The following is a 54,805-nucleotide window of genomic DNA, read 5'->3' as shown; positions in this document are numbered from 1 at the left end:
ACCATGAGCATCTGCTCCCTCGAGGACATCGCCGAGCACACGGGGCGCCACCCGTTCTGGTTCCAGGTGTATGTGATGCGCGACCGCGACTTCATCGAGCGCCTGATCGACCGCGCCAAGGCCGCCAACTGCTCGGCGCTGCAGCTCACGCTGGACCTGCAGATCCTGGGCCAGCGCCACAAGGACATCAAGAACGGACTGTCGGCCCCGCCCAAGCCCACGCTCGCCAACCTCATCAACCTGGCGACCAAGCCGCGCTGGTGCCTGGGCATGCTGGGCACCCCGCGCCGCTCGTTCGGCAACATCGTGGGCCATGCCAAGGGCGTGGGCGACCTGTCCTCGCTCTCGTCCTGGACGGCCGAGCAGTTCGACCCGCAGCTCAACTGGGGCGATGTCGAGTGGATCAAGAAGCGCTGGGGCGGCAAGCTGATCCTCAAGGGCATCATGGACGCGGAGGACGCCCGCCTGGCGGTCGACAGCGGCGCCGATGCGCTCATCGTCAGCAACCACGGCGGCCGCCAGCTGGACGGCGCGCCATCGTCCATCGCCGCGCTGCCCGGCATCGCGGCCGCTGCCGGCAAGGACATCGAGGTGTGGATGGACGGCGGCATCCGCAGCGGGCAGGACGTGCTCAAGGCGCGCGCGCTGGGCGCCCAGGGCACGCTGATCGGGCGCAGTTTCCTCTACGGCCTGGGTGCCTTCGGCGAGGCGGGGGTGACCCGCGCGCTGCAGATCATCCAGAAGGAGCTGGACATCACCATGGCCTTCTGCGGCCACACCAACATCAACACGGTGGACCAGTCCATCCTGCTGCCGGGCACCTACCCCGTCTAACCGTGGCCCGTGCAACCGCGGCCGGCCGGCGCGCAGGACCTACAGCGTCTTCTGCAGCGCCGCGATCTCCCGCTGCAGGGTCTGCACCACGAAGTCCTCGCGCGGCTGCATGCGCGCCGTCATGGCGCTCACGCTGATGGCGCCGACCACCATGCCGCCCCGGTCCCGGATGGGCACGCCAATGCTGGTCACGCCCGCCACGGCGTAGTTGGTGATGCTGGCGTAGCCCCGCGCACGGGCGGTTTCCATCAGGTCCAGCAGGATCTGCCGCGTGAGGCCCCCGTAGGTGGCCAGGTGCGGCTCGATGCGGCCGAGCACCTCGGGCAGTTCGTCCTGCGGCATGAAGCTCAGCAGCGCCAGCCCCCCGCCGCCAATGCCCAGGGGCCGGCGCTTGCCCACTTCCACGGTCAGCACCTGGATCGGAAAGCTGCCGGACTGGCGGTCCAGGCAGAACGAATCCGCCCCGCTGCGCACCACCAGGAAGGCGGTGTCCCCCGTCTCGGCGCTGATGCGTGCGAGGAAGGGCGCGCACTGGTCGCGCAAATTGAAGTGGGTGGACGCCACCAGCCCGAGTTCGTAGGCGAAGTGGCCCAGCCGGTAGCGGCGCCGGGCGTCCTGCATCACCAGCCCGCCTTCGACCAGTTGCTTGAGCAGCCGGTGCACCGTGGGCTGCGCCAGGCCGCTGGCCGCCACCAGCGTGGACAGGCGGGCGCCGGACTTGTGCTCGGAGGAAATCAGCCGCAGCAGCCCGATGGCCCGGTCCAGGCTTTGAACGGTGGTCATGTCATCAAATTCACTGTAAATCCATATTGTGGACTTATTTGCTTTGGCGTCCGGCCGTGCAAAGGAATAATTCAATGAGAAGTTTATTTCATTGACGACGATTCAACAATAAAAGTCCGTATTGCGGAATATTTGCATGTACCCCATCGATTTCTTCTACCGCGCTGTCCGGATGTATCCGCAGCGGGAAGCCCTGGCCGGCGGCGGCCAGGTGCTGACCTATGCCGCGCTGGCCGCGCGCGTGGACGCCGCCGCCTGTGCGCTGCAGCAGCTGGACGCCGAACCCGGCTCGCGCGTCGGCATCTGCGCCGGCAACACCGTGGACCACGTCGTGGCGCTGCTGGCCGTGCTGGCGGCGGGCAAGGTGTGGGTGCCGCTGAACTGGCGCAACCCGGCGGCGGAGCTCAACCGCATCATCGCGTTCACCGAACCCACCATCGTGGTGGCCGAGCCCGCGCACCTGGGCACGCTCGACCTGGCCGGCGTGAAGGCCGTGCTGGCGCTGGGCGAGGGCGGTGAAGCCCGCGCCACGCTGCAGGCCGCCGAGGCTGCGCACGCGGGCCAGCGGCCCCGGCCGCACGGCCGCTCGCGCGACGAGGCCCAGGCCATCAAGTTCACGGGCGGCTCCACCGGCGTGCCCAAGGGGGTGATGCAGCCCTACCGCGCGTGGGTGGCCACGCTGGTCAACCAGATCCAGGCGTTCGGTTTCGGCGCGGACGACCGCTACCTCATCTCGGCGCCCGTCACGCACGGCACCTCCACCTACCTGCTGCCCATCCTGGCGCAGGGCGGCTGCCACGTGCTGCCCGCCAGCAACAAGCCGGCCGAGCTGCTGCGCAGCTTCCGCGAGGATGGCATCACCACCACCTTCATGCCGCCCACGCTGCTGTACATGCTGGTGGCCGAGGCGCATGGCGAGCGCCTTCGGCTGCCCCGCCTCAGGCACCTGATCTACGGCGGCGCGCCCATGCCGCCCGAGAAGATCCGCGTGGTGCGCGAATGCTTCGGCCCCGTGCTGGAGACCACCTACGGCCAGACCGAGGCGCCGCAGGTGGTCAGCGTGATGCGCGCCGAAGACTTCGCCGACGAGGCCAACTGGCGCTCCGTGGGCCGCCAGGGCCTGGTGACCGACATGGCCATCATGAGCCCGGAAGGCGCCCTGCTGCCCACGGGCGAGGCGGGCGAGATCGTGGTGCGCGGCGACCTCATCATGAACGGCTACTGGAAGATGCCGGAGAAGACCGCCGAGACCATCGTGGACGGCTGGCTGCACACGGGCGACCGGGGCTACGTGGACGAGCGCGGCTACCTGTTCCTCAAGGACCGGCTGCGCGAGGTGGTCATCACCGGCGGCTTCAACGTCTACCCCATCGATGTGGAGAGCGTGCTCGACCAGCACCCCGCCGTGCACGAGTCCGCCGTGTTCGGCATCGAGGACGACAAGTGGGGCGAGGCCGTGCACGCGGCCGTGCAGCTCAAGCCCGGCGCGCAGGTGAGCGCGCAGGAGCTCATCGCCTTCGCCAAGGAGCACCTGGGCTCCGTGAAGACCCCCAAGGCCGTGCACTTCTACGCCGACCTGCCGCGCAGCGTGGCCGGCAAGGTGCACAAGGTCACGCTCAAGGCCGACATCACGCGCCTGGTGCGCCAGGAGCAGCCCGCATGAACAAGCCCGTGGAACGCCCCTACACCGAGCTGTGCACGCACTCGCCAACGTCGATCCACTACCGGGGCGACAACCTGGCCGAGGACGTGCTGGGCCAGCGCGGCTTCACCGACGTGCTGTTCTCGCAGATCCTCAACCGCCGGCCTGACGCCGACGACCTGCGCGTGCTCGACGCCGCGCTCATCGCCATCATGGAGCACGGCCTCACGCCGAGCGCCATCGCCACGCGCATGGTCTACATGAGCTCGCCCGAGAACATCCAGAGCGGCGTGGCCGCGGGCCTGCTGGCCGTGGGCAGCCAGTTCGTGGGCACGGTGGAAAATTCGGCCATCCTGCTGCGCCAGATCATCGATGCGCCCGAAGGCGTGGAGGCCGCGGCGCGCGCCACGGTGCAGCGCCACCGCGCCGAGCGCAAGCCCATCCCCGGCTTCGGCCAGCACATGCACAAGCCGGACGACCCACGCGCGGCCAGGCTGCTGGCCATCGGCCGCGAGCATCCGCGCTTCGAGGGGCGCTACCTGCAGGCCATCGAGGTCCTCTCGCGCGAGGTGGATGGCGCCTTCGGCAAGCACATCACCATCAACGCCACGGGCGCGGTGGGCACGCTGCTGGGCGAGCTGGGCGTGCCCCCGGCGATGATGCGCGGCTTTGCCGTCATCTCGCGCGCGGCGGGGCTGGTGGCGCACATCGCGGAAGAGCAGCGCATTCCGTCCGCCCGTTTCGTGTGGGACCTGGTGGACCACGAGGTGCCCTACCGTGGCACGGGCGAGGGCCACAACAAGGACCGGAGCGGCGAATGACCGGCACCACCCCTTCGCGCGACATCCTGGTCTGCGATTCGGTCACCCGCATGGGGCAGGACGTGCGGGGCCGCGTGGCCATCGCCGCCTCGCATGGCGGCGTGTTCGCGGTGCACCTGGCGCTGCAGGAGGGCGTGGCCGGCCTGGTGGTGTGTGATGCGGGCGTGGGGCTGGAGCGCGCGGGCATCGCGGGCCTGGACCATGCCAACAGCCTGGGCGTGCCGTGCGCCGCCCTCCACCACCGCTCGGCGCGCATCGGCGACGGGGCCGACTGCGCGCGGCGCGGCCTGGTCTCGTACGCCAACGCGCGTGCCGTGCAGCTGGGCGTGCGCGTGGGCATGCCCGCCCTGCAGGCCGCGCAGTGCATGGCCGCTGCGGACCTGCAGGCCGTGGACCCGGGACCCTCGCCCGGCGAGGCGCGCAAGGTGCTGCCGGGACTGCATGAGCACCGCACCGTCGTGCTCATCGACTCGGCCTCGCTGGTGGCCGAGGAGGACCGCGACTGCGTGGTGATCACCGCCTCGCACGGCGGCTTGCTGGGTGGCCGGTTCGAGACCGCCATCAAGCTGCCCGTGTTCGCCGCGCTCTACAACGATGCGGGCATCGGCTGCGACGGCGCGGGCGTCTCGCGCCTGCCGGCACTCGATGCGCGGGGCATCCCGGCTGCCACGGTGGCTGCCAGCAGCGCGCGCATTGGCGACGCCCGCTCCGCATGGGAGACCGGCGTGATCAGCCGCGTGAACCAGGCGGCCTATGCCCTGGGGGCGCGCGAAGGGCAGGGCGCACGCGACTGGGCCGAACTCATGGCGGCCGTGCACTGAGGCTGAAGGCCCGGCACAACCCACAAAGAAAGAGACATTCATGGCGACCACAGCACATGCAAGCAGCCCGGCAACGTCGGCCGCGTACTTCCCGCCGCTCGATGCGCTGCCCGGCCGGGGCCGTGTGGCGGGCAAGGTGGCACTGGTGTTCGGTGGCGGTTCGGCTGGCCCCGGCTGGGGCAACGGCAAGGCCGCCGCCATGGTCTATGCCCGCGAAGGCGCGCGCGTGGCGGTGGTGGACATCCGCCGCGAGGCGGCCGAGGAAACCCGTGCCCAGCTGTACGCCGAGGGCTTCGACGCCGAGGCCTATGCCGCCGACGTCACGGACTCCGCCGCCGTGGCCGAGGTGGCGCGGCGCGTGCACGCGCGCTTTGGCGCCATCGACATCCTGCACAACAACGTGGGCATCACGCGCATGGGCAGCGTGATCGACATGGACGAAGCCACCTGGCAGCAGGTGATCGACACCAACCTGACCGGCGTGTTCCTCACCTGCAAGCACGTGGTGCCGGTGATGCTGGCGCAGGGGCGCGGCGCCATCGTCAACATCTCGTCGCTGGCCTCGCAGCAGATCAACAGCTACCCGTACATGCCGTACTACGCGGCCAAGGCCGGGCTCAACCACTTCACGCGGGCGCTGGCCGTGCAGTACGCGGCCCAGGGCATCCGCGCCAACGCGGTGCTGCCGGGCGTCATCGACACACCGCTCATCCACCAGCAGATCGCCGGCCAGTTCGCCAGCACCGAGGAGATGCTGCGCACCCGCAACGCCGCCAGCCCCATGGGCCGCATGGGCCAGGCCTGGGACGTGGCCTACACGGCGCTGTTCCTGGCGAGCGACGAGGCGCGCTACGTGACGGGCGTGTGCATTCCGGTGGATGGCGGCAAGGGCTGCACGGGCAAGTAGGCCCTTCACGTTCCAGCGTTTCAAAGTTCCATTGATTCTTTCATTCCCACATTCGCAGGAGACAACACCCATGAACAAGCACCGAATGAACCGCCGCACGGCCGCTGGCGTCGCACTGGCACTGCTGGGGGCCGCGGCGGCGCTGCCCGCCGCCGCGCAGGGCGCCTTCCCTGACAAACCCGTCAAGCTGGTGGTGCCGTTTCCGCCGGGCGGCACGTCGGACATCAGTGGCCGCGTGCTGGCCGACGCCTTGTCCAAGGAACTGGGCCAGCCGGTGATCGTGGAGAACAAGGCGGGCGCGGGCGGCTCGGTGGGCGCGCGCTTCGTGGCCGAATCCAAGGCCGACGGCTACACGCTGCTGCTGGGCACCACCAGCACCAACGGCACGAATTCGGCGGTGTACAAGAACCTGAGCTTCGATGCGCTCAAGAGCTTCACGCCCATCACGCGCATCCTGTCGGTGCCCGGGGTGCTGGCCATCAACAAGAGCTTCCCCGCCAAGAACTATGCGGAGTTCGCCAAGCTCGTGGGCCAGTCGCCCGGCAAGTATTCGTATGCCTCCTCGGGCAACGGCGGCGCCACCCACATGGCGATGGAGTACTACAAGTCGCTCAGCGGCCTGCGCGTGGTGCATGTGCCGTACCGCGGCACGGGCCCGGCGCTCAACGACGTGATCGGCGGCCAGGTCGAGATGATCTACGACACGCTGGCCTCGTCGATGCCGCACATCAAGTCGGGCAACCTGGTTCCCATGGCCCTGGCCACGCCTCGGCGCCTGAAGGAATTGCCCGAGGTGCCCACCTTCGCGGAGCTGGGCCTCAAGAGCGCCAACGAAGGCTTCTGGAACGGCGTGCTGGCGCCCGCCGGCCTGCCCGCCGATGTGCTGGAGAAGCTGCACGGCGCCATCGTGCGTGCGCTGCGCACGCCGATGGTGCAGGAGAAGTTCGCCGCCGCCGGTGCCATCACGGTCGAGGACACGCCCGCGGCCTTCGCCAAGATCATTGCCGACGACATCGTGAAGTGGAAGAAGGTGGCCGAGACCAGCCACATCACGGCGGACTGACCGTCTGGCCGTCTGACTGACCGGGCCGCTGACGTGGGGGCGCACCGCGCCCTCGCGCCCCTGCATGGCCGCATTGCCCATTGGCGTCGGGCGGCGCGCCATGGGGCCGCTATAACCCCTGCATGACTCTTTCCTGGATCGCCTGGGCGTGGATACCGCTGACGCTGTGGGCCGCATTGGCCCAGACCGCGCGCAACGCGGCGCAGCGCTCGCTCACCGCCGGGCTGGGCACGCTGGCGGCCACGCTGGTGCGCTTTCTGTACGGCCTGCCGCTGGCCGCGGCCTGGGTGGCGGGGCTGACCTGGGTGGGGGCGGGCGGCATTCCGCAGTTCAACCTGGTGTATGCCGCGTGGCTTGCCACGGGCGCGCTCACGCAGGTGGGGGCCACGGCCTTCCTGCTGCTGGCGATGAAGGAGCGCAACTTCGTGCTTGCCGTGGCGTATTCCAAGACCGAGGTGCTGCAGGTGGCCCTGTTCTCGGCCGTGCTGCTGCACGAACTGCCGGGCCCGCTGGCGCTGGGCGCCATGGCGGCGGCCACGGTGGGCGTGGTGCTGCTGTCGCTGCCGCCGGGCGGCTGGCGCGCGCTGCGCGCGGGGCCAGGTGCCGTGGACGGCCAGGGCAGCGGCCGGCTCGTGGTCTACGGGCTGGCATCGGGCGCCTGCTTCGCGCTGGCCAGCGTGGGATTTCGCGGTGCGTCGCTGGCGCTGGCAGAGGCCAATGCGGGCGTGGCGCCCTGGGTGGCCGGTGCCTGGGGCGTGTTCTGGGCGCAGCTGCTGCAGTCGGTGGTGCTGGGCGGCTGGCTGCTGGCACGCCAGCCCGGAGTGGCGGGCGCCATCGCGAGGGCCTGGCGCATGTCGGTGGTGGCGGGATCGATGGGCGCGGTTGCGTCCATTGCTTGGTTCACGGCCTACGCCATGCGGCCCGCGTCCGACGTGCGCACGCTGGGCCTGGTGGAGGTGCTTTTCAGCTACCTCGTCTCGCGCCGCGTGTTCCGCGAGAGCCTGACGCGCACCGAGGGCGTGGGGCTGGCGCTGGTGGTGGCGGGGCTCGTGGGGGTCTGCGCGCAGTGGTAGCGGTCGCAGCCGCAGCAGCGCCGCCCGGGGCGGCTTGAACGCGGCCGCCGCGCGCCTGCCGCACGCTGCACTCTTCGGGCCGGGCGATGAATCCAAAGCGCCCGCTGTGGCGTATTCACCCACAGAAGATCCCATTGCACCGTGAACAGAGACCAATCCCAGAGAATGGGCGCATGAGCACCCTCCACACAGACCGTGAACTGATGGACCTCCTCGACCGCATCGCCGCGCAGGACGACACCGCGCTGAAAAGCCTGTACGAGAGCACCTCGTCGCGGCTTTTTGGCCTGGCGCTGCGCGTGGTGCGCAACCGTGATGCGGCCGAGGACGTGCTGCAGGAGTCGTTCCTGACCATCTGGCGGTCGGCCGCCAGCTACCGTGCATCGCTCAGCCCGCCCATGGCGTGGCTGGGGCTCATCGTGCGCAGCCGCGCGCTCGATGCGCTGCGCAAGCGCACCAGCGACCGCGCGGACCTCATGAACGAACTGGACGATGCCCTGGCGGAAACGCTGCCGGGCGAGGGCGCCAACCCCATGGACGCCACCGAGGCGAGCGAGCAGGCCTTCGCGTTGCACCAATGCCTGGGCAAGCTGGAGACGCGGCAGCGCGAGGTGGTGAGCCTGGCCTACCTGCGCGACCTGAGCCACGGCGAGCTGGCCGAGCAGCTCAAGCTGCCGCTGGGCACCGTCAAGACCTGGATCCGGCGCGGGCTGGAACAGCTGCGCGCCTGCATGGCACGCTATGCCTGAGCCAGGAACCTCCCCATGAACCTTTCCCGACACCCCGAACTGCTGGACCGCCTGGCGGCCAGCTATGCGCTGGGCACGCTGCGGGGCGGCGCGCGCCGCCGCTTCGAAACCCTGGCCCGCGAGCAGGCCCCCGTGCGGGCTGCCGCGCTGGTGTGGCAAGGCCGCTGGTCCGGCCTGACCGAACTGCAGGAAATGGCCGAGCCATCCTCGCATGTCTGGACCCGCATCCACAACCTGGTCGAGGCGGACAAGGCCGCGCGGGCCCTGCAGGCCGCCCATCGGCCCGCAGACCGGGTGCCGGGAGGCGGCTGGTGGCACAGCCTCTTGGTGTGGCGCGGCGCGGCCGCCGCGGGCGCGCTGGCCACCGTGGCGGCGGTGGCGATCGGCGTGCAGGTGCACGGCGCGCTCAAGGCCACGTCGGGCCGGCAGATTGCCACGCTGCAGCAGCAACTGCAGGCCGCGCCGCAGATCCAGTACGTGGCCGTGCTGTCCGACGACAAGGAGGCCGCGTCGATGCTGGTCACCTTCGACCCCAGGAACAACCAGCTGGTGCTGCAGCGCGTGGGCGGCTTCCAGGAAGGGGCCGACAAGTCGCTGCAGCTGTGGGCGCTGCCGCCCTCGGGCGGGCCGCGTTCGCTGGGGGTGCTGGGGCAGGACAGGCTGCTCACCCTGGTGGCGGGCGAGGCCGATGTGAAGCAGGTGCCAGCCCTGGCGATCAGCCTGGAGCCCAAGGGTGGCGTGCCCAGCGCGACCGGACCTACCGGGCCGGTGCTGTTCAAGGGCGCGCTGATCGAGCGCATGCTGTAAGGGGCGCCGGGGTGGAGGGCTGGCGCAGGCACCCGTCAAAAAAATTTATCTGTCGTTTTTGAATCCACCGGGTGCCGGGGTTCGTAAGTTGGGAGCAACATCCACTTACAACCGCGACACCGCCCTTTGGGAGAGATCACGATGGAATACAGGCTTCACTGCACGCTGCTCGCGGCACTGGCGATGGGCGCCGCCGGGCTGGCCCAGGCCGGGACGGGCAAGCTGCTGCTCACCGGCGGCGTCAGCAGCATCGGCGGGTCGGCCGGCGGCGGGCTCACGCCCTGGGCCGTGATCGGCACGAACGCCACGGCGGGCGAGACCGGCTTCAGCGGCTACGCCACGCGGGCGGCCACGCAGGACTACGGCCTCACGGGCTATGGCGTGGCGCTGGGCCTGCACGACCGGCTGGAGCTGTCGCTGGCCCGGCAGGATCTTGATGCCTCGCCTGCGCTGGCGCTCAACGGCATCGCGCCCTTTGGCGTGGCGCCCGGCCAGCACATCCGGATGGATGTGGTGGGCATCAAGGTGAAGGTGGCGGGCGATGCCGTGCTGGATGCCGACAGCCTCATGCCGCAGATCGCCGTGGGCCTGGAGCACAAGCGCACGCACGCGGGCTCCATCCGGTCGGTGCTCGACTTCCTCGGTACAAGAACCAGCGGCACCGATGTGTATGTGAGCGCCACCAAGCTGCTGCTGGCGCAGAGCCTGCTCGTCAACGGCACCCTGCGCTACACCAATGCCAACCAGAACGGCCTGCTGGGCTTTGGCTCGGCCGCGCCGGGCAGGAACAGCCGCAGCCTGCAGCCCGAGTTCTCGATGGCCTACCTGCTGAGCAAGAACCTGGCGGTCGGCGCCGAGTACCGCTTCAAGCCCAACAACCTGCAGGCGCTGGGGGCGGCGGCCGGCCTGGGCGCCGCGCTGCGCGAGGACGACTGGAAGGACATCTTCATCGCCTGGGCACCCACCAAGAACGTGTCGCTCACGCTGGCGTATGTGGACCTGGGGCGCATCGTGCCGGGCATCACCAACAACCGCCGCCAGACGGGCTACTACCTGTCGGCCCAGGTCGCTTTCTGAGCCCGCTTCGGAGACCCCCCGTGACGATCAAGCGCAACACCCTCACTGCCCTGGCCCTGGCCGCCGCCTGCCTGTGGGCTCCAGCTGCCCTGTCGCAGCCTGCCCCGGCCACCTCCCCGGCGGCGCCCGCGGGCCTGTACCAGGCGCTGGGCGAAAAGCCCGGCATCACCCGCCTCATGGACGACTTCGTGGACCGTGTCGTGAGAGACCCGCGCATCGGCGGCCACTTCAAGGAGGCGAAGCCCCAGGCCCTCAAGGAAAGCCTGACCGACCAGGTCTGCCAGCTCAGCGGGGGGCCTTGCAAATATGAAGGCGCTGACATGAAATTGGCCCATGCCGACATGGACATCCACAAGGGCCACTTCAATGCCCTCGTGGAGGTGCTGCAAAGCGCCATGGATGCCCAGGGCATACCCTTCGCCCAGCAAAACCGGTTGCTGGCCCTGCTCGCACCCATGCACCGGGACGTGATCACCATCCACTGACGCCATGATGAAAAATACTATTATTTTGATAGCTATCAGCGCTTTATGGGTAAGCGCTAGCGCCGGAAATGTTCAAATCCAGGTGCTGGACCGCGAGGGCCGGCCCGTGCCCGATGCGGTGGTGGTGGTGTACCCCGGCGCCACGGCCGGCACGCCCCCGAGCCTGCTGCAGGCCAGCCCCACCATCGAACAGGAGAAGATGCGCTTCGTGCCCGCCTTGACGGTGGTGGCCCCCGGCACCACCGTGCGCTTCACCAACCAGGACCGGTGGGACCACCATGTGCGCGGCAACCCCGCCACGGTCGCGGCCGCCGCGGCGCCGGGCGGCACCAACCCCGGCTTCGAGCTGCGCCTGGCGGGCAAGACCGATGGCAAGCCCTCCAACTTCGCCGACGTGAAGCTCGACACGCCCGGCGTGGTGCTGCTGGGCTGCCATCTGCACGGCTCCATGCGCGGCCATGTGTTCGTGACCGATTCGGCCTGGGCCCTCAAGACCGACGGCGACGGCATTGCCCGCTTTCCCGCCGTGCCCGAAGGTGCCGCCCAGGTCCGCGTATGGCATGCGGAGCAGCTGGTGGACCTGCCGCGCAAGGCCCTGAACGTGGCGCCCGGCCCGGTGCTCGACACCGTGCAGCTCAGCGTGGTGCCGCGCGTGCGCCGCGCCCCGCCCGCCGCGCCCCCGGGAGGCCCCATGGGTTCGTACAGCCAGGCGCCCGCGGGCGGCGCCCACCTGCACCCCGGCAGCTGACCCGCCACCACGGCGGGTGGTCCACCGGATGGCGGGCCAGCGGGCAGGCCGGCGCCCCGTGGGCCGTGCCGGCCCTTCGCTTCCTCAGCCCGGCAGCTTCAGGCCGCCCGGTCCCGAGGGAATGGTGTTGACGCTGCTCTTGTTGCCCGCGGCCGGCGCGCCCACGTTGTCCACCTTCACGCTCCCGGCGGGGGCATTGAGGTACAGGTAGAGCGCCTGTGCATCCACATCGCTGAGCTGGCCCAGCGACTCGAACGGCATGACCTGGATGGGCGTGCCGTCCGGCCGTTTGCCGGTGCGCAGCATGGCGACGAAGCTCGCCGCCGTGGGGTAGCGCGCCAGGGCGCTGTCGGCGCCGGGGCGGATGTCGGCGGCAGCGGGCCAGTCGGGCGGTCCGCCCGGAATCTTGCCGCCCTCCAGCGTGGCGCCGTGGCAGCCGATGCACATGTTGGCCACGTACTGGCCGTTGGCCAGTGTCACGCCGGCTGGCACGGGGCGTGACGGAGCGAGCTGGTGGTCGATGCGCGCCGCCGCGTCGGGGATGGCGCCCAGGCCGTACAGCACCCAGGCGGGGCGGGGCAGCTCCACCACCGCCTGCGTGCCCTCCTGGGGCTTGAGCTGGCGCACATACGACACCAGGGCATTCAGGTCGTCGTTGGTGAAGCGGTTGTAGTCCTCGCTGGGCATCACCAGCACGGGGCGGCCGTTGGGCTTCACGCCATGGCGGATCACGCTGTTCCAGTCCTCGGGCTGGTAGCGCGCCACCACGCCGGCGGGCGTGATGTTGGGCCCGATGATGCGCGTGCCCTTGCCGTCGTTGACGAATTCGCGGCCCGTGCCCTGCGCGCCGTGGCAGTCGGTGCAGCCGCGCGATGCATACAGGTAGCGCCCGCGCTCGATGGTCTGCGCATCGGTGGTGTAGGCCACGGGCCGGGGCTTGATGTCGATGTAGCGGTTGCGCTTTTGCTCGGCCAGATACAGGCCGCTGGCCGCCGTGGCGGCAACGATGGCGCTCAGCAGCAGCGCGCCGCCGGCGGTCCATTTGATCCAGCGTTTCATGGGGGTCCCTCTTCTTCGAATGAATGATTGGCGTGTCCAGGCGCCGGATTCTGAATTCGAAGAAGCGGTTTGTGCCACCCGCCGCCGCAAGGCGTGGCGGGGCCGGTGACATTTGTCACAAACGGCCCGCCGGTGTGGGGGGCCGCGAAGGTTCAGCGCTCGATGGTCTTGTTCCAGCGCGTGTTCCAGGCCGGGCGGTTGGCGTTCACGCTGTCCCAGTCCAGCGTCACGGCGTTCTTCATCCACTGGCTGATCTGCGCCACTTGCGCCGCGCCTTCGCCCACGGCCGGGGCCTTGGGGTTGGTGGGGATCTGCGCGCCGAACTGCAGCACGTTGGCCTGCGCCAGCGGGCTCAGCAGGAACTCGGCCAGCTTCTGCGCCAGCTCGGGCTCGCTGTTCCTGGCGATCACGCACTGGCCGGTCATCAGCACCACCGAGCCCTCCTTGGGCTGTGCGTATTCCACGGGAATGCCCTTGGACTTGAGCGCGGCCACGGCCGTGGGCGTGAGCGGGAACAGCGCGGCCTCGCCGGTCTGCACCATCTCGGAGATCTTGGCCGAGCTCGGGATGTATTCGAGCACATTGGGGCCGATGGTCTTGGCCCAGTTGTTGAAGCCCGGTTCCACGTTCTTGTCGTTGCCGCCCTGGATGCGGTTGAACATCAGGAAGCCGTGCAGCCCGAACGACGACGACGGCATGGACTGGAACACCACCTTGCCCTTGTACTTGGGGTCTGCAAAGTCCATCCACGAGGTGGGCGCGGCCCAGCCCTTTTCGGTGAACATCTTGGTGTTGTAGGCGATGCCGGTCATGCCCAGGCTCACGCCGCTGGCCAGGTCGTCCTTGAAGCGCGCCGCGGGGTAGATGTCGTTCAGGTGCGGGTTGGGGCGCTGCTTCTCGCACAGGCCCATGCCCATGGCGCGCACCATGATGCCGTCATCGAGGAACATCACGTGCATCTGCGGCTTGTCCTTGTTGGCCTGGGCCTTGGCCAATATGTCCGAGGACGTGCCCGGCACCACCACGACCTTCACGCCGTGCAGCTTCTCGAACGCCGGGAACACGTACTGGGTGTACGCCTTCTCCATGGTGCCGCCGTTCATGCCGATGTACAGCGTCTTGGGGGTCTGTGCCACGGCTGCGCCGCTGGCGGCCAGGGCCGTGGCAGCGGCCGCAGCCAGCAGGCCGCGGCGCAGGGAAACGTTCGGGCGGAAAGCGAAGTTCATGGTGATTGCCTTTCGGGTGGGAGGGGGTGGGGAGAGGTCGGCGGGCTCAATGGGCCTGCGCTGTGGTTGTTGTGGGCGTGGCGCCCGCGGCGGGCGCTGGCGGCGTGTCAAAGCGAGCCAGGGAAAACGCGTCGATCGGCGTGCTGGTGTGCCCGTCGCGCGCCAGTTCGGCCAGCACTTCGCCCACGGCGGGGCCGATCTGAAAGCCCGCGCCCGCAAAGCCGAAGCCATGGATCAGGCCGGGCGTGGTGCGGCTCTTGCACAGCACGGGCTGGCGGTCGGGCAGGTAGCCCTCGGTGCCGCTCCAGGTGCGGATGAAGTGCGCGTGCGTCAGCGCAGGCAGCAGCTCGACCGCCTGCACGGTGAGCGACGCGATGGCGCTGCGCTCCGAGCGCGCGCGGTCGCCGTCGAGCCAGAAGCCCGACCCGCCGCCCAGCACCAGATTGCCGCGCGCCACCTGCCGGCAGTAGATGCCGCCGCCTTCCACGCCCAGGCTCCATTGCATGAAATAGGGCAGGGGCTCGGTGACCATCATCGCGGGGTGGCCGGAGCGCAGCGGCACCGGTTCGCCAAACTGCTCCGCCATCGCACCGGCCCAGGCACCCGCGCAGTTGAGCACCACCGGGGCACTGACCTCCAGTGCCGTGTCCGAGTGCAGCGTGAACAACTGCCGGCCGTCGTGTTCGATGCGTGTGAGCGGCGAGCGCTCGAAGATCTGCGCGCCGGCGCGTTGGGCTGCCAGCGCGAACGCGGGCGACACCAGGCGCGGGTTGGCCTGCCCATCGTCCACGCACAGCGAGCCGCCCACCGCCTTGCCGCCCAGCCAGGGGCACTGCGCCCGCAGGCGCTCGCCGCTGATCAGCTCGATGCCCAGGTCGAAGTCCCGGCTCTGGTGGGCGTAGTGCTCCAGCGCGGCCATGTCCGCCTCGCTGCGCGCGATCTTGAAATGCCCGGTGCGGGCGTACTCGCCATCGGTGCCGATCAGTTCGGGCAGGCGCGCCCAGATCTGGTGGGCGCGCTGCGCCAGGGGCAACTGGCTCAGGGGTCGCCCCTGGCGGCGCACACCGCCGTAGTTCACGCCGCTCGAGCGCGAGCCGCAGCGATCGCGCTCGAGCAGCACGACATCGACGCCCTGGCGGCGCAGGGCCAGCGCGGCCGATGCACCCACGATGCCGCCGCCCACGATGGCGACGTCGGTCTTGACGGTCCGAGGCGTGCTGCTGTTCATGCGCTGGCTCCCGCGTCGGTGGCCTGCCGTGCCTGCAGGTGGATCGGTATCGGCTTGATCGGCGCCTGTCCGCGCAGCCGGCCCACCCGCTCCACGGGCTGGCCGGTGGCCTGCGCCAGGATCTCGGCCGCGGCCACGCCGCAGCTGCGGCCCTGGCAGCGGCCCATGCCCACGCGGGTGAGCGCCTTCAGTCGGTTCATCTCGTCGGCACCGGTCTCGCGCACGCAGGCGCGCAGCTCGCCCGCCGTGATGTTCTCGCAGCGGCACACCACCAGCGCATCGGGCGCGTGCGCGGCCCAGTCGGTGGGGAAGGGAAAGGCGCGTTCCAGCCCGTGGCGAAACCGCATCAGGCGGTGGAGCTGCCCCTGCAGCGCCCGCATGCGCGCCGCGTCCACGGCCGCCCCGTGGTCCTGCAGCAGTGCCAGCGCGGCCAGCTCGCCGGCCCACTCGGCCGCGTCGGCACCCAGGATGCCCGCGCCGTCGCCCGCCAGGTACACGCCCTGCACGCTGCTGCGGCCTGCGGCATCGCGCTCGGGCAGGTGGGCGCGGTGCATCGGTGCCCAGCCAAAGCGGCAGCCCAGCAGGTCGGCCAGCTGTGTTTCGGAGCGCAGCGCGTAGCCAAAGCCCACGGCGTCGCAGCTGAGCGTGTGCTCGCGCCCGGCGCCATCGGCCCACACCACGCCGGCCACGCGGCCATCGCCCAGCACGCGCACGGGGCGGATGCCGCTGTGGATGGGCACGCCGTGCGCACGCAGCCAGCCCACGTAGTAGACGCCCTTGGCGAACACCGCCGGCTGCGTGAGCATGGCGGGCACGGCGGCCAGCTGGTCGGCCAAGCGCGCGGTGTCGAGCACCGCAGCCACCATGGCGCCGGCCTTGGCGTACTGGTAGGCCACCAGGTACAGCAGCGGGCCCGTGCCCATCAGCACCACCCGGCTGCCGATGGCGCAGCCCTGGAACTTGAGCGCCACCTGCGCGCCGCCCAGCGTGTAGACACCCGGCAGCGTCCAGCCCGGCACGGGCAGCACGCGGTCGGTGGCGCCGCTGGCCACGATGAGCTGGCCGTAGGGCACGGTGCGCGTGGTCTGCGTGGGGCCGTGCAACACGTCCAGCAGGCCGCCTTGCGCATTCCACACCAGGCTGTCGGGCTGGTAGTCGATCTGTGCGTGCAGGCCGTCCAGCGTGTCGTGCAGTGCGGTGGCACGCGCGGCCTCGGTGCCGTACAGCGTGGCGGGGGTGCGCTTGAAGTGGGCGGGCGGGCGGCGGTAGATCTGCCCGCCGCCGCGCGCGGCTTCGTCGATCAGCACCGGCCGCACGCCGTGGGCCGCCAGCGTCTGCGCGGCGCGGATGCCGGCCGGGCCCGCGCCCACGATCACGGGTTGCAAAGGGGGCGCCATCGTCATGGCTGGCCTCCGCGCGCAAAAACCTCGGCATCCACGGGCTCGGTGCGCAGCGCCATGCCGGGTGTGACGAAGGTGCTGCAGGCGCGCAGGCGCTCGCCGCTGTCGGTCAGCACCCAGCAGTCCTGGCAGGCACCCATCAAACAGAAGCCTGCGCGCGGCTCATGGCTGAACTCGTTGCGGCGCAGTTGCGCATGCTGCGTGAGGATGGCCGTCAGCACCGTATCGCCCTGAAGAGCGGTGGCGGATTGGCCGTTGATGGTGAAGTGCACGGGCGCACGGCTCTTCTCGGCCAAGCGGTGCAGCAAGGCAGGGCTGGAACTCATGTTTTCGGTGCTCATCTACTTCCGGCCCACGAGGACGCGGTCCAGTCCATACACACGGTCCAGCAGCACCATGGCGCACGCCGTCACGGCCACCATCAGCGCCGACACGGCCGCCATCAGCGGGTCGATGGATTCGGTGGCGTACATGTACATGCGCACCGGCAGCGTCACCGTGCTGGGCGAGGTGACGAAGATCGACATGGTCACTTCGTCAAAGCTGTTGATGAAGGCCAGCATCCACCCGCCCGTCACGCCCGGCAAAATCATGGGCAGCGTGATGCGCGTGAACACCGTGGCCTGGCTGGCGCCCAGCGACAGGGCTGCATGCTCCGCGCTGCGGTCGAACCCCACCAGCGCCGCCACCACCAGGCGCAGCGTGTACGGCGTGACGATGAGCGCGTGCGCCACCACCAGCCAGCCAAAGCTGCCCGTGCCGCCGATCAGCGCGAACAGACGCAGCAGGGCCACGCCCAGCACCAGGTGCGGAATGATCAATGGCGACAAAAACAGCCCATTGAGAAAGCCGCGCCCGGGAAAGTCGTAGCGCGTGATCGCAATGCCCGCGGGCACTGCCAGCACTGTCGCCAGCGTGGCCGACGCCAGGGCCAGCCACAGGCTGTTCCAGAACGACTGCATGAAGTCCGGGTGGTCGAACACCGCCTTGAACCAGCGCAGCGAGAACTCGGTGGTGGGCAGCGTGAGCGTGTTGTGCGGCGTGAAGGCGACGATGCACACCACCAGCAGCGGGGCCAGCATGAAGGTGATGACGAGCGCGTTGAACGCGAGGGCGATGGGGCCGTTTTTTTGCATGGATCAGGACTCCCGCCGGGCCGTCCCAAGGGAGGCCTGCGCCCCCTTGGGGGGCAGCGAATACACGAAGTGATGGAGCGTGGGGGTGGTCATACTTACCCGAGAGATTTTTTGTACCGGCCTTCAACCAGGCGGTTGTAGCTCAGCATCACCACCAGGTTGGCCACCAGCAAGGTCAGCGCAATGGCGGCGCCCAGCGGCCAGTTCAGCTCGTGCAGGTACTCGTCGTACACCACCGTGGCCACCATCTTCAGCCGCCGCCCGCCCAGCAGGCCGGGAATGGCGAACGAGCTGGCGGCCAGGCCGAACACGATCAGGCTGCCTGACAAGATGCCCGGCAGCACCTGCGGCAGCACGATGCGCCGCAAGGTGGTGAAGGGCGAGGCCTGCAGCGACAGCGCGGCGTTTTCCACGCCCGGGTCCAGCTTCTGCAGTGATGTCCACACGGGGATCACCATGAAGGGCAGCATCACGTGCACCAGCGCCACCACCACGGCGATCTCGGTGTAGAGCATCTTCACCGGGCCGATGCCCACCAGGCCGAAGGCAGCGTTCACCAGCCCCTCGGGGCCGAGCAGCATGCTCCAGCCAAAGGCCCGCACCACCACCGACACCAGCAAGGGCGCCAGCACCACCAGCAGCAGGATGGAGCGCCACGGGTTGCGCATGCGGCTGAGCACATAGGCCTCGGGCGCGCCGATGGCCACGCAGATCAGCGTGACCAGCCCGGCGATCCAGAACGTGCGCCAGAAGATCGCGTGGTAGTACGAATCGGCAAACACATGGCGGTAGTGCTCCAGCGTGAACTCGCCCGCCTTCACCCCCGTGGCCGGGTCGAACGCGTTGAAAGACAGCACCGCCGTGAGCGCCAACGGCACCAGCAGCAGCACGGTGAACAGCAGCAGCGCCGGGCCGGACAGCCACCAGGGCATGGCCTTCCTGCCCAGCAGCGGGTGGGGTGCTGAGGACAGGGTCGATGGGGTGGCTGTCATGGCGTGGCCTCGGCCTCGGCGGCTGCCATGGCGGCTTCATCGGCGGGCAGCAGGCGCATGCAGTGGTCGGGCCAGTCCAGGCCGGTGCGGTCGCCTTCGTCCAGCGCGTTGCGGCCGTCGTTGGGCGCCAGCACCATCAGGTCGCCCAGGGGGGTGCCCACGCGGTACAGCCACTGGCTGCCCAGAAAGAAGCGTTCGCGCACCTCGCCGTCGATGCGGCCCTGCACTGCGGGCACCAGCTGCAGCTTTTCGGGCCGCACGCTCAGCAGCACGGCCGCGCCGGGACGAAACTGCGCGCCGTCCACCCGCACCTCGATGGGCCCGGCGCCCACATGGGTGTGCGTGCCGGTCGCCGACGTCACCTTGCCGGGCACCAGGTTGGCCTTGCCGACGAAGGTGGAGATGAAGCGGGTGCGCGGGTGCTCGTACACGCGGTGCGGGTTGTCGATCTGCGTGGCGCGGCCGGCCTCCATCACCACCACGCGGTCGCTGATGGACATGGCCTCGCTCTGGTCGTGCGTGACCATCACCGTGGTGGTGCCCACCTTGCGCTGGATCTGGCGCAGCTCGAACTGCATCTCCTCGCGCAGCTTGGCATCCAGGTTGGACAGGGGCTCGTCCAGCAGCAGCACCGGCGGTTCGATGACGAGTGCGCGCGCCAGGGCCACGCGCTGGCGCTGGCCGCCCGACAGTTCGCGCGGGTAGCGCGTGGCGTGCGCCTCCAGGTGCACGAGGCCCAGGGCCTGGGCCACGCGGTCCTTGCGCTCGGCCTTGGGCACCTTGCGCATCTCCAGGCCAAAGCTCACGTTGTCGGCCACCGTCATGTGCGGAAAAAGCGCATAGCTCTGGAACACGATGCCCAGCCCGCGCGTGTTGGCCTTGGCGTGGGTGATGTCGCGCCCGTCCAGCTCGATGCGGCCGCTGCTCACCGCCTCGAAGCCCGCCACCATCTGCAAGGTGGTGGTCTTGCCGCAGCCCGAGGGGCCGAGCAGGGAGACGAATTCGCCTTTTTCCACCGTGAGGTTCATGGACTGCACCGCGCAGGTGCTGCCGTAGAACTTGCTCACATCGCTGAGCTTCAGGAAGGACATGGGGGCCTTTCTTCGGATTCCGGTTTCCTGCCATGCGCGTGCTCCGAGCGGCGCGCGCATGGATGTCTTTGTGCCGGGCTGCCTCTGCTGAACAAGGTGGCTTGCCACTGCTGCACCGCCGTGGTGCATGGGGCCGTTCAGGATGGAGAGCCTTGGCGTTTTCAGTTCACTCTATTGCAACAACCGAACCAGATCGCACCGGGTATTCCATTAATCAGAATTTTTCTTTAAATTATTCCGATAGTTGGAATGTGATGGGTAGAATGAAGCCCATCTATTCCGCAGGAGCGATGCATGGAAGCAGCAACCGCAGGCACGGGCGGCGTACCCCGGGTCTTTGCCCTCATCCGCGCCCTGGTGGCCGTGCAGGCCGAGGGCGGCCGGGTCACCCAATTGGCGCGTGCCATCGGTCTCACGCAGGGCACCACGCACCGTTTGCTGCAATCGCTGGTGGCAGAAGGCATGGTCGAGCAGGACGAGCGCAGCAAGCTCTACCGGCTGAGCATGGACTTCTTCGCCCTGGCTGCGCGCGCCGGCAACCCGGGCGACCTGCGCAGCCTGTGTCGCCCGGCGCTGCTGCGGCTGTGCGGCAGCCTGGGTGACAGCATCTTTTTGCTGGCGCGCAGCGGCTTCGACGCCATCTGCCTGGACCGCAGCGAGGGGCCCTTCCCGATCCGTTCGTTCACCGGCGACATCGGTGGCCGCGTGGCGCTGGGGGTGGGGCAGGGCGCGCTGGCCATCCTGGCCTTCCTGCCCGAGGCCGAGCGCGAAGAGGTCATCCGCTTCAACCTGTCGCGCGTGCGCGAGTACGGCGTGTACGACGAGGTGTATTTGCGCACCGAGATCGAGCGCGTGCGCCAGCAGGGCTACGCGGGCCGCAACACCGGCCTGCTCGAAGGTATGGCCGGGGTGGCCGTGCCCATCTGCGACCGCGAAGGCCGCGCCGTGGCGGCGCTGAGCGTGGGCACCATCGCCGACCGCCTGAACGCCGACCGCATGCCCACGGTGGTGGAGCTGCTCAAGCGCGAGGCCGCTGCCATCGGGCCCCGGATCAACCCCTTTGACGCCACCCTGCGCCGGCCTGCACAAAGCCTGGCGGGTTCGCCGCCAGCGCAGCGGGTAGTGCCCGGCGCGGACCGGGCGAGCGCATCCGACCCTCTGGGCTGAGGTGCTGGCCTGGCGGCGCGCGGCCCGCGCTCGGCAAGTCCCGGCCGCCATCCGCGTGGCCCGCAGAAAAATGCGCTGGACAGCGTGGTGGCAGTCCGCCCCGCTATAGTCCGCGCTCCCCCTGGCGGTTTGCGGGCCGGCGATGCACGCCGTGTTGACCGACCCGCCTCTTCAAGACAAGAAAAAAACGAACACCATGGGCCTGCAGCAGACCACCCCCGAATACCTCGACCAATGCCGCGCCGCGCAGCGGGCTGAGCAGGAGCAATCCCTGGCGGCCACCAACGACTGGGCGCACGTGGACAAGCCCCAGGTGCATGCCGACTTCGCTGCGTTCTACCAGGAGCTGGGACCGCTGATCGATGCGCACGCCCCTGAATCCGAGGCCATCCAGGCCCTGATGGAAAAGCATTTTTCCATCGTCGCGCGTTTTTACGTGCCGTCGCGCGACGCTTATGTGGGCACCGTGCTGTTCTATGCCGACAATGCCGACATGAAGGCGTTTCACAATGCCTACCACCCGCGCATGGTGGAGTTCCTGGGCGACGCCGCGTTCGTCTACGCGCTGCAGAACCTGCAATAGCGCTCCCTGGAGGCCCCTGCAACCCCATGCCACGCCGGCGCAGCCACCCGCGAGCGGCGCACTGGAACCCTTTGCTCCCGTGTGCGGCGCCCTGGCCGAAGCGCTGCGGGACGATGCGTTCTATCAGGCCGTCACCATCGACCACGCGGCCGACCCCGCCCTGCGGCACCGTGTGCTGGCCCACTACTTCGCGCTGGCCCTGGACGAGGCCCGCGCCGTGGGCGAGGTGCATGTGTCGGGCGCCGACGGCGCCGCCCTCTGGCTGACCCAGGAGGCCACGGCCAGCGCGCAGGCCCTGCACGGCGAGCGCCGCACCCAGGGGCTTTCCCGGCTGCTCGGGCCCGCAGGTTTCGCCAACTATGTGCGCATCGCCGCCGCCATGGAGGAGCAGGTGCCCGGCGACCTGCGGGGTGCGTGGTACCTGTCCATCCTGGGCGTGCGCCCTGCTGCGCAGGGCCAGGGGCTGGCGCAGGGACTGCTGCGGCTGACGCTGGCCCGCGCAGACCTGGCGCGCGCCATCTGCTTTCTGGAAACCTTCAACCCGCTCAGCCTGCCGTTCTACCGGCGCCTGGGGTTCACGCGCACGGTGGAGTGCGTGGAACCGGTCTCTGGCCGCACGTACTGGCTGATGGTGCGCGAGGCCGCGCGGCGCCCCTGAAGGCGCGCAAGCCCAGGCACGCACGCCCGCCACCGCCCGCGCGGCGGGTTTCTGAAAGGTGGGGTTTCATCCCAGTAGCAAAGCCACCACCAATCACTTAGTATGGTCCGCAGAGGGATAGAGGCCAGCCAGGCCGCCGATCTGTCCTGACGTTTGCTGGGTGTGCTGGTGGGTGGAAATGAATCGATGAAGCGTGATGTTCGCCTGGCAGTGCTGCTGCTGACCGTTGTGTACCTCTCGGTGGCTGCCGCCACCGCCTGGCAGATGTGGTCGGCGCGGGAGCGCTCGCTGGCCGAAATCGACACCCAGAACCTCAACCTGGCGCAGACCCTCAACACCTACACCGAAGGCGTCATCACGCAAAGCGCCATGCTGCTGCTGGGCATCGTGGAGCGGCTGGAGGAAGAGGGCACCGGCCCCCAGCACATGCAGCGCCTGCAGCGGCTGATCGACCAGCAGGAACATTTGCTGACCCAGCTCAATGGCATCGTCATCTATGGCGCCACCGGCGACTGGCTCATGTCTTCGGCCGGGCGCTTGCCGGCCCAGGCCAACAGCACGGACAGGGCCTTCTTTGCCCACCACCGCGACAGCGCGTCGCGCGAGCCCTTCATCGGGCCGGCCATCCGGAGCCGCTCCACCGGCGACTGGGTCATCACCATCAGCCAGCGCTTCGAGGACAAGGACAGGCGCTTTGGCGGCGTGGTGGTGGTGAGCCTGGGCATCAAGAGCTTTCTGGAGCTGTTCGGCAAGATCGACGTGGGCGACCAAGGCGCCATCGGGCTGTCGACCACGGGCGGGCAGATGCTCGTTCGCTATCCCTACCGCGAGCAGGACCTGGGCCGCGACTTCTCCAAATCGGCCAATTTCCAGCGCGTCTACTCCGGCGCCGTGTCCGGCACGGCCTCGTTCAAGTCCGGCATCGACGGAACGCAGCGGCTGTACGCCTTTCGCAAGAGCGACCGGTATCCCGTGGTCACCACCGTGGCGGTGGGCAAGGAAGAAGCCCTGTCCGGCTGGCGGCATCAGGCGCTGCTCACTGCGGCCGTCGTCGGTGCCTTGCTCCTGGGCATCGCGGTCATCGGCTGGCGGCTGCTGCTCGACATCCGCCGCCGGACCCGCGCCGAGGCCTCCCTCGTGGCTGCGCGCGAGGATCTGATGCGGGTGAACCAGAAGCTGGAGGCGCTGGCCGCGCAAGACCAGCTCACGGGCCTGGCCAATCGCCGCTGCTTCGACGAAACCCTGAACATGGAGTGCCGCCGCGCGAGCCGGCAGGGGACGCCGCTGTCCCTGCTGCTCATCGATATCGACTACTTCAAGGGTTTCAACGACACCTACGGCCATGTGGCGGGCGATGCCTGCCTGCAGGCGGTGTCGAAATGCCTGGTGCAGTACGCCAAACGCCCCGGTGACCTCGTGGCGCGCTACGGCGGGGAAGAACTGGCGATCATTCTTCCCGGCACGGATCTTCAGGGGGCGCGCATTGTGGCGGAGGTCGTGCGGGAGCGGATCGAGGCGCTGGCCATCGCGCACAGCGGCAGCTCGTGGGGCTGCGTCACGGTGAGCGTGGGAGCCGCCACGATGGCAGGGCCTTACGCGCAGGGGTGCGAGCGGCAACTGATCGAGGCGGCGGATGGCGGGCTGTACCGGGCCAAGGCGTCAGGGCGCAATCGGGTGGAAGCGCCGTGAAGACAGGGTTCTTTCCGGATCACAAGGTCCTGGCGTAGAACGGAATCAGCTGGCCCATCGCGGCTTCCACATACTGGGGCACCCAGTAGGTCTCGATGTGCGTGGCGCCTTCGATCTTGAACAGTTCCTTGTCCTTCGCGCCCGTGGCCTTGGCGAACGCATCTTCGGTCATGTACAAGCTGTCAGCCTTGCTGCCCGCGATCATCAGCAGCGGTTGCTGGATCAGTTCGATCTCCTCGGTGGCATCCCAGCGCATCAGGTCCATCAAGCTGCTCGTGGTGTATTTGAACGTGGAGCCCGGATGCGCATGGGTGCGCCAGTAGTATTCGTAGCCCTGCCGGTACATCTCGAATGGCAACGCCGCAATCTGCTCATCCGTCATGTCGGCATCGCCCGAATAGAGAACCTTGCCTCCCGCCTTCTCCTGGGCGCGCGCATCCGACGCGTCCTTCAAGCGCTTCTGGATCGTATCCAGCTGGGAGTCGGAAAACCCGTTGCGGCGGACCCGTCCGGAGTTGAACATGCTGAGCGTCGCCAGCGTCTTGAAGCGCTTGTCTGACTTCGCTGCCGACAGCGCATAGCCGCCGCCACCACAAATGCCGAGCAGTCCCAGGCGCGCCGCATCGACACCTGGATAGCGGGTGATGAAGTCGGCCGCACCGTGAATGTCCTCCGTGCGAAATTGCGGCTTGTCCGTGCTGCGTGGCTGGCCGCCGCTGCCGCCCTGATACGCCGCGTCCATCGCGATCGTGATGTAGCCCTGCTCCGCCAGGTGCTGGGCATACAGGCCGGCGACCTGCTCCTTCACGCCGCCGTTCGGGTGCGCCACGACGATCGCGGGGTATTTCTTCTTGGGATCGTGGTTCGCCGGGGTGTAGACGTTGGCGACGATGTCCAGGCCGTTGAGCTTGTACTTCACCGGGCGGATGTGGACCTTGCCCGGCTCGTTCTTCGTGATCGCGCCGGCATAGACCAGCGTGAAGGGATTCTTGCTGCCGCCACCAGCGGCGACAGCGGAGGTGGGTGTGGCCATGGCGGGAACACCGATGGCGGCGGCTGAGATGGCAAGGGCCGAGGTCCCAAGGAACTCGCGGCGCTTTTCATTGACGGCTTCGTGTTTCATTCAAGCTCCAATCATTTTTGTGGTCTGCCTGCGCGGCATGGCGCGGCCGGGTACATCAGTCCAGCTTCTTGTGGGCCAGAAACTGCGACACCAGCTGCGCGATCTGCAGGTTGTTCAAGTCGGACATCAGGAAGTGCGTGTTGCCGCGCACTCCAATCTCCGGAAGGTGCACCAGCCGGGCGTCGCCGCCGTGCCTGTTGACGGCGTCGACCCACAGCCGGGCCATGGCCAGCCGCACGCGCCAGTTGTCCTGGCCGCGCTCCGGGGTGGGCTCGACCGGGAAGTTGTCGCCGTAGTAGATGGTGATCGGGAGCCGGGTGAGCTTCAGGAAGTCCGGCATCGGCACCGCCTCGGGCGACAGCGTCCCGGCCGCACTGGGCATGGCCGGGGGCAACTCGCCCCGCGGAAAGATGAAGCCGCTGCCCGGCTCGAAAGCGACGATCGCCTTGACGTTCGGGTTCTTGATTGCCGCCAGCCAGCCCGGGCCGCCGGCTTGCGAATGCGTGAACAGGATCGCCGGGCCGATTTTGGTGAACAGTGCCGACAGGGCGTCTGCTACCACGCCGGCGTCGTAGGGGCCGGTGTTGGGCGTGACCGAGCGGAAGAACTGCTCCAGCGTCTCCGGCTTGCGGTCGAACTGGACATTGCCGAAGTAGTTCGGCCACTTGCCCATCCGGAACTGGTCGAAGAACAGCTGGTCGTTGGGTGCCGGCTCGATCGTTGCCGCGACCGTGCTGCTGCCGGCCCGGCCACGGCGCGGCTGGTCCACCACGTAGACCGGAAAGCCACGGCGCAGGAACAAGGTCTGAAAGCCCTCGCGCCCGTCCGCCGTGGTTTCCCAGCTGCGCGCGGACTGGAAGGCGCCATGCAGCATCACGATGGGCAATGCCTTCGGGTTCTGCGGCACCTGGTAGAAGGCATAGAGGTGGTCGCCGTGGAAACTCTGGCCCGAAGCGCCCGGCTTGTTGTTGTCGTAGTTTCCGGGGGTTTTCTGCACGGTCCCGCCGACGGCGAAGCTCCCCTGGGCCTGGATCACCAGCGGACCAGGGGCGTTGCCGGTGCCCTGGGGAGAAGGGGTTGCGCAGCCGGTGATGAGCGCCGGCAGGGCAAGGGCGGCGGCCCACAGGATTCGGTGGGTGTCCATGTTCAACCTTTCGATGCGGCGGCAACCGCCTGCGTGAGCGCGTCCTGGGCGCGATGGGCGGCATCTGGATCGCCCTGTTCTGCCAGCACCTGCACCAGTTGCCGCAGCTGCGTGGCACTCAGGCCCACGCGCAGGCTGGCCCGCAGGTGCGAGCGCAACTGGGCCTCCACGCCCGGCATGGCGGCGAGCGCGCCGACCGTGGCCAGTTCGCGGCTTTGCCAGTCGAGGTTGTCGCGCTCGAAGATGTCGCCGAACAAGTGGGCCTGCAGGAACTGGTTGATGACGGGCGCGAAGTCGAACAGCGGGCCCTGCACCGGCCCGCCGGAGATCGCGGTCTGGTTCGCCTTGCCGGCCGCCACCAGTTCATCGCCGGTGGCGATGCGGCGGCCGGGTTCGCGGCCCGGTGCGTCCTGGATGCCGCGCTGCCTGCGTTCCTGCACGACCTTCATCAGTTCGCCAAGCGCGTTGAGGCTCTTGGGGAACCCCGCATAGGCGTAAAGCTGCACCAGAACTTCCTTGGCCTCGCTGACCGTCATGCCCGCATCCAGCCCCTGGTTCAAGGCCGTGTTGAGCCGGGGCATGTTGCTGGCCGCCGCAAAGGACGCCATCAGGGGGATGGCCTGCTGCCTGGCCGACAGGACTTCGCTGGCGGGCTGTGCATGCGCCGCTGCCCGCGGGGGCACGATGTGCTGGCCGGCGTGTCCAGCCGGCATCGCGGCGGGAGCCGCCGCGGCCAGGCCCGCGCTGGCCAGGGCGGCCTCGTAGTCCTGATCGCTGACCTTGTCTTTCCAGGCCACCGAGGTGCCATCTTCCTTTTCGGCGATGGCGACATGGGCCATGGGGCCGCCGGGGCCCGCGCCGTGCCAGTGGCGCACGTTGGCGGGGATGCCGACCACGTCGCCGGGGCGGATCCACTGGGCCGGTTGCCCCGCCTGCTGCACCAGGCCCAGGCCGGCCGTGACCACGAGCGTCTGTCCCAGGGGATGGGTGTGCCAGGCCGTGCGCGCCCGGGCCTCGAAACGCACCGTTGCGCCGCCGGCCTTTCCCGGCGGCAGCGCCTGAAACGGCGTGCTGATCTCGACGGTGCCCGTGAAGGTCTCCGGCGCCCCGGTCGCGGCGGGCGACGGCGCGGCCGTGCGGACGGCAACGGCGGGCGCGGCGCTTTCCGGTCCGGGCCGCTGCGCGCTCGCCACGGTGGCTGCGCCGCACAGGGCGAGGCAAAGCAGTGTCTTCATGCGCATGGCTCAGAGGTCGAGCTTGCGCCCGGCCATCCACTGGACGATGGCGGGATCGCGGTGGGAGAAGAAACTGCTGGTGCGGGTGTCGAGCGTGGCAATGCGCGCCATGTCCGCGGCATCGAGCTCGAAGTCGAGGATGGCGATGTTCTCCGCCATGCGTTCCCTGCGCACCGACTTGGCCAGGGTGGCGATGCCGCGCTGGGCCAGCCAGCGCAGCACGACCTGGCCCACGGATTTGCCGTGGCGCCTGCCGATGTCGGTGAGCACCTCGTTCTCGAACAGGTTGTTGCGCCCTTCCGCAAACGGTGCCCAGGCCTGGGCCTGCACGCCGATTTCCCGCATGAAGGCGGCGCTCTCGATCTGCTGCAGGAACGGGTTCACCTCCACCTGGTTGACGGCCGGTGCGATCTGGTTGAACGCCTGGATGTCCATCAGTCGGTCGGGGTGGAAATTGCTGACGCCGATGGCACGCAGCTTGCCCGCGCGGCAGGCTTCCTCCATTGCGCGCCAGGCGCCATGCACGTCGCCGAATGGCTGGTGGATGAGGTAGAGGTCCAGATAGTCCACCTGCAGGCGGCGCAGCGATGTGTCGATGGCCCGCTGTGTGCGCTCGTAGCCGGCGTCCTGAACCCAGAGCTTGGTCGTCACGAAAAGCTGGGCCCGCGCCACGCCGCTGGCCTTCAGGCCCTTGCCGACCGCTTCCTCGTTCAGGTAGGACGCCGCGGTGTCGATCAAGCGGTAGCCGACCTGGATGGCGTCGATCACGCAGCGTTCGCATTCCTGCGCATCGGGAATCTGGAAGACACCGAAGCCCAGGACGGGCATCTGGACGCCATTGTTCAAGGTGAGGTGTTGCAAGGTGGGTTTCCTCAGGGGACTATGGGGCGAAGTCTAGGAACTGGACTCACATCCGGATAGTGGTAAATAGGTTGCTGGATTCGCATCCAAATGGAGACAATGCCGGCAGGAGGAAGCAGCCATGGCCATCAACGAACTCCGCTCCGTATCCACCTTCATCAAGGCCGCGGAGCTGGGCAGCCTGCGCAAGGCGGCACACGCGCTCGACATCAGCCCGCAGGCGGCGAGCAAGGCGCTGGCGCAACTGGAGGAACACCTGGACGCGAGGCTGTTCCATCGCACGACGCGGGTGATGTCGCTGACCGATGCAGGGCAGCGCCTGCTGGAGGACGTGCAGCCCGCGTTGCTGGGCGTGCAGCGCGCCCTGCAAAACGCGCGGACGGCCAGGGACGAATTCGCCGGGCCCTTGCGCATAGCCGGCCCTCGCACGGCTTTTCAGCCCATCCTCTGGCGCCTGGTGGAGGAGTTCTGTGAACGGCACCCCGGCATCCAGCCCGACGTGCTCCTGGACGACCGGGTGGGCAACTGGGTCGAGGACCGGGTGGACGTTGGCTTTCGCCTGGGCGCCTCGCCGCATGAAGGGGTCATCGCCCGCAAGCTGTTCCCGTTGCAGATGGTCATTTGCGGAGCACCGGCGTATTTGCAGCGCTTTGGCGTGCCGGACTCGCTGGCGGCCCTGGCTGCCCACCGCTGCAGTGCTTTCCGCCACCCCGGCACGGGCAAGGTCGCCCCCTGGCATGTGAAGCTGGGGGAGCAGACCGTGGACCAGCCGGTCGTGCCCGCCATCTGCAGCAATGACGAAGTCTTCGAGCTGCAGGCCGTGCTGGCGGGCAAGGTCCTGGGGCAGCTGGCGGGCGTGACCGCGGCGCCCTATATCCGTTCGGGGCAACTGGTCCCCGTCCTGCGCGACCACATGCCCGATTTCGCCAGCTACTTTGTGTACTTCGGCAGCAGGACGTCGCAGCCTGTGCGCGCCCGGGCGTTCATCGACCTGGCCGTGGAACGCCTCACCAACAACCCGCAGTACGTATTGAACGACAAGGAACTGGCGGGGGCGGATCGCCGGGCCGGCCGCACCGCGCGCAGGCCGCCGGGAACCGCCAGCAGCCGGGCAGTGCGGCCCGCCTGAAGCCGCTGCCTGCCTTCCGCTAGGGGTTTTGTGCAGGGCCGATCGAGCCGCCCGCGCCGGGCCTTGGCGGACTTCCGCTGGTGGACGGGCGCTGAATGACGGCCTGCCGGTGCGCGGCCCGGGCGCCGGATACCCGGTGCTGCCACTTCACTTTTCATAGCTGCCAGCGCTTTAGCCAAAACGGCTGGAGGCATTTTTATTCAAAAATTCCATGGACCCGGTGGTGCAGGGGCGTCGCGCCGGTCCTCAGCCTTGGGCTTGCCGCTGGCCTGCGCATTCCCCCACCACCCAGTCCCTGAACGCCTTCACCAGCGGCGTCTGCGCGCGCGCCTCCGGGTACACGAGGTAGTACGCATCGGTGCTGGTCAGTACCGTGCCCGACAGCTCCACCAGGCTGCCCGCCGCCAGCTCCTGCTCGATCAGGAAACGCGGCAGCAGCGCCGCGCCCAGGTGCGAGACGGCGGCCTGGGCGATCATGGCGAAGTGTTCGGACTGGGGGCCGCGCAGGGCCAGGGCCGTGGGGGCGCCCACCAGCTCGAACCACTCGGCCCACTGGGTGGGGCGCGTGCTTTGCTGCAGCAGCACCACGCGGGTCAGATCCTGTGGCGTGCGGATGTGGTGGCGGTCGCGGTAGGCGGGGCTGCACACGGGCACCGTCTCTTCGTGCATCAGGTATTCGCACACGGCACCCGCCCAGTGCGGCGCACCGAAGTGGATGGCCGCGTCGAACGGTGTTCCCGCGAAATCAAAGGGCTCGGTGCGGGCCGAAAAATTGACCATGGCCTCGGGGTGCTGGGCCATGAAGCCGCCCAGGCGTGGTATGAGCCAGCGGGTGCCCAGCGTGGGCAGCACGGCCAGGTTGAGCAGGCCGTCGGTGCTCGCGAACGCCATGGCCTTCTGAGTGCTGGCCGACAGCTGCTGGAGCACGGCCAGCACGTCGGCGGCGTAGACGCGGCCCGCGTCGGTGAGCACCACGCGCTGGCGCACGCGGTGGAAGAGGGCGGTGCCCAGTTGCTCCTCCAGCTGGCGGATCTGGCGTGACACGGCGCTTTGCGTGAGGTGCAGCTCCTCGGCCGCGCGCGACACGCTCTGGTGGCGGGCAGCCGTTTCAAAGGCCAGCAGGTCGGCGGTGGAAGGCAGGAAGGCGCGGCGCAGCATGGTCATGCGTGGGGGGAATGATCGGTGGTGGCCCAGGCAAGGCCTTTCAAGTCCGTGGCACTGATGCGGTGTGCGGTGCGGGCTCCTGCTATTTTCAGGCACTTCATTCCAATTTGTGATCAAGTAGTTCCATTTTTTTGCTATCCAGCGCGGCAGGATTGGCGGATATTGGCGCCTTCATTGCGTGTTTTCTCCTGCGCTGCCCCTTTTTCCTGCCCTTCTGATCCTTGCGAGCCGCCATGTCCGCCACCCCTGCCGCCACCCCCCTCGTGACCGAAGTCGATCAATTGCTGCAACGCCTGGGCGTGCCCCGCGCGGGCTACACCGGTGGCACGCTGGCCGCCCGCTCGCCCATCACGGGCGAGGTGCTGGCCCGGGTGCCGCAGCACGGCCCCGCCGAGGCGACCGCCGCCATCGGCCGTGCGCATGCGGCCTTCCAGGCCTGGCGCAACGTGCCTGCGCCGCGCCGGGGCGAGCTGGTGCGCCTGCTGGGCGAAGAGCTGCGCGCCGCCAAGGCGGACCTGGGCCTGCTCGTCACCATCGAGGCGGGCAAGATTCCGTCCGAAGGCCTGGGCGAGGTGCAGGAGATGATCGACATCTGCGACTTCGCGGTGGGCCTGTCGCGCCAGCTGTATGGCCTGACGATTGCCACCGAGCGCCCCGGCCACCGCATGATGGAAACCTGGCACCCGCTGGGCGTGTGCGGCGTGATCTCGGCCTTCAACTTCCCGGTGGCCGTGTGGTCGTGGAACGCGGCGCTGGCGCTGGTGTGTGGTGATTCGGTGGTGTGGAAGCCGTCCGAAAAGACCCCGCTCACGGCCCTGGCCACGCACGCCATCGCGCAGCGTGCCATCGCGCGGTTTGGTGCCGACGCGCCCGAAGGCCTGCTGGAGTTGATCGTGGGCCAGCGCGACATTGGCGAGGTGCTGGTGGATGACGCCCGCGTGCCCGTGCTGTCAGCCACGGGCTCCACCGCCATGGGCCGCGCGGTGGGCCCGCGCCTGGCGGCACGTTTTGCGCGCGGCATCCTGGAGCTGGGCGGCAACAATGCCGCCATCGTGGCCCCCACGGCCGACCTGGACCTGGCGCTGCGCGGCATCGCGTTCGCCGCCATGGGCACGGCGGGCCAGCGCTGCACCACGCTGCGCCGCTTGTTCGTGCACGACAGCATCTACGATCAGTTGGTCCCCCAGCTGGCCAAGGTGTACGCCAACGTGCAGGTGGGCGACCCGCGCACCGCCGGCACGCTGGTGGGCCCGCTGATCGACCGCATGGCCTTTGACGGAATGCAAAAGGCGCTGGAACAAAGCCGTGCGCTGGGTGCCGCGGTGCACGGCGGCGGCCGCGTGGAAGGTTTGGGCGGTGCGGACGCGTACTACGTGCGCCCTGCCCTGGTGGAGCTGCAAAGGCATGACGGCCCCGCGCTGCACGAAACCTTCGCGCCCATCCTGTACGTGGTGCGCTACAGCACGCTGGACGAGGCCATCGCGATGAACAACGCCGTGGGCGCGGGCCTGTCGTCGTCGATCTTCACGCTCAATGTGCGCGAGGCCGAGCTGTTCATGTCGGCAGCCGGCTCGGACTGCGGCATTGCCAACGTGAACATCGGCCCGAGCGGCGCGGAAATCGGCGGCGCGTTTGGCGGCGAGAAGGAAACCGGCGGCGGGCGCGAGGCGGGCTCCGACAGCTGGAAAGCCTACATGCGCAGGGCGACGAACACCATCAACTATTCCACGGCACTGCCGCTGGCGCAGGGCGTGACCTTCGACGTGTGAGCAGCGCAGTGGCAAGCGCTTTCATGCCGGCTGAAACGCCACCCATCGTCGTCATCGGTGGTGGCGTCATCGGCAGCGCCATCGCGTACTTCCTCACGCTGCAGCAGCCGGGCTGCGCGGTGGTGGTGGTCGAGCGGGACCCGACCTATGCGCGCGCATCGTCCGCGCTGTCGGCCAGCTCCATCCGCCAGCAGTTCTCCACCGACATCAATGTCCAGATCTCGGCCTATGGCATCGGCTTTCTGCGCAATGTGAACACGCTGCTGGCCTGCAGCGGCGACGCGCCGGATGTGGGCCTGCACGAGGGCGGCTATCTGTACCTGGCCACCCAGGCGGGCGAGGCCACGCTGCGCGAGAACCATGCGCTGCAAAAGCGGCACGGCGCCGATGTGGCGCTGCTCGGCCCGCAGCAGCTGGCCGAGCGTTTTCCGTGGCTGGCGCTGCAGGACGTGGCGCTGGGGTCGCTCGGGCTGTCGGGCGAGGGATGGTTCGACGGCTACCTGCTGCTGAGCGCGCTGCGCAAGAAGGCGCAGAGCCAGGGCGTGCGCTACGTGGCCGATGAGGCCGTGGGCCTGGACGTGGTGGCTAGCGATGGCGTGCGGCATGTGCGTGCCGTCCGCCTGAAAAGCGGTGGCGAGCTGCCGTGCCGCTTTGCGGTGAACGCGGGTGGCCCCTGGGCCGCGGCCATCGCGGGCTGGGCGGGCATCGGCCTGCCCGTGGTGGGCAAGCGCCGCACGGTGTTCCACCTGGCCAGCCCCGCGGCGCTGCCGGGCTGCCCGCTGCTCATCGACACCAGCGGCATCTGGCTGCGGCCCGAGGGCTCGGGCTTCATCTGCGGCTTTGCACCGCAGGCTGGCGACGATGCCGACTTTGCGCCGTTGGAGCCGGAGCACCACGCTTTTGAAGACCACGTGTGGCCTGCCCTGGCCGAGCGCATTCCGGGCTTCGAGGCACTGCGCATGCAGGGCGCCTGGGCGGGCTACTACGAGATGAACACTTTCGACCACAACGCCATCGTGGGCCTGCACCCCGCGTGCGACAACCTGGTGTTCGCCAACGGCTTCTCGGGCCATGGCCTGCAGCAGTGCCCTGCCGTGGGGCGCGGCCTGGCCGAGCTGATGCTGACGGGCCGCTACCAGAGCCTGGACCTGGCGCCGCTGTCCATCGAACGCATCGCGCGCAACCAGCCGCTGCTGGAGAAGAACGTCATCTGAACCCAGGAGCCCCGCAACGGGGCTCCGCCCATCCGGCCCTTCCTCTTTTTCGACGCTTTCCCACCTGCCAACCACAACACAACCGGAGACAACGACCATGGCAATTTCACGCAAAACATTCACCGCGCTCGCTGCAGGGCTCGCACTGGCCTACACGGCCTTCGTGCCCGCGCAGGCGCAAACCGCCATGCCCACGCTGGAGAAGATCAAGGCATCGGGCAAGGCGGTGCTGGGCGTGCGCGAGACCTCGCCGCCCATGGCCTACGCGCTGGGCGCGAATGAAAAATACGTGGGCTACCACGTGGAGCTGTGCGAGCGCGTGCTCAAGGAAATCGTGCCCGACGCGAAGCTCGAGTACATGGCCGTGACGGCGCAGAACACGATGCCGCTGGTGCAGAACGGCACGCTGGACATCGGCTGCGGCCCCACCACCAACAACCTGGCGCGCCAGCAGCAGGTGGCTTTTGCCGTGACCACCTATGTGAGCGAGGTGCGCATGGCGGTGCGCAAGGATTCGGACCTGAAGTCCATCAGCCAGCTGGGCAACCGCACGATTGCGGCCTCCACCGGCACCACGGCCGTGCAGCTGCTGCGCAAGCAGGAGCGCACGCTGGGCGCACCCGTCAAGACGGTGCTGGGCAAGGACCACCACGAGAGCTTCATGCTGCTCGAATCCGGCCGCGCTGATGCGTTCGTGCTGGACGACAACCTGCTGGCGGGCCTGATCTCCAACTCCAAGGACCCGTCGGCCTACCGCATCGTGGGCGAGCCGCTGGGCGCCGAGCCGATCGCGCTGCTGTTCCGCAAGGACGACCCCACCTTCAAGGCCGCGGTGGACGGCGTGCTCACCCGGCTGATGCAGAGCGGCGAGATGGAAAAGATCTACACCAAGTGGTTCGTGAACCCCATTCCGCCCAAGAACATGAGCCTGAATTTGCCGCTGGGCACCACGCTGCGCCAGCTGTTCTCCGCACCCAACGACAAGCCCCTGGAGTCCTACCAGCAATGAACGCCGCCATCCCCGCCACAGCCTTTCGCGCGGCCGACCGCATCAGCGCCATCGGTGTGTCGGACATCGTGCGCATCACCCAGGCCGCCAATGAATTGAAGCGCCAGGGTCAGCCCGTGATCGTGCTGGGCCTGGGCGAGCCCGACTTCGACACGCCCGTGCACATCCAGGAGGCCGCGCAGCGCGCCATGGCGCGGGGCGACACGCACTACACGGTGCTGGACGGCACGCCGGAACTCAAGGCCGCCATCCAGCTCAAGTTCCGCCGCGACAACGGCCTCGCGTTCGCCATCAATGAGATCACGGTGGGCGCCGGTGCCAAGCAGGTCATCTACAACGCGCTGATGGCCAGCCTGAACCCGGGCGACGAGGTGATCCTGCCCGCGCCGTACTGGACCTCGTACGCCGACATGGTGCTGATCGCGGGCGGTGTGCCCGTGGTGGTGCCGTGCAGCGAAGACAACGGCTTTCGCATCACGGCGCAGGAGCTCGATGCCGCCATCACGCCGCGCACGCGCTGGGTGTTCATCAACTCGCCGTCCAACCCCAGCGGCACGGCCTACAGCGCCGAGCAACTGCGGCCCCTTCTGGAGGTGGTGCTGCGCCACCCGCGGGTGTGGGTGCTGGCGGACGACATCTACGAACACATCCTGTACGACGGCCATGCGTTCGCCACGCCGGTGGTCGTGCTGCCCGCGCTGCGCGAGCGCACGCTCACGGTGAACGGCGTGTCCAAGTCGTACGCCATGACGGGCTGGCGCATCGGCTACGGCGCGGGCCCGCGTGCACTGATCGCGGCCATGGCGGTGGTGCAGAGCCAGGCGACGTCGTGCGCGTCGTCCATCAGCCAGGCGGCGGCGGTGGCGGCGCTCACCGGCCCGCAGGACGTGGTGGCCGAGCGCTGCCGCGAGTTCCAGGCGCGGCGCGACCTCGTGGTGGCTTCGCTCAACGCATCGCCGGGCCTGCGCTGCCGCGTGCCCGAGGGTGCGTTCTACACGTTTGCCAGCTGCGAAGGCGTGCTGGGCCGCACCACGCCGGGCGGCGCGCTGCTGCGCACGGATGCCGATTTTTGCGACTACCTGTTGCGCGAGTTCCACGTGGCCGTGGTGCCGGGCAGCGTGCTGGGGCTGGCGCCGTATTTCCGTATCTCGTACGCTGCCAGCATGGCCGACCTGCAGGAGGCCTGCACACGTATCCGCCGTGCGTGCGAGGCGCTGCGCTGACCCACCTGTTTTCCTCGTTTGATATTTTCCCGTTCCGGACCTTTTGACATGACCACGCCTTCCACCTCCAGCCCCGCCCCAAGCCGCACCGGCGGCCAGATCCTGGTGCAGCAGCTCATCACCCATGGCGTCAAGCAGCTGTTCTGCGTGCCGGGCGAGAGCTACCTGGCCGTGCTCGATGCCCTGCACGATGCGGACATCGGCGTGACGGTGTGCCGCCAGGAAGGCGGCGCGGCCATGATGGCCGAGGCGCAGGGCAAGCTCACGGGTCAGCCGGGCATCTGCTTCGTGACGCGCGGGCCGGGCGCGACCAATGCGTCGGCCGGTGTGCACATCGCGCACCAGGACTCGACCCCGATGATCCTGTTCGTGGGCCAGGTGGCGCGCGGCGCCATGGGGCGCGAGGCGTTCCAGGAGCTCGACTACAGCGCGGTCTTCGGCACCATGGCCAAGTGGGTGGTGCAGATCGACGACCCGGCGCGCGTGCCTGAACTCATCTCGCGCGCCTTCCACGTTGCCACCTCGGGCCGCCCCGGCCCGGTGGTGGTGGCGCTGCCCGAAGACATGCTGACGGAGGCCGCCACCGTGGCCGACGCGCAGCCCTACCAGGTCACCGAGACCCACCCCGGCGCCGCGCAGATGGCCGAGCTGGCCCAGCGCCTGCAGGCCGCCCAGAGCCCCGTGGCCATCCTGGGCGGAAGCCGCTGGTCCGAGCAGGCGGTGCGCGAGTTCACGGCGTTTGCCGAGGCGTGGTCCATTCCGGTGTACTGCTCGTTCCGCCGGCAGATGCTGTTTGCCGCCACCCACGCCTGCTACGGCGGCGACCTGGGCCTCGGCGTGAACCCCAAGCTGCTGGCGCGCATCCGCGCGTCCGACCTGGTGCTGGTGGTGGGCGGGCGCCTGTCCGAAGTGCCGTCGCAGGGCTACGAGCTGTTCGGCATCCCCACGCCCGCACAGCCCCTGGTGCATGTGCATGCCGATGCCGATGAACTGGGCAAGCTCTACCGCCCCACGCAGGCCATCCACGCCACGCCGCAGGCCTTCGCCGCGGCCTTGAACGCGGTGCGCCCCACGGCGCCGGTGCCGTGGAAGGCCCACACCGAAGCCGCCCATGCCGACTACCTGGTCTGGAGCGATACCGCGCCCATCCGCATCCCCGGTGATCTGCAGATGGGCCAGGTGATGCAGCACCTCAAGGACGTGCTGCCCGCCGACACCATCTTCTGCAACGGCGCGGGCAACTTCGCGACGTGGGTGCACCGCTTCTGGCCCTTCACCACCTATGCGAGCCAGCTCGCGCCCACCAGCGGGTCGATGGGCTACGGACTGCCGGCCGGCGTGGGCGGCAAGCGCCTGTGGCCGCAGCGCGAGGTGGTGATCTTCGCGGGTGACGGCGACTTCCTGATGCACGGCCAGGAGTTCGCGACCGCCGTGCAGTACGGCCTGCCGATCATCGTGGTGCTGCTGGACAACGCCATGTACGGCACCATCCGCATGCACCAGGAGCGCGAGTACCCGGGCCGTGTGAGCGCCACGCAGCTCAAGAACCCCGACTTCAAGGCCTACGCCCAGGCCTTCGGCGGCCACGGCGAGCGCGTGGAGCGCACCGAAGACTTCGCCCCCGCGCTGGCCCGCGCGCGCGCCAGCGGCCTGCCCAGCGTGCTGCACTGCCTGATCGACCCCGAGGCGATCACTCCCACGGGAACGCTGCAGGGCCTGCGCAACGCGGCGCTCGCCAAGAAGCAATAGACACAATCAATACCGCAGCCCAAACCCTGTGGTCGGCCGGGCGGCTGACAGCAGGGTGTCTGCGCTTTTGCGCACAATGGAGGCCGTGACCTCCGCACCGCCCGACGAGCCCTCCGCACCGCGCCTGCGTCGCATCGCGCACCTCGACATGGATGCCTTCTTCGCATCCGTCGAGCTGCTGCGCTACCCCCAGCTCAAGGGCCTGGCCGTGGTCATCGGCGGCGGGCGGCGCAAGGTGGACGAGCTGCTGCACCAGAGCCCCGATGGCCAGGGCCTGCGCGAGCCGCATTTCATCCCGGTGGCCGACTTTCCCCTGCTCAAGGACTATGTGGGCCGGGGCGTCATCACCACCGCCACCTACGCGGCGCGGCAGTTCGGCGTGGGCTCGGCCATGGGCATGATGAAGGCCGCCAGGCTGTGCCCCCATGCCATCGTGCTGCCCGTGGATTTCGACGAAGTGCGCCGCTTTTCGCGCCTGTTCAAGAGCACCATCACCGACATCGCTCCGGTGATGCAGGACCGGGGCGTGGACGAGGTCTACATCGACTTCACCGACGTGCCCGGGGGTCAGCGCGAAGGAGGCAGGGTGCTGGCACGGCTCATCCAGAAGAGGATCTTCGACGTGACGGGGCTGACCTGCTCCATCGGCGTGGCCCCCAACCGGCTGCTGGCCAAGATGGCCAGCGAGTTCAACAAGCCCAATGGCATCTCCATCGTCTATGAGTCGGATCTGCAGGCGAAGATCTGGCCGCTCAACGTGCGCAAGATCAACGGCATCGGCCCCAAGGCGGGTGAGAAGCTGGCGCGCCTGGGCATCGAGACCATCGGCCAGCTGGCGGCGCAGGATGAACAGTGGCTGATGGGGCACTTCGGCAAATCGACGGGGGCGTGGATGCACCGGGTGTCCTGGGGGCGGGACGACAGCCCCGTGGTGACCGAAAGCGAACCCGTGAGCATGAGCCGCGAGACCACCTTCGACCGCGACCTGCACGCCGTGCGCGACAAGGCGGAGCTGGGCGCGATCTTCACCGACCTGTGCCTGCGCCTGGCCGAAGACCTGCAGCGCAAGGGCTATGTGGCGCGCACCATCGGCATCAAGCTGCGCTACGACGACTTCAAGATCGCCACGCGCGACCACACCGCGGGCATCTACACGGCGGACGGCGCCACCATCCGCCAGCTGGCCGGGCAGTGCCTCAAGCGCGTGCCGCTGGACAAGCGCCTGCGCCTGCTGGGGGTGCGGGCCAGCACGCTGGCGCGGCGCGGGGAAGAGCCGGTGCTGGAGCCACGCACACCGGTGCCGGCCGGCGGCCGGGGGCGGCGGCCCGACGCGCAGGCCACCATGGAAACCGGTCAGCTTTTCTAGGCCCGAGGCTGCGCCCGGGGCCGCCCGTTTCTCGCGGCACCACCGCAATTCTTTTGGTGCCAGACGGTGTGATCGGCAGGTAGACTTGATCGGTATCAAGCGGTAGCGGACCGCGCCGCCTGCCGACGATGCGGGCCCATCAGGAGCTTTCCATGCGCATCAACCTGCCGGTGACCCAGCAGAATTTCGACTACCCCGGCGATGAGCTGCTGGTGTCCAGCACCAACACCAAGGGCGAGATCACGCACTGCAACCCCGCCTTCGTGCGCGTGAGCGGGTACAGCCACGACGAGCTTGTCGGCCAGCCCCACAACATCATCCGCCACCCCGACATGCCCGCCGAGGCCTACAAGGACTTGTGGCGCACCGTCGGCCGGGGGGAGCCCTGGACGGGGCTGGTGAAAAACCGCCGCAAGAATGGCGACCACTACTGGGTGCGGGCCAATGTCACGCCCATCATGGAGGGGGGCAAGCCCCGCGCCTACATGTCGGTGCGCACCAAGCCCAGCGCGGCGGAGTCCGATGCCGCCGAGGCCCTGTATGCGCAGATGCGCCGCGATGCGGCCTCGGGCGCGCGCAGTTTCTACCTGGACGCCGGCAACCTGCGCTACCGCGGTGTGCGTGGCTGGCGGCAGCGCATGGCGCAAATGGCGTTGCTGCCCCGCATGGCGCTGGTGCTTGGGGTGTTGCTGCTGCTGGCGCTGGTGCCCGACATGCTGGGGCTGCAGGGCCCCGTGGCCTGGGTGACGCGCCTGGTGCTGCTGCTGGTGGGGAGCGGGTGGGCGCTGTGGCGCTACCAGGCCACCGTGCTGCGGGGCGTGCACGATGCGACCAGGTTCGCCTCCGACATCTCGGCATGCAATCTGGCCACCTCGGTCCACGTGGACTATCCACCGCCATTGGGCGCGCTCATGCAGCGGCTGCGGCAGACGCAGGTCAACCTGCGCGCGGTGGTGGGCGATGTGCGCACCGAAGTGCGCAGCTTCACCCAGTCGGCCGCCGAGATTTCGCGCGGCAGCCTGGACCTGTCGGCACGCACCGAATCGCAGGCGAGCAGCCTGGAGGAAACCGCCGCGTCGATGGAGCAGCTGGCCAGCACCGTGCAGCAGACGGCCGACACCGCCGCCAAGGTGTCGCACGAGAGCGCGCAAAGCAGCGACATCGCCACGCGCGGCGGCCAGGCCGTGCAGGAGGTGGGCGCTGCCATGCAGGAGATGAAGCAGTCGTCCACGCGCATCAGCGAGATCGTGGGCGTGATCGAGGGCATCGCCTTCCAGACCAACCTGCTGGCGCTCAATGCCGCCGTGGAGGCGGCCCGCGCGGGCGAGCAGGGCCGGGGCTTTGCCGTGGTGGCGGGGGAGGTCCGGGCCCTGGCGCAGCGCAGCGCCAGCTCGGCCAAGGAGATCAGCGGCCTGATCGGCGCGACGGTGAACCAGATCGCCAACGGCGCGCAGCAGATGGACCATGCCGGCACCACCATCCAGGGCGTGGTCAACGCCGTCGGGCGGGTGAGCACGCTGGTGCAGCAGATCAGCAGCGCGACCAAGGAGCAGTCCCAGGGCATCGCCCAGGTCAACGAGGCTGTCACGCAGCTCGACACCGTGACGCAGCAGAACGCGGCGCTGGTGGAGCAGTCGGCGGCATCGGCCCAGGGCCTCAAGGAAAGCGCCCTGTCGCTGGGCCGGTCCGTGGATGTGTTTCGCCTGGGCTAGCGGCCCTGCGCCGTGGCGGGGCGCGCGGTATTTCTTGACGAATTCTTACTGCTAACTTACAGTGAATTTCCCGTTTTCCGGGAGGTTCCCATGACCCTGAACGAGCTGCAACGCATCAAGCAGTGGCATGTCGCGCACAAGGCCGAGCACCCGCTGGAGTACCACCTCTGGGACCTGGTGCTGACGATCTGGATGCTGGGGTGGGTGGGCTGGTTTCCCATCTGCGCCTTTGGCGAGCCCTGGACCGCGCCGGTGTGCCTGGTCGCCATCTTTCTGCCCAGCCTGTATGTGACCTGGCGCACCCGCGCGCATGCGCGCCACACCCTGCGGTGCGACTGGATTGACGCGCGCGGTTAGCGGATCTTTGGAGGGCCTTACTGGCGGGCGGTGCGCACGTTGCGCGGCAGGCCCTGCGGGTGGCTGGTGCGCAGCGGGTTGATGTCCAGGCCGCCCCGGCGCGTGTAGCGCGCATACACGGTGAGCTTGATGGGTTTGCAGCGGGTCCACACGTCCATGAAGATGCGCTCCACGCACTGCTCGTGGAATTCGTTGTGGTTGCGAAAGCTCACCAGGTACTGCAGAAGGCCTTCCTGGTTGATCTGCGGGCCGCTGTAGCTGATCTGCACGCTGCCCCAGTCGGGCTGGCCCGTCACCAGGCAGTTGCTCTTGAGCAGGTTGCTGGTGAGCACTTCGGACACGGGGGCCTCGCCAAACACGGCCGTCAGCAGCTCGGGCGCGGGCTGGTACTGCGTGCATTCCACGTCCAGCCGATCGAGGCTCAGGCCGTCGAGTTCGTGCACGGGCTCCTGGTCGAACAGTTCGGGGCTGAGGAGCCGCACGCCCACGGTGGCCGGGTGCTCCGCGCCGCGCCACACGGCCTCGCTGATGTCGGCACGGATGCGGGCCTGCACCTCGGCCGCATCCGTGAATCGGGTGTTGTTGAAGCTGTTGAGGTAGAGCTTGAACGACTTGCTCTCCACGATGTTGGGGGTCTCGCACGGCACGGTGATGTGCGCCAGCGCCACTTGCGGCTTGCCGCGCTGGTTGAGCCACGACAGCTCGAACGCCGTCCACAGGTCGGCGCCGAAGAACGGCGCGGCGCCGGTGACACCGATCTCGGCCCGCTTGCCCGCGCGGGGGATGGGGAACAGCAGAGAGGCGTCGTACTGGTCGATGTAGGCCGATGCCTTGCCGAGTTGGGATTGTTCCGGGGTGTTCATGGATACTATTAAATTGATAGCTGGTAGCGCAATGTGGATAAGCGCCAGGGCCTGTTTTTATTTGAATTCCCGCTCGCGCAGCCACTTGGTGGCGATCCATTTTTCGCCGGCGATCACCGGGGCGCCGCCATGCAGGGTGCGCGTGGACGGGTGCGGGCGCTCGTAGCTGAAGAACACGGCATTGCCGCGCTGCGGCGCCACTTCCACATGCACATCGGGGAAGGTGGTGCCGCCGCCTTTCTCGGGCGTGTTCAGGTACATCACGAGCGTGCCCACACGCTGGCCGCCGCGCTTGACGATGGTGGGCGTGCCCGGCTCGGCGGGGTCGAAGTAGTCGTAGTGCGGCTTGTATTCGGCGCCGGGGCGGTAGTGCAGCACCTGCAGGCCCTCGCCGTTCTCGATGGGCCAGTTCAGCAGGCGGGCGATGCGCTCCTCGATGCGCTGCAGCAGTGGGCTTTCGCCGCGCTGGAAGAACATGCCGTCGCTCGTGCGGTCGTCGTTGACTTCCTCGCCCCCCGTCTTGGTGGCCACGGTGAGCGAGCGCGCCATGCGCGGCGCGGCGGCGGCGATCAGCGCATCGCATTCTTCGGGCGACAGCAGGTTGCCGAACACCACGATGCGCGGCTGGGCGATCGCCAGCAGCACGTTCACGCTGCGGTCGCCGGCCTCAAGCTGCGCGGGGGATTCGTCCAGCCGCGGCTCGGGCACCGCCACGGCGGGTGGCTGGCCCTGCTGCACGGCCAGTTCGTTGAGGTGGTCCTGCAGCGTGATCTCCAGCGCATCGGCGGCCACGTCCTCATCCCAGCCCGCATCGCGCATGGACTGCAGCACCACGGGCGCGGCATAGCCTGCCTGGGCCTGCTCGATGATCCAGCGGCGCAGCTCGGGCGTGATGGCCTGCCGCGCGGCACCGCGGTCCTGTTGGGTTGCCGTGGTGCTGTCCGGGTGCTGTTCAGAACGCGATGTCATGGCGGTCCTTCAACGTAAGCAGGTTTCTTTCGGGGTTACGGGGCGGGTGCTGCCTTGCGCCGGAATACCAGGCGCTCGGGCCCGGATGATGCCGGGGCAAAGGCATAGCCGTCCAGATCAAACCCTTCCAGCTGGCGGGGTGTGGCAAGGCGGTGCGTGACGGCATAGCGGGCCATGAGGCCGCGCGCGTGCTTGGCGTGGAAGCTGATGATCTTGTAGCCGCCGCCTTTCCAGTCCTCGAACACGCATTCGACCACGCGTGCCTTGAGCGCCTTGCGGTCCACGGCCTTGAAGTACTCCTGCGACGCCAGGTTGACCACGACGGGCGTGGTGTCGGCGCGCAGCCGGGTGTTGAGGTGCTCGGCGATCTGGCTGCCCCAGAACTGGTACAGGTTGCTGCCCGCGGCCGTGGCCAGGCGCGTGCCCATCTCCAGCCGGTAGGGCTGCATGCGGTCGAGCGGGCGCAGCACGCCGTACAGGCCGCTCAGGATCGCCACGTGGCGCTGGGCCCAGTCCAGGTCGTCGGCGGTGAGCGCGCGCGCCTGCAGGCCTTCGTACACGTCGCCGTTGAAGGCCAGCAGCGCCTGGCGCGAGTTGGCGGCGGTGAAGCGGGGGCGCCAGGCCTGGTAGCGCGCCACGTTGAGCGCGGCCAGCTTGTCGCTCAGGTCCATGAGCGAGGCGATGTCCTGGGGGGACTGGGTGCGCAGCACCTCGATCAGGGCCGTGGACTGTGGCACGAACTGGGGCGTGGAATGGGGCAACCCCTCGGGCAGGGGGGTGTCGTAGTCAAGGGATTTGGCAGGGGACAGCAGGAACAGCATGTGGGAGTCCGGGTGGTCCGTGGGGCTCGGAAGGGGAGAAGGCTGGGCGGAGCGAGGCCGGAATGCCGGCAGCGGCCAAAATGGTACCTGCTGCAGGGCCGCCGCAGCGCCAAGGCGTTGTTCAGGGCCCCCAAAGCAAGAAGGCGGCCCTGGGCCGCCTTCTTGTTTTCAGGGCCGCAGCCGGTGGATCAGGCCGCCGGCGGCTGCTCGAAAGGCAGGGTCATCGCCGACAGGTCGCGGCGGGTTTCCACCAGCACCAGCGGGCCTTCGTCCAGCACGACCGCGGGCGGCCGTTCGCGTGGAACGCGGATGGGTTGCGGTTCGGCGGCGATCGCCGCCTGCACGGCGGCGATCTTGCCCGCGTCCGAGTTCACCCATTGCAGCCCCGACGAGGCGGCAACCTGCTGGAGCTCGTCGACCGGCAGCGTGAAGGACTGGACACGGGGCATGCCGTTGGCGGCAGCCGCCGCAGCAGCAACCGCCACCGGGGCTGGCGCGGGCGCGGCAACGGGTGCGGCCGGGGGCGCCACGGGTGCCGCGGCAGCAGGGGCCGTGGCGGCCACCGGAGCAGCCACGGGCGCTGGCGCTGCAGCCGCCACCGGGGCGGCAGCCGGAGCCTCGGCCACGGCGGCCTCCACCGGTGCGGCGGGGGCGCTGAAGTAGCTGCGGCGTGGAGCCTCATCCTGCTCCGGCGCCGGTTCGGCCTGGGGTGCGGCGACGGCGGTGGGATCGAAGTCCAGCATCGCCGGTGCCGCTGCCGTGGTCTCGGCGCTGTCGCGAGGACCTCGCTCGCCGCGTTCGCGGCGGTCACGGCCGTAGCGGTCGCGCGAGCGGCGCTCGCGGCGCTGCTGCTCTTCGCTGGCCGGGGCTCCATTGCCCGCGGCCACGTCGTTGCCGGACAGGTCCAGGTCGGGCAGCGATGCCAGCGGGGCGGTGTCGACGAAGTCGCCCGCGGCCGGCGCGGTGCTCTCCTGCGCTTCGACAGCACGGGGCGTGCGTTCGCCGCGCTCTGCACGGTCTCCACGTTCGCGGCGGCCGGAGCCTTCGCCACGGTCACGGCGCGGACCGCGCTCGCCGCGCGGCTGCTGGCCCGCTTCCGCGCTGTTGCCGTTCGGACCTTCCACCTGCGCCTGCGCGGCAGCGGTGTTGTCGCCGTTCAGGCCGGCGGCCTGGTTGCGGGGCTCTGCGTCGCGGCGGCCACGGCCACCGTCACGCCCGTTGCGGCCTTCGCGTCCCTCGCGGGCTTCGCCTTCGGGGCGGCGGTCGGTGTCGCGGGGTGGACGGCCCTCGGCGTCGCGCGGAGCGCGGCCTTCGGCCGAGCGCTCGCCACGGCGGCCGCGGCCTTCGCTGGCGCCTTCGCGGTTGCCGCCATCACGGCCGCCTTCGCGTTGGCCTTCCCGGTTGCCATCGCGGCCACCACGGCGGCCACGGCCTTCGCCGTTGCGGCCATCGCGGCGGGGCTCGCCGCGGCCCGTGGTTTCAGGTGTGGCGGCGGGGGCAGGGGCTGCTGCCACCGGTGCGGGGGCTGCCGGTGCATCGCCAAAGCCGAACAGGCTCTTGAGCCAGGAAAAGAAGCCTTGCTCCTGCGGCGCGGCGGCGGCAGCGGGCGCTGGCGCAGCCACGGGGGCCTGGGCGGGTGCCGCGGGCGCGGCAGCGGGGCGCTGGCCGGCGCGGGGTGGGCGGGCCGCGCCTTCGGGGCGGGGCTCGGCCACGGGGGCGGGAGCATCGGGCAGCACGCCCTTGATGACGGGGGTCTGCTTGTTGGTGGGCTCCTGCGAGCGGCGCGTCACGGCCGTGGGGTCTTCCACTTCCTCGGCGAGCTTGTAGCTGGCTTCGATGTGGTCCAGGCGCGGATCGTCGTGCTTGAGGCGTTCCAGGCGGTAGTTGGGGGTTTCCAGCGTCTTGTTGGGCACCATCAGCACGGCCACGCGCTGCTTGAGTTCGATCTTGGCGATCTCGGTGCGCTTTTCGTTGAGCAGGAACGAGGCCACTTCCACCGGCACCTGGCAGTGCACGGCGGCCGTGTTGTCCTTCATGGACTCTTCCTGGATGATGCGCAGGATTTGCAGGGCCGAGCTTTCCGTGTCGCGGATGTGGCCCGAGCCGCCGCAGCGGGGGCAGGGGATGGACGAGCCTTCGCTCAAGGCGGGCTTCAGGCGCTGGCGGCTCATCTCCATGAGGCCGAACTTGCTGATGGTGCCGAACTGCACGCGGGCGCGGTCCTGGCGCAGCGCGTCGCGCAGGCGGTTTTCCACTTCGCGGCGGTTCTTGCTCTCCTCCATGTCGATGAAGTCGATCACGATCAGGCCGCCCAGGTCGCGCAGGCGCATCTGGCGCGCCACTTCGTCGGCGGCTTCCAGGTTGGTGCGGGTGGCGGTTTCCTCGATGTCGCCGCCCTTGATGGCGCGGGCCGAGTTCACGTCCACGCTGACCAGCGCTTCGGTGTGGTCGATCACGATGGCGCCGCCCGAGGGCAGTTGCACGGTGCGGGCGTAGGCCGATTCGATCTGGTGCTCGATCTGGAAGCGGCTGAACAGGGCGGCGTCGTCGCGGTAGCGCTTCACGCGGGCGGCATGCTCGGGCATGACGTGCGCCATGAACTGCTGCGCCTGTTCGTAGATGTCGTCGGTATCGATGAGGATGTCACCGATGTCGTTGTTGAAGTAGTCGCGGATCGCGCGGATGACGAGGCTCGATTCCTGATAGATCAGGAAGGCGCCCTTGCCGCCCTTGGCGGCGCCGTCGATGGCGTTCCACAGCTTGAGCAGGTAGTTCAGGTCCCACTGCAGCTCGGGCGCGGTGCGGCCGATGCCGGCGGTGCGCGCGATGATGGACATGCCGTTGGGGTACTCCAGCTGGTCCATCGCCTCCTTGAGCTCGGCGCGGTCCTCGCCCTCGATGCGGCGCGAAACGCCACCGCCACGGGGGTTGTTGGGCATCAGCACCACGTAGCGGCCGGCCAGCGAGACGAAGGTGGTCAGGGCCGCGCCCTTGTTGCCGCGCTCTTCCTTTTCGACCTGGACCAGCAGCTCCTGGCCCTCGCGGATCACTTCATTGATGCGTGCCTGGCTGGGCGAGACACCGGGGGTGAAGTAGCTGCGCGAGATTTCCTTGAACGGCAGGAAGCCGTGGCGGTCTTCGCCGTAGTCGACGAAGCAGGCTTCCAGCGAGGGCTCGACGCGCGTGACGACGGCCTTGTAGATGTTGCCCTTGCGCTGTTCGCGCCCCTCGATTTCGATTTCGTAGTCGAGGAGCTTCTGTCCGTCGACGATGGCCAGGCGCCGTTCTTCAGGCTGCGTGGCGTTGATGAGCATCCGCTTCATGATGCGATTCCTTCAGTGTTTCGCGGACAGCAGCGGAGCAGCCAACCGTGACCCACGGAGAGGGCTGCGCGGGCTGCCGCCCACAGTTTCCAAACCAATACAACAAGCTCTACAGGAGCTGTGAATGCCTGGACTGACGCATCGAAACGAAGGGAATTGCCGGGAATGCCAAGGGTCTGCCGAGCGCTAGCGCGGCAGGAAAAGGCAGGGGCGCGTGGATGGGGGCGAGTGAGAGTGGCGCAGTTTTGCTACTAAAATAGTAGCGTGTTGCGCTTGCAGGACGGGCGCTGGGGCGGAATGTGCGTGTGCGGCCGGGGGCAACAGCCACCGCCACAAGGTCACCATCCATGCCATCAACAACCACATGCTCGCTTCGATCCGCTGGCAGGCTGCTCCCGGGTAGGGTGCGTCTGCCAGCTTGGGGATTCCGTATCAGTGTTTCAATCTGTCAGCCCGCCGAACGAAGCGCAGGCCACCGCAGGCATCTGGCCTGCAATCTGCGTGCACGACGCCCGCTGGCATCGACCTTCCTGCACGAGGGAAAGGGTTGCGTGGACTAAACTCCAGACAAATCAACCACTTACACAGCAACGCGCAGGTGAAACACATTATAGGGGCCAAACCGCCATCCGACCGCACCACGGCGGCAAGCCCTCCGGCGGCACGCCTGATCGAGGTCGATTCCGATTCCGCGGGCCAGCGGCTCGATAACTTTTTGATACGCCACTTGAAAGGTGTGCCAAAAACGCACGTCTACCGCATCATCCGCAGCGGCGAGGTGCGCATCAACAAAGGCCGCGTGAGTGCCGACACCCGCGTGGAAGCAGGGGACGTGGTGCGCCTGCCTCCTGTTCGAATTTCAGACAAGGTGGCCGAGAAGGCCGAGCGTCCGGCGCCCGCGCGCGAATTTCCCATCCTGCTCGAAGACGAGCATCTGATCGCCATCGACAAACCTGCCGGTGTAGCGGTGCACGGCGGCAGCGGCGTGAGCTTCGGCGTGATCGAGCAGTTGCGCCGGGCGCGCCCGGCCGCGAAGTTCCTGGAGCTGGTGCACCGGCTGGACCGCGAGACCTCGGGCATCCTGCTGGTGGCCAAGAAGCGCTCGGCGCTCACGCACCTGCAGGACCAGTTCCGCGAGCGCGAGACCGGCAAGACCTACCTGGCACTCGTCACGGGTGCCTGGCCCGCCAACAAGAAAGTCATCGACCTGCCGCTGCACAAGTACCTGCAGGCCGACGGGGAGCGCCGTGTGCGCGTGACCACGGCCGACGACCCGGACGGCATGCGCTCCGTCACGCTCGTCAAGGTGCGCAGCTCGGTGCCCCAGCGCCCCGCGCAGGGGCTGCCCGCCATGTCGCTGCTGGAGGTGACCATCAAGACCGGCCGCACCCACCAGATCCGCGTGCACCTGGCCAGCCAGGGGCATGCCATCGTGGGGGACGACAAGTACGGGGATTTCGACCTCAACAAGCGGCTGCAGAAGCTGGGCATGAAGCGCATGTTCCTGCATGCCTGGCGGTTACAGTTCAACCATCCCGCCTCGGGCGAGCGCGTGGCGCTCCATGCCGAGCTGCCGTCCGAACTGGCCGGCTTTGTGCCTTCTCCCGCCTGAAATGGCGAGAACAACCCCCCATGCCCTCCACCACCTCCCGCCCGCGCCGTTTCGATCTCATCGCCTTTGACTGGGACGGCACCCTGTTTGATTCCACCGCCATCATCGTGCGCTGCATCCAGGCGGCGGTTCGCGATGTCGGTGGCACGGTGCCCACCGACAAGGAGGCCGCTTACGTGATCGGCATGGGGCTCATGCAGGCCCTGGCGCATGCCGCCCCCGACGTGCCGCCCGAGAAGTACACCGACCTGGGCAACCGCTACCGGTTCCACTACATCCAGCACCAGGAGGACCTGAGCCTGTTCGACGGCGTGCTGCCGCTGCTGGCCGACCTGCGCGATCGCGGGCACCTGCTGGCGGTGGCCACGGGCAAGAGCCGCCGCGGCCTGGACGATGCGCTGCATTCGGTGGACCTGCGCGGCGTGTTCGATGGCTCGCGCACGGCCGACCAGACCGCGGGCAAGCCGCATCCGCTGATGCTGCAGGAGCTGATGGCCGAGTTCGACGTGCTGCCCGAGCGGCTGCTGATGGTGGGCGACACCACGCACGACCTGCAGATGGCGGTGAATGCCGGCTGCGCCAGCGTGGGGGTGAGCTACGGCGCGCATGAGCCCGAGGTGTTCCATGCGCTCAACCCGCTGCACGTGGCCCATTCGGTGCGCGATCTGCACGACTGGCTGCTGCAATACGCCTGACGGGCGGGCACGATGCGCAAGCGAGCATTCCCATGACGGACCTTCCTGACCGGGCCATTGCGTTGTGCAACAGCGCCGACCTGGCCGACAGCGGCCTGGCTGTTGCGTTTGACGTGGTCTATGCGGGGCAGACCTGCCGGGCCTTTGCCATCCGCTACCGCGGCACGCCCCATGCCTATCTCAACCGCTGCACGCACGTGGCGATGGAAATGGACTACCAGCCCGACCGGTTTTTTGACGATACCGGCCAGTGGCTGCTGTGCGCCACCCATGGTGCGGCCTACCTGCCCAGCACGGGGCAGTGTGCGGGGGGGCCCTGCCGGGGCGGCCTGGTGAAAATTGCCTTGTCGGAAAGCGATGGCGTGGTGCACTGGCATACTGCATACAACCTGCAACCCGTAGAGTTCTAGAAAAACTAGATGAATTACCCTTATGTGCTGTCGTCCGGTGCCTTGCCCGTGCCCTGGACAGGCCGCCCCGGCAAGGCAGGCGCAGCGCCAGGACGCATGACATGACCGACCCCCAACCGCCCGGTTCCCCGGGTTTTGACCCCAAAAGCAACCCAGCGCCCGACCTGTGGGCGCAATCAGCTACGAATTCAGGAGCATCTGTGAGCGACTCATCGCGTGAACCCGGCTGGGAACGCGCCACGCTGGAAAAGCTGGCCTTCTCTGCCCTGCAAGAGCAACGCAGCGCCCGCCGCTGGAAGATATTCTTCCGGCTGGCATGGCTGCTGCTGATCGCCGCCGTTGCCTTCGCCGCCCTGCGCCAGGCGTCGCCCAGCGCCAGCAAGAGCGCGCCGCACACGGCGGTGGTCGACATCAAGGGCGAGATCGCCGCGGGCGCCGAGGCCAGCGCCGAGTTCGTCGTGGCCGCGATGCGCAGCGCGCTGGAGGACGAAGGCTCGCAGGCGCTGGTGCTGCTCATCAATTCGCCCGGCGGCAGCCCGGTGCAGGCCGGCATCATCAACGACGAGATCGTGCGCCTGAAGGCCAAGCACAACAAGCCGATCTATGCCGTGGTGGAGGAAACCTGCGCCTCGGCCGCGTACTACATCGCCGCCGCGGCGGACGACATCTATGTGGACAAGGCCAGCATCGTGGGCAGCATCGGCGTGCTGATGGATGGCTTCGGCTTCACCGGCACCATGGAAAAGCTGGGCGTGGAGCGTCGCCTGCTGACCGCTGGCGAGAACAAGGGCTTTCTCGACCCGTTCAGCCCGCAGACCGAAAAGCAGCGCGCCTACGCGCAGACCATGCTCGACCAGATCCACCAGCAGTTCATCGCGGTGGTGAAGGCCGGGCGCGGCGACCGCCTCAAGACCACGCCCGACACGTTCAGCGGCCTGTTCTGGACCGGCCAGCAGGCCGTGGAAATGGGCCTGGCAGACAAGCTGGGCAACCTGGATTACGTGGCGCGCGAGGTGGTGAAGGCCGAGGACATCATCGACTACACCCGCCGCGACAACGTGGCCGAGCGCCTGGTCAAGCGTTTTGGCGCCGCCATCGGCGTGGGCGCGGTCAAGTCGCTGTCAGTGGCGGGGCCGCAGCTGCGCTGACGCCACCTGATCTGGCCTGCGGGCCACTCGCAGCCAATGCCCTGGGTGGAGATTCCATCCGGGGCATTTTTGCGTATGGGCGTGTGCGAATGGCGCCGCTGACCGGGCGGTGCAAGCCTCAGGGGCGGCAGGAGGGTGGAGGGGCCGGGGTGTGATGCCTGCTTCAGCTGTCCAGCCCGCCGGCCCTGCGCTGGCGCGAGCCGTCTTCAAGAATGGTGTCGTCCGCCACGAGCTTGCCCGCTTCGTCCCACTGCTTGCGCGCCGTGAGGCGTGTGCGGCCGCGGGCATCGGGGACGGAATACTGCTCTTCCATCGCCGGCCGGCCGTTGTCGTGGAACGCCTGCTGCGTTCCCACGGGCCACTGGTCCTTGGTGAGCTGGTCGCGCCGCAGGAGGCTGCCGTCGTCGCGGTACATCTCGCGCAGCAGGCGGGCCTGCTCGCCGGTGCCGCTCCAGGTGCTGCGTTCGCGCACGGACCCGTTGAGGTACCAGCGCTCCACCTGCACCTCGCGCCCGCCGTCAAAACCGCGCTGCTCGATGAGCTGGCCCGATGCGCCGTAGCGCCGGGTGCTCCACAGAGGGCCCCGGGTGTCGCGCAGCGCGCGCTCGTCGGGGGCGAAAATGCGTTCCTCGCGCAGCACGCTCCTGCCGCCTTCGGTGTGGAAGCTGCGGTGAACGCGCCGGCCTTCCTCCACGAGCTGCTGGGCGGAGACGAGGCCGTCGCCGTTCCATTCGGTGGCGCTCAGCAGGCGGCCCTGGTCGTACCGAAGCTGTGCGGTTGGGGTCCCGTTTTCCGCGTGCAGCAGGGTGTCGGTGGCGCCATCGAAGCCGCAGAGCTTGCGGTCTTCGGGCAGCACGCTGGCACGGGGGCAGAGCAGGCGCGTGGGCTGGCCCCTGCCGTTGGTCTCCACATGAAAGAGCTCCTGCCCCTCGCCATGGAATGACACCCGCTCCACGCGGCCGGTGGCATCGAAGCGGCGCACCGCGCCCTGGGTGCGGCCGTTGTCGGCGGTTTCCTCGCGCCGCACCTGGCCGTTGGGCCAGAACTCGGCCACCCGGCCGTGGCTGTTGCCGCGTTCGTTCACCGTGCGCTCGCGCTGCAGGCGGCCTTCGCGGTCGAACATGCGCTCCTGGCCGATGTACTTGCCATTGCGCAGCTCCTGCTCTCGCTGGACATGGCCCGTGTCCTCTTCGCGGCAGCGCACGAGCCCGGACTGTCCGGCCGTTTCGGCACCGTTGGAGATGTTGATGGCCTTGCCGTTCAATTCACAACGAATAATGGCCTCTGCGCTTGTCATATAAGCGCTGAAAGCTATTAAAAATATAGCAACTGAATGCGGCTGCATGTCAGCGGCCCAATGCGAACACCACGGGGGTGCGGTTGTCGGGGGGCTCGGGCTGCTGGCGCCATTGCCGCACCAGCTGGCTGCGGATGCGTGCGTCCGGCAGCGTCAGCCCGCTGGCCAGCGCCAGCCGGGTGTGGGGCTGCAGCGCCTGGACCAGCGCCTGCCACAGGGCCGCATTGCGGTACGGGGTTTCGATGAAGAGCTGGGTCTGCCCTGTCTTGAGGGCCAGGCCTTCGAGTTCCTTGATGCGCTGGGTGCGCTCCTGGCTGTCCTGTGGCAGATAACCGACGAATGCGAAGTTCTGCCCGTTCAGGCCGCTGGCCGCCAGTGCGAGGAGCAGCGACACCGGGCCCACCAGGGGGGCCACGGGGATCTGCAGATCGTGCGCGGCGCGCACCACGGACGAGCCCGGGTCGGCCACGGCGGGCATGCCCGCCTCGCTGACCAATCCCATGTCATGCCCCGCCAGCGCGGCGGCCAGCAGGGGGCGGGCATCGAAGGGGGCCGACCCCTTGTCGCCATGGTCTCCCTTCTTGTGCACCTCGCGCGGCAGTTCGGTGATCTGCTGCTGCTGCAGGGAAGCGGCCAGGGGGTGGAGGGCATCGACGCGCTTGAGGTAGGCGCGGGTGCTCTTGGCGTTCTCGCACACCCAGTGGGTGAGCCGCGCCGCGGTCTGCAAGGTGCTGGCGGGCAGCGCATCCTGCAGCGGAACCTGGCTGTCGCAGCCAAAATCGAGCGGCGCGGGCACCAGGTACAGCGTTCCGGTTCTTGCGTTCATCGCTGGGCTCCATGGGGCTGCGTGGTACCGGCCGTCCAGGCAACTGGCGCAGCCCAGGCCGGGGCGTGCCCTTCTGCGCAAGGAGAGGGTGGCGGCGCGAAGCGGCTCGGGGGATGTTTCATCACGGCAGTACCAGCCCTGCCGCCCGCAGCATGCGGCAGGTGCGGATCAGGGGCAGCCCAATGAGCGCGGTGGGGTCGTCGCTCACGATGGCATCGAGCAGCGCGATGCCCAGGCCTTCGCTCTTGGCGCTGCCCGCGCAGTCGTAGGGCTGCTCGGCGCGCAGGTAGCGCTCGATCTCTGCGTCGGACAGGTCGCGGAATTTCACCTCCACCGCAGCCAGGTCCACCTGCTCGAAGCCCGTGGCGGCGCACACCACGGCCACGGCGGTCTGGAACACCACGGTCTGGCCCCGCATCTGGCGCAACTGCTGCACCGCGCGCTCATGGTGGCCCGGCTTGCCCAGGGGTTCGCCCGCAAGGTCGGCGACCTGGTCGGAGCCGATCACCACGGCATCGGGGTGCTGGCGGGCCACCGCCTGGGCCTTGGCCACCGCCAGGCGCAGGGCCAGCGCGCGCGGGGCCTCGCCCGAGCGGGGCGTCTCGTCCACATCGGGGGCGGCAACGTCGAAAGGCAGGTTCAACCGCTGGAGCAATTCGCGCCGGTACCGCGAGGTGGAGCCCAATACCAGAGGGCGTTGCAGGGGAGGGGATTGATGCATGCGCCGATTCTCTTACACTGCCGCCATGACCAAGGAATTCTCCGCACAGCGCCTGGACGTGAAAGCCTTTGCACAGGCGGGCGGTCGGCTGTCGGGCCACGATTCGCTCTTGAAGTACGAACGCCTGGCCCAGGAGGCCAAGGGCCTGCACCCGGACCTGATGGTGGACTGGGAGGCGGTCGGCGAAGTGCGCACGGCGCTGGGTGGCATGGGCCAGGTGTGGCTGCATCTCAAGGTGCAGGCCAGTTTCCCCATGGAGTGCCAGCGCTGCATGACCCCGGTGGATGTCCCCTTGGAGGTGGACCGCGAGTTCCGCTTCGTGGCCGACGAAGCCACGGCCGAGGCGCTGGACGACGAGAGCGAGGAAGACCTGCTGGCCATGAGCCGCGAATTTGATCTGCGCGAGCTGATCGAAGACGAATTGCTGATGGCGCTGCCCGTGGTGCCCAAGCACGACGAATGCCCGACCTCGGTGCCCCTGGCTTCCTCGGATGAGGATTTCGAAGAGGCCAACGCCGAGAAGCCCAACCCATTTGCCGCGCTGGCGGGCCTGCGAAAACCCGGCAAAGGGTCATGAAGAGGCCGCGAGCCATTTAGGCTATAATCGAGGGCTTCGCGCGAATCCCCTCGTGTCTTTAATGGGCTGATCGCGTTTTTACCAACCTATTCAAGACCAGGAGCCATCATGGCCGTTCAGCAAAACAAAAAGTCCCCTTCCAAGCGCGGCATGCACCGCTCGCACAATGCCCTGAATGTGCCGGGCATTGCCGTGGAACCCACGACCGGTGAAACGCACCTGCGCCACCACATCAGCCCCAACGGCTTCTACCGCGGCCGCCAGGTGCTGAAGAACAAGTCTGAAGCCTGACTTTCGCCCCATCCAAAGGCCCGTTGCTACTGAAATCGTAGCGCGGGCCTTTGTTTTGACCGTTGCATTTCATCTTCCGGCCTGTCTGGCCGGTCGGACAAGTCGCCCATGATCACACTGGCTGTTGACTGCATGGGGGGCGACCATGGCCCCCGCGT

54 protein-coding genes (2 of these 54 only partly in view) are annotated in these 54,805 nt (G+C 68.7%); 32 read left to right on the top strand and 22 right to left on the bottom strand.

The features are described 5' to 3' along the window. Nucleotides 1-834: the 3' portion of an alpha-hydroxy acid oxidase gene (locus tag AC3RCE_RS18685; RefSeq protein WP_492253657.1), read on the top strand. It extends 330 nt beyond the left edge of the window; the window shows 834 of its 1,164 coding nt (coding positions 331-1,164); the start codon falls outside the window, past its left edge; its stop codon occupies nucleotides 832-834. 39 nt (nucleotides 835-873) lie between these two features. Here AC3RCE_RS18685 and AC3RCE_RS18680 read toward each other — a convergent pair whose 3' ends face one another. Further along, nucleotides 874-1,617: an IclR family transcriptional regulator gene (locus tag AC3RCE_RS18680; protein ID WP_369643036.1), complete on the bottom strand. Its 744-nt coding sequence runs from the start codon at nucleotides 1,615-1,617 to the stop codon at nucleotides 874-876. A gap of 136 nt (nucleotides 1,618-1,753) precedes the next feature. On the opposite strand from AC3RCE_RS18680, the gene AC3RCE_RS18675 reads away from it, so the two are divergent. The 11 genes from AC3RCE_RS18675 (at nucleotide 1,754) to AC3RCE_RS18625 (ending at nucleotide 11,810) form a co-directional block, all read left to right on the top strand. Then, complete coding sequence (locus AC3RCE_RS18675; RefSeq protein WP_218295647.1) at nucleotides 1,754-3,280, top strand: class I adenylate-forming enzyme family protein; 1,527 nt, start codon at nucleotides 1,754-1,756, stop codon at nucleotides 3,278-3,280. Further along, a complete protein-coding gene (locus AC3RCE_RS18670) occupies nucleotides 3,277-4,080 on the top strand; it encodes a citryl-CoA lyase (protein ID WP_492244169.1) in 804 nt (267 codons plus the stop codon). The genes AC3RCE_RS18675 and AC3RCE_RS18670 overlap by 4 nt, the downstream gene beginning before the upstream one ends. Beyond that, nucleotides 4,077-4,901, top strand: a complete 825-nt coding sequence (locus AC3RCE_RS18665) for a hypothetical protein (protein ID WP_492253656.1) — start codon at nucleotides 4,077-4,079, stop codon at nucleotides 4,899-4,901. The genes AC3RCE_RS18670 and AC3RCE_RS18665 overlap by 4 nt, the downstream gene beginning before the upstream one ends. A gap of 40 nt (nucleotides 4,902-4,941) precedes the next feature. Beyond that, nucleotides 4,942-5,808, top strand: a complete 867-nt coding sequence (locus AC3RCE_RS18660; RefSeq protein ID WP_255591092.1) for an SDR family NAD(P)-dependent oxidoreductase — start codon at nucleotides 4,942-4,944, stop codon at nucleotides 5,806-5,808. Nucleotides 5,809-5,878: 70 nt separating this feature from the next. Continuing rightward, on the top strand, nucleotides 5,879-6,871 hold the full coding sequence (locus AC3RCE_RS18655) for a Bug family tripartite tricarboxylate transporter substrate binding protein (protein WP_255594731.1): 993 nt from the start codon (nucleotides 5,879-5,881) through the stop codon (nucleotides 6,869-6,871). Nucleotides 6,872-6,993: 122 nt separating this feature from the next. Continuing rightward, nucleotides 6,994-7,944, top strand: coding sequence for a DMT family transporter (locus AC3RCE_RS18650; protein WP_492253655.1), 951 nt, complete (start codon nucleotides 6,994-6,996; stop codon nucleotides 7,942-7,944). 173 nt (nucleotides 7,945-8,117) lie between these two features. Continuing rightward, nucleotides 8,118-8,693, top strand: a complete 576-nt coding sequence (locus AC3RCE_RS18645) for a sigma-70 family RNA polymerase sigma factor (protein ID WP_218340070.1) — start codon at nucleotides 8,118-8,120, stop codon at nucleotides 8,691-8,693. A gap of 15 nt (nucleotides 8,694-8,708) precedes the next feature. After that, a complete protein-coding gene (locus tag AC3RCE_RS18640; protein WP_492253654.1) occupies nucleotides 8,709-9,500 on the top strand; it encodes an anti-sigma factor in 792 nt (263 codons plus the stop codon). Between the two features lie 141 nt (nucleotides 9,501-9,641). Next, nucleotides 9,642-10,577 carry a DUF3034 family protein gene (locus AC3RCE_RS18635; RefSeq protein ID WP_492253653.1) on the top strand — a complete coding sequence of 312 codons (936 nt, stop codon included), beginning with the start codon at nucleotides 9,642-9,644 and terminating at the stop codon, nucleotides 10,575-10,577. A gap of 26 nt (nucleotides 10,578-10,603) precedes the next feature. After that, nucleotides 10,604-11,062, top strand: coding sequence for a group I truncated hemoglobin (locus AC3RCE_RS18630; RefSeq protein WP_492255408.1), 459 nt, complete (start codon nucleotides 10,604-10,606; stop codon nucleotides 11,060-11,062). A 4-nt stretch (nucleotides 11,063-11,066) separates the two neighbouring features. Further along, on the top strand, nucleotides 11,067-11,810 hold the full coding sequence (locus AC3RCE_RS18625; RefSeq protein ID WP_369643029.1) for a cupredoxin domain-containing protein: 744 nt from the start codon (nucleotides 11,067-11,069) through the stop codon (nucleotides 11,808-11,810). Nucleotides 11,811-11,894: 84 nt separating this feature from the next. On the opposite strand, the gene AC3RCE_RS18620 is transcribed toward AC3RCE_RS18625, so the two are convergent. The 8 genes from AC3RCE_RS18620 to AC3RCE_RS18585 form a co-directional block, all read right to left on the bottom strand. Then, nucleotides 11,895-12,869, bottom strand: a complete 975-nt coding sequence (locus AC3RCE_RS18620) for a c-type cytochrome (protein ID WP_218295639.1) — start codon at nucleotides 12,867-12,869, stop codon at nucleotides 11,895-11,897. Between the two features lie 152 nt (nucleotides 12,870-13,021). Then, nucleotides 13,022-14,095, bottom strand: coding sequence for an ABC transporter substrate-binding protein (locus AC3RCE_RS18615; protein WP_218295638.1), 1,074 nt, complete (start codon nucleotides 14,093-14,095; stop codon nucleotides 13,022-13,024). A 46-nt stretch (nucleotides 14,096-14,141) separates the two neighbouring features. Further along, nucleotides 14,142-15,323, bottom strand: a complete 1,182-nt coding sequence (locus AC3RCE_RS18610) for an NAD(P)/FAD-dependent oxidoreductase (RefSeq protein WP_218295637.1) — start codon at nucleotides 15,321-15,323, stop codon at nucleotides 14,142-14,144. Next, nucleotides 15,320-16,726: an FAD/NAD(P)-dependent oxidoreductase gene (locus AC3RCE_RS18605; RefSeq protein ID WP_492253652.1), complete on the bottom strand. Its 1,407-nt coding sequence runs from the start codon at nucleotides 16,724-16,726 to the stop codon at nucleotides 15,320-15,322. The genes AC3RCE_RS18610 and AC3RCE_RS18605 overlap by 4 nt, the downstream gene beginning before the upstream one ends. Beyond that, entirely contained in the window at nucleotides 16,723-17,049 is a 327-nt protein-coding gene (locus tag AC3RCE_RS18600) for a (2Fe-2S)-binding protein (protein WP_492253651.1), read from the bottom strand. The genes AC3RCE_RS18605 and AC3RCE_RS18600 overlap by 4 nt, the downstream gene beginning before the upstream one ends. Before the next feature lie 15 nt (nucleotides 17,050-17,064). Further along, on the bottom strand, nucleotides 17,065-17,859 hold the full coding sequence (locus tag AC3RCE_RS18595) for an ABC transporter permease (RefSeq protein WP_369643025.1): 795 nt from the start codon (nucleotides 17,857-17,859) through the stop codon (nucleotides 17,065-17,067). 95 nt (nucleotides 17,860-17,954) lie between these two features. After that, nucleotides 17,955-18,851, bottom strand: coding sequence for an ABC transporter permease (locus AC3RCE_RS18590; protein ID WP_492253650.1), 897 nt, complete (start codon nucleotides 18,849-18,851; stop codon nucleotides 17,955-17,957). After that, on the bottom strand, nucleotides 18,848-19,942 hold the full coding sequence (locus AC3RCE_RS18585) for an ABC transporter ATP-binding protein (RefSeq protein WP_492253649.1): 1,095 nt from the start codon (nucleotides 19,940-19,942) through the stop codon (nucleotides 18,848-18,850). The genes AC3RCE_RS18590 and AC3RCE_RS18585 overlap by 4 nt, the downstream gene beginning before the upstream one ends. A 294-nt stretch (nucleotides 19,943-20,236) precedes the next feature. On the opposite strand from AC3RCE_RS18585, the gene AC3RCE_RS18580 reads away from it, so the two are divergent. The 4 genes from AC3RCE_RS18580 (at nucleotide 20,237) to AC3RCE_RS18565 (ending at nucleotide 24,039) form a co-directional block, all read left to right on the top strand. Further along, nucleotides 20,237-21,109: an IclR family transcriptional regulator gene (locus tag AC3RCE_RS18580; protein ID WP_369643023.1), complete on the top strand. Its 873-nt coding sequence runs from the start codon at nucleotides 20,237-20,239 to the stop codon at nucleotides 21,107-21,109. 154 nt (nucleotides 21,110-21,263) lie between these two features. Beyond that, nucleotides 21,264-21,692, top strand: coding sequence for a TipAS antibiotic-recognition domain-containing protein (locus AC3RCE_RS18575; RefSeq protein WP_255594729.1), 429 nt, complete (start codon nucleotides 21,264-21,266; stop codon nucleotides 21,690-21,692). A 79-nt stretch (nucleotides 21,693-21,771) separates the two neighbouring features. After that, nucleotides 21,772-22,350 carry a GNAT family N-acetyltransferase gene (locus tag AC3RCE_RS18570; RefSeq protein WP_492253648.1) on the top strand — a complete coding sequence of 193 codons (579 nt, stop codon included), beginning with the start codon at nucleotides 21,772-21,774 and terminating at the stop codon, nucleotides 22,348-22,350. A gap of 186 nt (nucleotides 22,351-22,536) precedes the next feature. Further along, on the top strand, nucleotides 22,537-24,039 hold the full coding sequence (locus tag AC3RCE_RS18565) for a sensor domain-containing diguanylate cyclase (RefSeq protein WP_218295629.1): 1,503 nt from the start codon (nucleotides 22,537-22,539) through the stop codon (nucleotides 24,037-24,039). Between the two features lie 19 nt (nucleotides 24,040-24,058). On the opposite strand, the gene AC3RCE_RS18560 is transcribed toward AC3RCE_RS18565, so the two are convergent. Genes AC3RCE_RS18560 through AC3RCE_RS18545 form a run of 4 tightly spaced genes read right to left on the bottom strand, consistent with a single transcriptional unit; the run spans nucleotide 24,059 to nucleotide 28,402 of the window. Further along, nucleotides 24,059-25,162 (bottom strand): alpha/beta hydrolase, encoded by a 1,104-nt coding sequence (locus AC3RCE_RS18560; protein ID WP_492253647.1) that lies wholly within the window; start codon nucleotides 25,160-25,162, stop codon nucleotides 24,059-24,061. A 55-nt stretch (nucleotides 25,163-25,217) separates the two neighbouring features. Then, a complete protein-coding gene (locus tag AC3RCE_RS18555) occupies nucleotides 25,218-26,306 on the bottom strand; it encodes an alpha/beta hydrolase (protein ID WP_492253646.1) in 1,089 nt (362 codons plus the stop codon). A 2-nt stretch (nucleotides 26,307-26,308) separates the two neighbouring features. Further along, entirely contained in the window at nucleotides 26,309-27,541 is a 1,233-nt protein-coding gene (locus AC3RCE_RS18550; RefSeq protein ID WP_218340083.1) for a (R)-mandelonitrile lyase, read from the bottom strand. Nucleotides 27,542-27,550: 9 nt separating this feature from the next. After that, the gene (locus tag AC3RCE_RS18545; RefSeq protein ID WP_492253645.1) at nucleotides 27,551-28,402 is read right to left on the bottom strand and encodes an aldo/keto reductase; all 852 of its coding nucleotides are present in this window, start codon (nucleotides 28,400-28,402) and stop codon (nucleotides 27,551-27,553) included. Between the two features lie 121 nt (nucleotides 28,403-28,523). Between AC3RCE_RS18545 and AC3RCE_RS18540 the strand changes: the two genes are divergently transcribed. Further along, nucleotides 28,524-29,531: a LysR family transcriptional regulator gene (locus AC3RCE_RS18540; RefSeq protein ID WP_492253644.1), complete on the top strand. Its 1,008-nt coding sequence runs from the start codon at nucleotides 28,524-28,526 to the stop codon at nucleotides 29,529-29,531. A gap of 246 nt (nucleotides 29,532-29,777) precedes the next feature. On the opposite strand, the gene AC3RCE_RS18535 is transcribed toward AC3RCE_RS18540, so the two are convergent. Together AC3RCE_RS18535 and AC3RCE_RS18530 are read right to left on the bottom strand one after the other, a co-directional pair. Then, nucleotides 29,778-30,689 carry a LysR family transcriptional regulator gene (locus AC3RCE_RS18535; RefSeq protein WP_492244256.1) on the bottom strand — a complete coding sequence of 304 codons (912 nt, stop codon included), beginning with the start codon at nucleotides 30,687-30,689 and terminating at the stop codon, nucleotides 29,778-29,780. Between the two features lie 103 nt (nucleotides 30,690-30,792). Further along, nucleotides 30,793-30,930, bottom strand: a complete 138-nt coding sequence (locus AC3RCE_RS18530) for a hypothetical protein (protein WP_218340085.1) — start codon at nucleotides 30,928-30,930, stop codon at nucleotides 30,793-30,795. Between AC3RCE_RS18530 and amaB the strand changes: the two genes are divergently transcribed. The 8 genes from amaB to AC3RCE_RS18490 all read left to right on the top strand — a co-directional run bounded on the left by amaB (nucleotide 30,929) and on the right by AC3RCE_RS18490 (nucleotide 41,094). After that, nucleotides 30,929-32,464 (top strand): L-piperidine-6-carboxylate dehydrogenase, encoded by a 1,536-nt coding sequence (gene amaB, locus AC3RCE_RS18525; protein ID WP_492253643.1) that lies wholly within the window; start codon nucleotides 30,929-30,931, stop codon nucleotides 32,462-32,464. The genes AC3RCE_RS18530 and amaB overlap by 2 nt on opposite strands. Nucleotides 32,465-32,487: 23 nt before the next feature. Further along, nucleotides 32,488-33,678 (top strand): NAD(P)/FAD-dependent oxidoreductase, encoded by a 1,191-nt coding sequence (locus AC3RCE_RS18520; RefSeq protein ID WP_492253642.1) that lies wholly within the window; start codon nucleotides 32,488-32,490, stop codon nucleotides 33,676-33,678. Between the two features lie 97 nt (nucleotides 33,679-33,775). Continuing rightward, entirely contained in the window at nucleotides 33,776-34,687 is a 912-nt protein-coding gene (locus AC3RCE_RS18515) for an amino acid ABC transporter substrate-binding protein (protein WP_492244152.1), read from the top strand. Then, nucleotides 34,684-35,910: a pyridoxal phosphate-dependent aminotransferase gene (locus AC3RCE_RS18510; protein WP_492253641.1), complete on the top strand. Its 1,227-nt coding sequence runs from the start codon at nucleotides 34,684-34,686 to the stop codon at nucleotides 35,908-35,910. Before AC3RCE_RS18515 ends, AC3RCE_RS18510 begins: the two co-directional genes overlap by 4 nt. Before the next feature lie 48 nt (nucleotides 35,911-35,958). Then, the gene (locus AC3RCE_RS18505) at nucleotides 35,959-37,659 is read left to right on the top strand and encodes a thiamine pyrophosphate-binding protein (protein WP_492253640.1); all 1,701 of its coding nucleotides are present in this window, start codon (nucleotides 35,959-35,961) and stop codon (nucleotides 37,657-37,659) included. Between the two features lie 76 nt (nucleotides 37,660-37,735). Next, nucleotides 37,736-39,025, top strand: coding sequence for a Y-family DNA polymerase (locus AC3RCE_RS18500; protein WP_218340089.1), 1,290 nt, complete (start codon nucleotides 37,736-37,738; stop codon nucleotides 39,023-39,025). A gap of 152 nt (nucleotides 39,026-39,177) precedes the next feature. After that, nucleotides 39,178-40,737, top strand: coding sequence for a methyl-accepting chemotaxis protein (locus AC3RCE_RS18495; protein ID WP_492253639.1), 1,560 nt, complete (start codon nucleotides 39,178-39,180; stop codon nucleotides 40,735-40,737). A gap of 90 nt (nucleotides 40,738-40,827) precedes the next feature. Then, nucleotides 40,828-41,094, top strand: coding sequence for a hypothetical protein (locus tag AC3RCE_RS18490; RefSeq protein ID WP_218295616.1), 267 nt, complete (start codon nucleotides 40,828-40,830; stop codon nucleotides 41,092-41,094). Between the two features lie 17 nt (nucleotides 41,095-41,111). On the opposite strand, the gene queF is transcribed toward AC3RCE_RS18490, so the two are convergent. From queF to AC3RCE_RS18470, 4 genes are all read right to left on the bottom strand, one after another. Next, nucleotides 41,112-41,957 (bottom strand): NADPH-dependent 7-cyano-7-deazaguanine reductase QueF, encoded by an 846-nt coding sequence (gene queF / locus AC3RCE_RS18485; protein WP_218295615.1) that lies wholly within the window; start codon nucleotides 41,955-41,957, stop codon nucleotides 41,112-41,114. 57 nt (nucleotides 41,958-42,014) lie between these two features. Continuing rightward, entirely contained in the window at nucleotides 42,015-42,926 is a 912-nt protein-coding gene (locus AC3RCE_RS18480; RefSeq protein ID WP_218295614.1) for a 2OG-Fe(II) oxygenase, read from the bottom strand. A 35-nt stretch (nucleotides 42,927-42,961) separates the two neighbouring features. After that, the gene (gene yaaA, locus AC3RCE_RS18475; RefSeq protein ID WP_492253638.1) at nucleotides 42,962-43,747 is read right to left on the bottom strand and encodes a peroxide stress protein YaaA; all 786 of its coding nucleotides are present in this window, start codon (nucleotides 43,745-43,747) and stop codon (nucleotides 42,962-42,964) included. Nucleotides 43,748-43,935: 188 nt separating this feature from the next. Beyond that, nucleotides 43,936-47,070 carry an Rne/Rng family ribonuclease gene (locus AC3RCE_RS18470; protein WP_218295612.1) on the bottom strand — a complete coding sequence of 1,045 codons (3,135 nt, stop codon included), beginning with the start codon at nucleotides 47,068-47,070 and terminating at the stop codon, nucleotides 43,936-43,938. 598 nt (nucleotides 47,071-47,668) lie between these two features. Between AC3RCE_RS18470 and AC3RCE_RS18465 the strand changes: the two genes are divergently transcribed. The 4 genes from AC3RCE_RS18465 to AC3RCE_RS18450 all read left to right on the top strand — a co-directional run bounded on the left by AC3RCE_RS18465 (nucleotide 47,669) and on the right by AC3RCE_RS18450 (nucleotide 50,935). Then, nucleotides 47,669-48,682, top strand: a complete 1,014-nt coding sequence (locus tag AC3RCE_RS18465; protein ID WP_492253637.1) for an RluA family pseudouridine synthase — start codon at nucleotides 47,669-47,671, stop codon at nucleotides 48,680-48,682. A gap of 20 nt (nucleotides 48,683-48,702) precedes the next feature. After that, a complete protein-coding gene (locus AC3RCE_RS18460; protein WP_218340095.1) occupies nucleotides 48,703-49,377 on the top strand; it encodes an HAD family hydrolase in 675 nt (224 codons plus the stop codon). A 32-nt stretch (nucleotides 49,378-49,409) separates the two neighbouring features. Further along, entirely contained in the window at nucleotides 49,410-49,787 is a 378-nt protein-coding gene (locus AC3RCE_RS18455; protein WP_218340096.1) for a Rieske (2Fe-2S) protein, read from the top strand. A gap of 101 nt (nucleotides 49,788-49,888) precedes the next feature. Next, complete coding sequence (locus tag AC3RCE_RS18450; RefSeq protein ID WP_218340097.1) at nucleotides 49,889-50,935, top strand: S49 family peptidase; 1,047 nt, start codon at nucleotides 49,889-49,891, stop codon at nucleotides 50,933-50,935. 163 nt (nucleotides 50,936-51,098) lie between these two features. Here the strand turns inward: AC3RCE_RS18450 and AC3RCE_RS18445 are convergent, their stop codons facing one another. The 3 genes from AC3RCE_RS18445 to AC3RCE_RS18435 form a co-directional block, all read right to left on the bottom strand. Then, nucleotides 51,099-52,232, bottom strand: coding sequence for a toxin-antitoxin system YwqK family antitoxin (locus tag AC3RCE_RS18445; protein ID WP_492253636.1), 1,134 nt, complete (start codon nucleotides 52,230-52,232; stop codon nucleotides 51,099-51,101). Between the two features lie 49 nt (nucleotides 52,233-52,281). After that, nucleotides 52,282-53,058, bottom strand: coding sequence for an SAM-dependent methyltransferase (locus tag AC3RCE_RS18440; RefSeq protein WP_218295607.1), 777 nt, complete (start codon nucleotides 53,056-53,058; stop codon nucleotides 52,282-52,284). A 121-nt stretch (nucleotides 53,059-53,179) separates the two neighbouring features. After that, nucleotides 53,180-53,779 carry a Maf family protein gene (locus AC3RCE_RS18435; RefSeq protein ID WP_492253635.1) on the bottom strand — a complete coding sequence of 200 codons (600 nt, stop codon included), beginning with the start codon at nucleotides 53,777-53,779 and terminating at the stop codon, nucleotides 53,180-53,182. A 25-nt stretch (nucleotides 53,780-53,804) separates the two neighbouring features. Between AC3RCE_RS18435 and AC3RCE_RS18430 the strand changes: the two genes are divergently transcribed. From AC3RCE_RS18430 to plsX, 3 genes are all read left to right on the top strand, one after another. Next, nucleotides 53,805-54,356, top strand: coding sequence for a YceD family protein (locus AC3RCE_RS18430; RefSeq protein ID WP_218295605.1), 552 nt, complete (start codon nucleotides 53,805-53,807; stop codon nucleotides 54,354-54,356). A gap of 108 nt (nucleotides 54,357-54,464) precedes the next feature. Further along, on the top strand, nucleotides 54,465-54,647 hold the full coding sequence (gene rpmF, locus AC3RCE_RS18425; protein WP_005794249.1) for a 50S ribosomal protein L32: 183 nt from the start codon (nucleotides 54,465-54,467) through the stop codon (nucleotides 54,645-54,647). A 108-nt stretch (nucleotides 54,648-54,755) separates the two neighbouring features. After that, a protein-coding gene (plsX, locus tag AC3RCE_RS18420; protein ID WP_218295604.1) for a phosphate acyltransferase PlsX crosses the window boundary here: on the top strand, nucleotides 54,756-54,805 show its 5' end (the start). The gene runs 1,006 nt beyond the window's last position; the window shows 50 of its 1,056 coding nt (coding positions 1-50); its start codon is at nucleotides 54,756-54,758; its stop codon lies off the right edge, out of view.

Source organism: Acidovorax sp. GW823-FHT05D11 (assembly GCF_058795695.1).
This window is presented reverse-complemented; position numbering and strand designations above follow the sequence as displayed.

Excerpts from the sequence above, each read along its gene's own strand:
- AC3RCE_RS18680 (WP_369643036.1), bottom strand. The coding sequence starts at position 1,617 with ATGACCACCGTTCAAAGCCTGGACCGGGCCATCGGGCTGCTGCGGCTG.
- AC3RCE_RS18675 (WP_218295647.1), top strand. The coding sequence starts at position 1,754 with ATGTACCCCATCGATTTCTTCTACCGCGCTGTCCGGATGTATCCGCAG.
- AC3RCE_RS18670 (WP_492244169.1), top strand. The coding sequence starts at position 3,277 with ATGAACAAGCCCGTGGAACGCCCCTACACCGAGCTGTGCACGCACTCG.
- AC3RCE_RS18665 (WP_492253656.1), top strand. The coding sequence starts at position 4,077 with ATGACCGGCACCACCCCTTCGCGCGACATCCTGGTCTGCGATTCGGTC.
- AC3RCE_RS18660 (WP_255591092.1), top strand. The coding sequence starts at position 4,942 with ATGGCGACCACAGCACATGCAAGCAGCCCGGCAACGTCGGCCGCGTAC.
- AC3RCE_RS18655 (WP_255594731.1), top strand. The coding sequence starts at position 5,879 with ATGAACAAGCACCGAATGAACCGCCGCACGGCCGCTGGCGTCGCACTG.
- AC3RCE_RS18650 (WP_492253655.1), top strand. The coding sequence starts at position 6,994 with ATGACTCTTTCCTGGATCGCCTGGGCGTGGATACCGCTGACGCTGTGG.
- AC3RCE_RS18645 (WP_218340070.1), top strand. The coding sequence starts at position 8,118 with ATGAGCACCCTCCACACAGACCGTGAACTGATGGACCTCCTCGACCGC.
- AC3RCE_RS18640 (WP_492253654.1), top strand. The coding sequence starts at position 8,709 with ATGAACCTTTCCCGACACCCCGAACTGCTGGACCGCCTGGCGGCCAGC.
- AC3RCE_RS18635 (WP_492253653.1), top strand. The coding sequence starts at position 9,642 with ATGGAATACAGGCTTCACTGCACGCTGCTCGCGGCACTGGCGATGGGC.
- AC3RCE_RS18625 (WP_369643029.1), top strand. The coding sequence starts at position 11,067 with ATGATGAAAAATACTATTATTTTGATAGCTATCAGCGCTTTATGGGTA.
- AC3RCE_RS18620 (WP_218295639.1), bottom strand. The coding sequence starts at position 12,869 with ATGAAACGCTGGATCAAATGGACCGCCGGCGGCGCGCTGCTGCTGAGC.
- AC3RCE_RS18615 (WP_218295638.1), bottom strand. The coding sequence starts at position 14,095 with ATGAACTTCGCTTTCCGCCCGAACGTTTCCCTGCGCCGCGGCCTGCTG.
- AC3RCE_RS18610 (WP_218295637.1), bottom strand. The coding sequence starts at position 15,323 with ATGAACAGCAGCACGCCTCGGACCGTCAAGACCGACGTCGCCATCGTG.
- AC3RCE_RS18605 (WP_492253652.1), bottom strand. The coding sequence starts at position 16,726 with ATGACGATGGCGCCCCCTTTGCAACCCGTGATCGTGGGCGCGGGCCCG.
- AC3RCE_RS18600 (WP_492253651.1), bottom strand. The coding sequence starts at position 17,049 with ATGAGTTCCAGCCCTGCCTTGCTGCACCGCTTGGCCGAGAAGAGCCGT.
- AC3RCE_RS18595 (WP_369643025.1), bottom strand. The coding sequence starts at position 17,859 with ATGCAAAAAAACGGCCCCATCGCCCTCGCGTTCAACGCGCTCGTCATC.
- AC3RCE_RS18590 (WP_492253650.1), bottom strand. The coding sequence starts at position 18,851 with ATGACAGCCACCCCATCGACCCTGTCCTCAGCACCCCACCCGCTGCTG.
- AC3RCE_RS18585 (WP_492253649.1), bottom strand. The coding sequence starts at position 19,942 with ATGTCCTTCCTGAAGCTCAGCGATGTGAGCAAGTTCTACGGCAGCACC.
- AC3RCE_RS18580 (WP_369643023.1), top strand. The coding sequence starts at position 20,237 with ATGGAAGCAGCAACCGCAGGCACGGGCGGCGTACCCCGGGTCTTTGCC.
- AC3RCE_RS18565 (WP_218295629.1), top strand. The coding sequence starts at position 22,537 with ATGAAGCGTGATGTTCGCCTGGCAGTGCTGCTGCTGACCGTTGTGTAC.
- AC3RCE_RS18560 (WP_492253647.1), bottom strand. The coding sequence starts at position 25,162 with ATGAAACACGAAGCCGTCAATGAAAAGCGCCGCGAGTTCCTTGGGACC.
- AC3RCE_RS18555 (WP_492253646.1), bottom strand. The coding sequence starts at position 26,306 with ATGGACACCCACCGAATCCTGTGGGCCGCCGCCCTTGCCCTGCCGGCG.
- AC3RCE_RS18550 (WP_218340083.1), bottom strand. The coding sequence starts at position 27,541 with ATGAAGACACTGCTTTGCCTCGCCCTGTGCGGCGCAGCCACCGTGGCG.
- AC3RCE_RS18540 (WP_492253644.1), top strand. The coding sequence starts at position 28,524 with ATGGCCATCAACGAACTCCGCTCCGTATCCACCTTCATCAAGGCCGCG.
- AC3RCE_RS18535 (WP_492244256.1), bottom strand. The coding sequence starts at position 30,689 with ATGCTGCGCCGCGCCTTCCTGCCTTCCACCGCCGACCTGCTGGCCTTT.
- amaB (WP_492253643.1), top strand. The coding sequence starts at position 30,929 with ATGTCCGCCACCCCTGCCGCCACCCCCCTCGTGACCGAAGTCGATCAA.
- AC3RCE_RS18530 (WP_218340085.1), bottom strand. The coding sequence starts at position 30,930 with ATGGCGGCTCGCAAGGATCAGAAGGGCAGGAAAAAGGGGCAGCGCAGG.
- AC3RCE_RS18520 (WP_492253642.1), top strand. The coding sequence starts at position 32,488 with ATGCCGGCTGAAACGCCACCCATCGTCGTCATCGGTGGTGGCGTCATC.
- AC3RCE_RS18515 (WP_492244152.1), top strand. The coding sequence starts at position 33,776 with ATGGCAATTTCACGCAAAACATTCACCGCGCTCGCTGCAGGGCTCGCA.
- AC3RCE_RS18510 (WP_492253641.1), top strand. The coding sequence starts at position 34,684 with ATGAACGCCGCCATCCCCGCCACAGCCTTTCGCGCGGCCGACCGCATC.
- AC3RCE_RS18505 (WP_492253640.1), top strand. The coding sequence starts at position 35,959 with ATGACCACGCCTTCCACCTCCAGCCCCGCCCCAAGCCGCACCGGCGGC.
- AC3RCE_RS18500 (WP_218340089.1), top strand. The coding sequence starts at position 37,736 with ATGGAGGCCGTGACCTCCGCACCGCCCGACGAGCCCTCCGCACCGCGC.
- AC3RCE_RS18495 (WP_492253639.1), top strand. The coding sequence starts at position 39,178 with ATGCGCATCAACCTGCCGGTGACCCAGCAGAATTTCGACTACCCCGGC.
- AC3RCE_RS18490 (WP_218295616.1), top strand. The coding sequence starts at position 40,828 with ATGACCCTGAACGAGCTGCAACGCATCAAGCAGTGGCATGTCGCGCAC.
- queF (WP_218295615.1), bottom strand. The coding sequence starts at position 41,957 with ATGAACACCCCGGAACAATCCCAACTCGGCAAGGCATCGGCCTACATC.
- AC3RCE_RS18480 (WP_218295614.1), bottom strand. The coding sequence starts at position 42,926 with ATGACATCGCGTTCTGAACAGCACCCGGACAGCACCACGGCAACCCAA.
- yaaA (WP_492253638.1), bottom strand. The coding sequence starts at position 43,747 with ATGCTGTTCCTGCTGTCCCCTGCCAAATCCCTTGACTACGACACCCCC.
- AC3RCE_RS18470 (WP_218295612.1), bottom strand. The coding sequence starts at position 47,070 with ATGAAGCGGATGCTCATCAACGCCACGCAGCCTGAAGAACGGCGCCTG.
- AC3RCE_RS18460 (WP_218340095.1), top strand. The coding sequence starts at position 48,703 with ATGCCCTCCACCACCTCCCGCCCGCGCCGTTTCGATCTCATCGCCTTT.
- AC3RCE_RS18455 (WP_218340096.1), top strand. The coding sequence starts at position 49,410 with ATGACGGACCTTCCTGACCGGGCCATTGCGTTGTGCAACAGCGCCGAC.
- AC3RCE_RS18450 (WP_218340097.1), top strand. The coding sequence starts at position 49,889 with ATGACCGACCCCCAACCGCCCGGTTCCCCGGGTTTTGACCCCAAAAGC.
- AC3RCE_RS18445 (WP_492253636.1), bottom strand. The coding sequence starts at position 52,232 with ATGACAAGCGCAGAGGCCATTATTCGTTGTGAATTGAACGGCAAGGCC.
- AC3RCE_RS18440 (WP_218295607.1), bottom strand. The coding sequence starts at position 53,058 with ATGAACGCAAGAACCGGAACGCTGTACCTGGTGCCCGCGCCGCTCGAT.
- AC3RCE_RS18435 (WP_492253635.1), bottom strand. The coding sequence starts at position 53,779 with ATGCATCAATCCCCTCCCCTGCAACGCCCTCTGGTATTGGGCTCCACC.
- AC3RCE_RS18430 (WP_218295605.1), top strand. The coding sequence starts at position 53,805 with ATGACCAAGGAATTCTCCGCACAGCGCCTGGACGTGAAAGCCTTTGCA.
- rpmF (WP_005794249.1), top strand. The coding sequence starts at position 54,465 with ATGGCCGTTCAGCAAAACAAAAAGTCCCCTTCCAAGCGCGGCATGCAC.